The sequence below is a fragment of the Aeromonas sp. R4-2 genome (assembly GCF_040908295.1).
Taxonomy (GTDB): Bacteria; Pseudomonadota; Gammaproteobacteria; order Enterobacterales; family Aeromonadaceae; genus Aeromonas; species Aeromonas veronii.
Map to the genome: position 1 here is coordinate 56,291 of NZ_JBFODL010000017.1, position 50,127 is coordinate 106,417.

The window sequence follows — 50,127 nt, forward strand, 5'->3', positions numbered from 1 at the left end:
TGTTTCCCCAGATTGTGGAGACCATCTACAGCCCGGTCCTGACCCACATCGCCAGCCAGTTTCAGGTGAGCGAAGGGCAGGCATCCCAGACCCTGTCGGTCTATTTTTTGGCGTTTGCGGTGGGCGTGGTCTGCTGGGGGCGGCTATGCGATCTGATTGGGCGGCGTCCCGCCATGCTGGCGGGTCTGCTCACCTATGGCGTCGGCACCTTGCTGGCGCTGCTGGCCAACCAGTTTGAAACCCTGCTGCTGGCCCGGGTCATCTCGGCTTTTGGCGCCGCCGTGGGCTCCGTGGTGACCCAGACCATGCTGCGCGACAGCTATCAGGGCAGCGATCTGGTACGGGTCTTCTCAGCGATGGGCATAGCGCTCTCCTTGAGCCCGGTGCTGGGGCTGCTCAGTGGCGGCCAGCTGGCGAGCGGGTTCGGCTATCTCGGGGTGTTCAGCGGTCTGCTGGTACTGGCGGTAGGTTTGCTGCTGGTGACCTGCTGGCAGCTGCCGGAAACCCGTCCGGTTACTACCCAGCGAGTCGCACTCTGGCCGCTGGCATGCCGGATGATGAAGGATGGCGGGCTCTGGCGCAGTGCCATGCTGGTCGCCCTGTTCAACACCATGCTGTTTGGTTACTACAGTCTGGCGCCGTTCCTGTTTGCCGGATTGGAATTGAGCACCGGCGAGTTTGGCTATTCGGGGATCTTGCTGGCGCTGGCGACTCTGCTCGGCAGCCTGCTCAACAAGCATCTGCTGGGGAGGGGGTGGCTGCCGTCCTCTCTGGTCAGACTGGCTTGCGCTCTGGCGCTGGTCGCCGGGCTGCTGGTCTGGGCGAGTCAGTCCAGCCTCTGGTTCCTGTTGCCCATGATGGGTGTGGTGGTGGCCTTCGGGCTGGCAATCCCCAACGTGCTGAGTCAGGCGCTGTTGGCCTATCGCGAGGTAGCAGGCAGTGCTGGCGCCCTGTTCGGGCTTGGCTACTACCTGCTGCTCAGTCTGGGGTTGGCGGTGGCGGCCGGATTGCAGGTTCTCGGCCTGTTGCTGAGTGGCTGCGGTCTGCTGGCACTGCTTTGCTGCGGGCGTCGTTCCACGTGAAACGTCAGTTGCCGATAAAGCGGTAGCCGATACCTGATTCGGTCTCGATAAGCGTCGGTTGCTGGGGGTTATCCCCCAGCTTCTTGCGCAGGCTGGCGATGACGATGCGCAGGTAGTGGGTGTCTTCCTTGTGGCTCGGCCCCCAGATGTCGTTGAGCAGCTGGGTCTGCATCACCAGCTTGCCGGGGTGGCACACCAGCGCCTGCAACAGGGCGAACTCCTTGCGGGAGAGGGGGATCTCCTCCTCCTTCATGGTCACCTTGTGGCTGCTGACATCAAGCGTCAGGCCGCATTGGGGGAAGTGGCGCCGCTCGCCGCTGCTGACGCCAGCACGTTGGCGCAACAGCACGCGGATGCGGGCCATCATCTCGCCGATGCCGAACGGCTTGCTCATGTAGTCGTTGGCGCCGGCATCCAGCAGCCGCACCTTCTCCTGCTCAGAATCGCGGGCCGACAACACCAGCACAGGATTGGGGTGGTGCTCGCGAATAGCCTGCAATACCTGAATACCATCGCCATCCGGCAGACCGAGATCGAGGATCACCAGATCGGGGTTGAGGTGGCGATACTGCTCCAGCCCTTCATTGACCCCCACCGCCTCACTCACCTGATGCCCCTCGGCAATCAGGCTGATCCGCAGAAAGCGACGGATCGCCGCTTCATCATCTATGACCAGAATGTGCGCCATCGAACCTCCAGAGGCGAATGGTGGGAGGGGCTGAGTGACCCGATCTGGCGGTCAGCCATCAGACCTCCGGTGAATTGAGCGCGAGCGGCAGGGAGATGCGCATGCAGGTTCCGTTGCCATTGGGACCGGAGAAGGCCCAAATCTTGCCGCCGTGGGCCTCTATCATAGCGCGGGAAATGGCGAGGCCAAGCCCGGTGCCACGGCTGCCGCAATCGCCCACCGGCTGGGTGTAGAAGAGATTGAAGATCTTCTCCCGATCCGACTCGGCGATACCGACCCCGATATCGATGATATCGATGATGAGGTCGGGCTCGGCCACCATCACCTTGAACTCGATAGGGGTGCCTGCCGGCGAGTAGCGGGAGGCGTTGTCGAGGATATTGACCAGCACCTGCTCGATCAGGGCGCCGTGCACATAGAGCTGGGGCACATGCTGATCGAAATGGACCAGCAGCTTGTGCTGGCGCCAGGAGGAGTCGAGCCGCTTGCGGGCGCTCTCCACCAGATCCGCCAGATCGACCCAGTCCCGTTTCAGCTGGAAGTCGGGGGAGCCGATGCGGGTCATATCCAGCAGATTCTGCACATAGCTGTGCAGGCGGCGCGCCTCCTCCTGCACCGAGTGGAGCAGTTCGTCACGGTCTTCGGCGGGGATCCGGTCACCATATTCCAGCAGAGTGCTGCCTGCCCCCATGATGGTCGCCAGTGGCGTCTTCAAATCGTGGGAGACCGAGGAGAGCAGGGCGGCGCGCATCCGGTCGGTCTCCGCCTGTAGCTGACTGTCGGCCAGCCGCTCGTTGAGGTCGATCCGCGCCAGCGCGGCGCGAATGTCGGTGAGCAGGGCCTGCAGCTGGTGTTCGGCAGAGGAGGAGAGCGGATTGGCAAGCATTATGCCGATCACCAGATCATCGCTGAGGTGGTGATACTGGGCCTCGGCGGCATTGAGGGTGGCGGTGTGGGCCCCGGCGCTCTGCTTCTGGGCCAGACACCAGTCGATAGCCGCCTTGTCGGTCTGGCCGGGCCTGTGCTTCTCGTTGCCGAGCCGATCGTTGAACTCCTTGTCGATCACCACGGTCGGCTGGCCGAGCGCCAGTGAAATGGCCTGGGCACCTTGTCTGAGCACCTCCTCCGGGCTGCTGGCGGTGGCCAGCCCCTGACTGAGGGAGAGCAGAGCATTGCCCAACTGCTGGGTCTCGCGCAGACCGATCAGCTGTTGCCGCTGGCGGGAGGCGAGCCGGCCCGCCGTCATGCCGACGATAAGCAGCACGAACAGGGTGAGCAGATCGCTGTGGTTGGCGACGCTCAGGGAGAAGTAGGGGGCGGTGAACAGCAGATTGTGGGCGATAAAGCCCAGCACCGCCGCCAGCGTGGCGGGTACCAGACTGGTGGTGAGGGCCGTCGCCAGCACCCCCAGCACGAAGATGAGCGGTAACGCTGCGGGCGGCAGCCAGTAGGAGAGCCCCCAAGCGGCGGCCGAGGTGATCCCCATGATTACCACTGCCAGCATGCTGTGGTGTATATCCTTCGGGGTCGGGACGCGCATCCCCACTTCGGGCTTCTGCTTCTCGGTATCGACCAGCGTGATTTCGAGCCCCTGCGCCTGCTTGAGCAGGTGCTGCACCAGCGAGCGGCGCCATGGCGCCTTGTGCGGTTTGCCGAGCAGCAGCTGGGAGACCTGCTGCTGCTCGGCGGTCTCCAGCAGGGTGTTGGCGACCGCCGGACTGGAGAGGGTCAGCACCTTGGCGCCGAGGTGGGAGGCGAGCGCCAGCGCCTGCTCCACATCGGCAGAGCGGCGGCCATTGCTGTCGACATGCACCACCAGCCACGGAAGCTGGCGGCGCTGGGCAAAGCGGTGGCCGTAGCGCACCAGCGCCGAGCCGTGCAGGTCGCCGAGGCAAACCATCAGCTTGCCCCGCAGCGGCAAGGTGCTCTTGCCTGCCGCTTGCCACTGCAGTTGCAGATCGCCCTCCACATGGCTGGCGGCGGTCTGCATCGCCAGCTCCCGCAATGCGGTGAGGTTGTTGAGGGAGAAGAAGGATTGCAGCGCAGCCTTGGCCTGATGGGGCACATAGACCTTGCCCTCCTTGAGGCGGCCGAGCAGCTCCTTGGGGGGCAGGTCGATCAGCACCAGACTGTCGGCCTCCAGCAGCACCTGATCGGGCAGGGTCTCTTTCACCCTGACCCCGGTCAGCTGCCACACCAGATCGTTGAGGCTCTCCAGATGCTGCACGTTGAGGGTGGTGTAGACGTCGATCCCGGCGTTGAGCAGCTCCTCCACATCCTGCCAGCGCTTCTCGTGGCGGCTGCCGGGGGCGTTGCTGTGGGCCAGCTCGTCCACCACGGCGATGGCCGGTTTGCGGGCGAGCAGGCCGTCGAGATCCATCTCCTCCAGTCGCTGCTGGCGGTGCATGTGGATTTTGCGCGGCATGATGGCGAGCTTGTCGAGCAGAGCCAGCGTCTCCTGCCGGCCGTGGGTCTCCACCACGCCGATCAGGATGTCTACCCCCTCTTTGGCCTGTTCCCGCACCGCCTGCAGCATTGCGTAGGTCTTGCCCACGCCGGGAGCGGCTCCGAGAAACACCTTCAGCTTGCCCTTGTGTTCCTGTTCCAGGCTCGCCAGCAGGGCGTCAGCCCTTACCTCATCACGCATCCCCATGCTCCTGCATCAGACTTGTCAGCAGGGCGTCAGCGCTTGCTACATCAGCCATTGTTATCCCTATCGAGCCAACAGCCCGTTTCGAAAATGGAGGTCAACGCCAGATCGGCAAGGAGCGCCCTCAGGCGCCCTTTTGATGATCCAGTTGCAGGTTCAGCTGGAGAATGTTGACCACCTGCGGGCCAAGGATACCAGCTTGTGTGGCCGACTTGACCTGCTCCGTCAGTTGGGCGGGATCCAGTCCACGTTCTTTGGCGACGCGGTTGACCTGAGCCAGCACCGCATCCAGCGGCAGGTGGGGATCGAGGCCGGAGGCGGAGCGGGTCAGCATGGCGGGGGAGCTGGTCCCCGGCTGTGCCTTGGCGGCCTGTTCGGCAAACTCTGCCCGCAGCGGTGAGCTCATCCCCAGATTGCTGGCGCTGCCGCCTATGGTGTTGAAATCGCTGGCGGAGGGGCGGGGATGGAAGTAGTCAGCCCGCTCGAATTTCTGCCCCAGCAGGGCGCTGCCGATCAGTTGCTGCTTGCTGTCGGTCAGCTGGCTGCCGTTGGCCTGCCAGGGGAACAGCAGTTGGGCCAGCCCGGTCACCGCCAGCGGATAACCCACGCCCAGCAGCAGGGTCAGGGTCAACAGGGTTCTGATTGCTATCATGATTCTCTTGCTCCAAAAGGATGGCTGGGGATGCGGATCTGACCCGCATCCCGGTTATGTCGTTACACCAGACCCAGGCCGGTAATGACCAGATCGATCAGCTTGATGCCAATGAAAGGCACCAGCAGGCCACCGACACCGTAGATCAGCAGGTTGCGGCGCAGCAGGCTGGTGGCTGAGCCTTTCAGATCGACACCACGCAGTGCCAGCGGCACCAGCGCCACAATGATCAGGGCGTTGAAGATGATGGCCGACAGGATGGCGCTCTGCGGGCTGCCCAGCTGCATCAGGTTCAGTGCCCCCAGTTGCGGGTAGGCGGCGATGAACAGGGCTGGCAGGATGGCAAAGTACTTGGCCACGTCGTTGGCGATGGAGAAGGTGGTCAGGGCGCCACGGGTTACCAGCAACTGCTTGCCGACCAGCACCACATCCAGCAGCTTGGTGGGGTTGGAGTCGAGATCCACCAGATTGCCCGCCTCCTTGGCGGCCTGGGTGCCCTCGTTCATGGCCAGACCCACATCAGCCTGTGCCAGTGCCGGTGCATCGTTGGCACCGTCGCCGCACATGGCAACCAGACGACCATCGGCCTGCTCCTGACGGATATAGGCCAGCTTCTTCTCCGGCGTCGCTTCGGCGATGAAGTCATCCACCCCGGCTTCGGCGGCGATGGCGGCGGCGGTTTTCGGGTTGTCGCCGGTGATCATCACGGTGCGGATCCCCATATGGCGCAGGATCTGGAAGCGAGCCTTGATACCGGGCTTGATGATGTCCTTGAGGTAGACCACCCCCAACAGTTTCTCCTGAGTGCAGACCAGCAGCGGAGTCCCACCCTGACGGGCGATGCTGTCGACTGACTTGAGCACCAGCTCCGGCACCGCCTTGCGGTCGAGGCTGAGGTAGTTCAACACGGCATCCACCGCACCCTTGCGATATTGATGACCGTTGCGATCCAGTCCGCTCAGCCGGGTCTCGGCGCTGAAGGGGATCACCTTGTCGCTCTCCAGCTGGCTCGGCTTGGCCATGCTCTTGCTGGCCAGAGTCAGGATGGATTTGCCCTCCGGGGTATTGTCACCCAGCGAGGCCAGCATGGCGGCTTGTGCCAGCAGGGCGGGGTCGACTCCGGGGGCCGGGATCAACTCGTCGGCCATCCGGTTGCCGAAGGTGATGGTGCCGGTCTTGTCCAGCAGCAGGGTACGCACGTCACCAGCCGCTTCCACGGCACGGCCAGACTTGGCGATGACGTTCAGCTTCACCAGTCGATCCATACCGGCAATGCCGATGGCGGAGAGCAGGCCGCCAATGGTGGTCGGGATAAGGGTAATGAAGAGAGCGATCAGGTAGAGACGCGGTACCTGGGTGCCGTTGTAGTCGAGGAACCAGGGCAGGGTGGCGACCACCAGCAGGAAGATCAGGGTTAGGCCCACCAGCAGGGCGTCTAGCGCCATCTCGTTGGGGGTCTTCTGGCGCTTGGCCCCTTCCACCAGTGCGATCATCCGATCCAGCGTGCTCTCGCCCGGATTGTTGCTGACGCGCACCCAGATCTCGTCGGAGACGACCGTCGTGTTGCCGGTCACGCCGCTGCGGTCGGTACCCGACTCGCGAATGACGGGGGCGGATTCGCCGGTGATGGCGGCCTCGTTGACCGAGGCGATGCCGGCGACCACTTCGCCGTCGGCCGGGATCATCTCGCCGCTGCGTACCAGCACCAGATCCCCCTTCATCAGGCTGGTGGCGGGTACCCACTCGCCCTGACCATCTTTGGCATTCGCCACCCGACGGGCCTTGAGCTGGCTCATGCCCGCTTTCAGGCTGTCGGCGCGAGCCTTGCCGCGCCCCTCGGCCAGGGTTTCCGCAAAGTTGGCAAACCAGAGGGTGAGCCAGAGCCAGGCAGTCAGCTGCCAGGCCAGCGAAGGGGCGACGCCGGAGAGCGGCTGCCCCAGCAGGGACTCCACCGTCGCCATGACTGCGGCCAGCCAGAGGGTGAACAGGATGGGGCTGCCAAACAGCGCCTTGGGATTGAAGCGATAGAGGGCCTCAACCATTGCCTGGATGATCTGTGATTTCTGTTTTTTGCCCTTCACCAACATGGTGTCGGTGCTCATTGCAGTGGACTTGCTCATTGGAAAGCTCCCAGCATCAGATAGTTGGCCATTGGCATCCGGATGGTGATCGACAGGGTCAGGTTCATCAGAGTGCCCCTCCGATCAGACTCAGATGTTCGGCCACAGGGCCCAGTGCCAGCACCGGCAGGAAGGAGAGGCCACCTATCAGCAGGACGGTGATGATCAGCAGGGTAACGAACAGCGGGCCGCTGATGGGGAAGTCCCCTTCGCTCGTCTCCTGACGGGGCGCGCGGGCCAGCTGACCGGCGATGGCCAGTACCGGAATGATGTAGCCGAAGCGACCGAGCAGCATGGCCAGACCGATGGCGATGCACTGCCAGTTGTCACCGGCGGCAAAACCGGCGAAAGCGGAGCCGTTGTTGCCGGCAGCCGAGGCGTAGGCGTAGATGAGGCGTGACAGACCGTGCGGGCCATCATGGCCGATGATGGTGTTGGCATCCGGCATCAGCAGGGTGACACCACCGATCACCAAAACCCCCACCGGCATGACCAGCATGCTGGCGACGACCCACTTCATTTCGGTGATGCCGAGGCGTTTGCCCAGATAGGTCGGGGTACGTCCCACCATCAGGCCGCACAGGAACACGGTCAGCAACACGAACAGCATCATGCCGTAGATACCGGAGCCGACCCCGCCGAAGATGACCTCACCCAGCAGCATGTTGATCATGCCAACCATGCCGCCGAGCGGAGTAAAGCTGTCGTGCATGGCGTTGACGGCACCGTTGGAGGCGGCAGTAGTCGCCACTTCCCAGATGCTGGAGAGCACAGGGCCGAAGCGGCTCTCCTTGCCTTCCCAGTTGCCAGTCATGTTGCTGGCGTCAGTGGTGAGCTGGGCGATGGCGGGATCCGGTTTCAGCTCCTGGGAGAGGGAGATGAAGAGCCCCAGCACCAGCATGAGGGTCATGGCACCGAGAATGGCGCGGCTGTGGGCCATGTCCTTCACATAGCGGCCCAGAGTAAAGACCATGGCGGCGGCGATGGTGAGCAGGGCGACCATCTCCAGCCAGTTGGAGAGGGCGGTCGGGTTCTCGAACGGGTGGGCGGAGTTGATGCCGAAGAAGCCACCGCCGTTGGAGCCGAGCTGCTTTATGGCAATTTGTGAAGCTGCCGGGCCGAGGGGCAGCAGCTGCTCCTGACCTTCCACACCGTGGAACGGCAGATAGGCGGAGAGGCTTTGCGGCACCCCTTGCCACACCAGCACCAGCGCCATGATCAGCGCGATGGGCAGCAGCACATAGAGGCAGAAACGAACCAGATCCTGCCAGAAGTTGCCAAGGTTGATGGTCTGCTGACGGGCGATACCGCGGAACAGGGCAATGGCGACGGCAGCGCCCGTCCCTGCGGAGACGAAGTTCTGGGTGGTCAGGCCTACCATCTGGCTGAAGTAGGAGAGGCTGGCCTCACCGGAATAGGCTTGCCAGTTGGTGTTGGTCATAAAGCTGACCGCGGTGTTGAATGCCAGTTGCCAGCTCAGACCAGGCAGTTGTTGCGGGTTGAGGGGCAGCAACCCCTGCGCCATCAGGATCAGGAACAGCAGACCGAAACCGGCGCCGTTGAAGGCCAGCAGGCTGAGTGCGTAGGACTTCCAGTCCTGCTCCCGTCCATCGGTGCCACAGCAAGCCAGTGTGGCGCGCTCGACCGGTGCCAGCCAGCGGATTTTGCCTTCAAATACCCGATAGATGTAGTTGCCCAGCAGCGGTGCCGGTAGCAGAACCAGCAGCACGAAGGCCACCGGATAGATTATTTCTTGCCACATGTTCTAGTCCCTCACTCGTGGTCACGGTGCGTCAGGGCACGCATTGGATTGCTCACGAGGCTCGGCAGTTTGCTGGCCACCGGGTAGATAATTTCTTGCTGCATATAGGTAGTCCCTCACTCGTGACTGCGCGTGAGTGCGCGCATCAGATAGGCCATCAAGGCGAGGACGAGCAGCAGATATAGCCAATTCATATCGACTCCATTGAGATAATTAGCTGCGAGAGCCGATGTAAGACCATATCGACTCTGTTGGTGTCATTGACGCTGAAAAGGGTATGTAAAACAGGCGTAAAGGCGCCATAAAGCGCCATGTGGCAGGCGTAAAATCGGCGTAAAGAACGACGGATTTGCGAGATAAATGGCGAGGAGTGATCAAAAAACCCGGCCTGAGCCGGGTTTGGAAGAAGGGGTTACATGGCTGTAGACGCCGGCAGCTCGTGACAGGCCAACTTCATCTGCCCCTAGCGCATAGTGACGAACTCTTCCGCGCTGGTGGGGTGAGGCGTGGGAACGCAGTTGTTGAAGTTGGCCTGATAATGACAGGCCTGCTTCAAACGTGCTTATCGCATTGTCACGAACTCTTCAGCACTGGTCGGATGGATAGCCACGCAGTTGTCGAAGTCCGCCTTGGTGGCACCCATCTTCATGGCGACGCCGAAACCTTGCAGGATCTCGTCCATCGCAAAGCCGATGCCATGCAGACCGACCACCTTCTCTTCCGGGCCGACACAGACCAGCTTCATCCGGGTGGGCTGGCGATGCTGGGTCAGTGCCGAGTACATGGCGGTGAACTGGCTGCGGTAGACCTTCACCTGGTCCTCGCCGTATTCGGCGATAGCTTCAGGTTCGGTCATGCCTATGGTGCCGATGGGCGGGTGGCTGAACACCACGGTCGGTACCAGATCGTAGTTGAGGTGCTCGTTCGGCTTGTTGTTGAACAGCCGTTCGGAGAGGCGACGGCCCGCAGCGACGGCAACCGGGGTGAGCTGGATGCGACCAGTGTTGTCACCCACTGCATAGATGTTGGCGACGGCGGTGTTCTGGAACTTGTCGGTCGGGATAAAGCCCTTCTCGTCCAGCGCGATGCCAGCGGCAGCCAGATTGAGGTTGTCGGTTGCAGGTACCCGGCCGATGGCCCAGATCAGACAGTCGACGGTGAGATGGCGGCCATCTTCCAGTTGCAGGGTCAGGCTGTTGTCAGCATTCTTGAGCACGGCTTTGGGAATGGCGTGGGTGTGCAGCTTGGGCCCTTCCTGCGCCATGATTTCGACCAGTGTCTCGTGGATCATGGGGTCGAAGTTGCGCAGCGGCGCGTGCTTGCGCACCACCAGATGGGTCTCGGAGCCGAGCGCCTGCATCACGCCAGCAATCTCGACTGCGATGTAGCCCGCACCCACTACGGCAACCCGCTTGGGTTGGCTTTGCAGGTCAAAGAAACCGTCGGAGTCGATACCCAGCTCGGCACCCGGGATTGCCGGAATTTCCGGGCGGCCACCGGTAGCGATCAGGATATGATCGGCCGTGTAGTGCTCGCCATTAACCTCAATGGTGTTGCTACTGACGAAGCGGGCGAAGCCCTTGATGACGGTGATCTGGTTCTTGCCCAGCACGTTCTGATAGGACTGGTGAATGCGGCCGATGTAGGCCTGGCGGGACTCGACCAGCTTGGCCCAGTTGAAGTGGTTGAGGGTGGTGTCAAAGCCGTAGTCGGCGCCATATTTCATGGCATCGGCGATCTGGCCGGCATACCACATGGCCTTCTTCGGTACGCAGCCTACGTTGACGCAGGTTCCACCCAACTCTTTGGCTTCAATCAGGGCAACTTTCTTACCGTACATGGCAGCCCGGTTGGCAGAAGCAATACCGCCGCTGCCGCCGCCGATGGCGATATAGTCAAAATGCTGTGCCATTGCGAGGTTCTCCGCTCATTAAGAATGCAATCACAGCATGATGGGGATAAAGCGGCTGGCTCACAAGAGCCAGCGCTCAGTTATGTTGGATCGGCAGGCGAATATGGAACTGGGCACCCTGGCCCGGTTCGCTGGCACAGCTGATACGGCCTTTCAGCAGTTGCACCACCAGGTTGTAGATGATGTGGGTGCCCAGACCGCTGCCACCCTGACCCCGCTTGGAGGTGACGAAGGGATCGAAGATTCGCGGCAATATTTCTGGCGGGATGCCGCGGCCGTTGTCCGAGTAGTCGATAAACAGCTCCTCTCCCTGCTGTTCCACCTTGATGGTGATCTTCTTTGGTTTGTCCCAGTTGTCGAACCCGTGGTTGATGGAGTTGAGGATCAGGTTCGAGTAGATCTGGGTAAAACTGCCCGGGAAGGAGAAGATCGACAGCTTGGGATCGCACTGGATATCCACTTCGCACTGGCTCTTCTTCAGTTTGTGGCCAAGCGAGACCACCACCTGATGGAGGTTGTCGGCGAGGCTGAAGTTGTAGCGTGCTTCCGATGACTGGTCGACAGCCACCTGTTTGAAGCTGGCGATCAGCTCGGAGGCGCGCCGCAGGTTGCTCTGCAGCAGCTGCATCGACTCGTCGAGGTTGACGGTGAACTCGTTGAGATAGGAGCGCGACAGCTGCTTGGAGTCGATATGGGACTTGAAGTCGGCGACCCGCTCCTGCAGGTAGGAGGAGGCGGTCACGCTGATGCCGATCGGAGTGTTGATCTCGTGTGCCACCCCGGCTACCAGCGAGCCGAGGGAGGCCATCTTCTCGGACTCCACCAGGGTTTGCTGGGCCTGCTTCAGGTCGTCGTACGCCTTGCCCAGCTGGTTGTTGGCTTCGCTCAGGCTGCGGGTACGCTCCACCACCTTGCCTTCCAGCTGTTCGTTGAGCTGGATAATCTCCCGCTCGACCTTTTTCAGCTGGGTGATGTCGTAGCCGAAGCCGATCTGGTACTTGAGGTTGGGACCATCGTAGAAGGGGACGAAGGTCCATTGCAGTACCAGCTCATGAGCCTGCTGGTCATGCATGATGACCTCTTTGTCTGATAGTGAACCTTCCGCCGCCAGAATATCGTTCAGCTCTTCCCGTTGCGCCGGGCTGACAAAGAGATCCAGCCAGTTGTGTTGCAACAGCTCCTGCTGGTGGTAGCCGGTCAGCAAGATGGCTGCCGGGTTGATGCTGGCGATGGTCAAATCCGGTTCCATGCAGCAGATGACCATGTTGGCCGAGTTGATCAGGGTGGCGGAGAAATCCCGCTCCTGTTGCAGTTGTTCCACCGCCTGATGGCGAGCAACCAGCTCGTCACGCAGTCGGGTACGCATCTGGTTGAGGGTGGAGACCAGGGTATCCAGCTCATCGGGTTTCTTGCGTGGCTGCGGGCGGCCTTCCAGCTCCAGCGCCATGTCGAGCCGATCGAGGTTGAACTTCTGGGCGTAGTTGGCGATGCGGTTGATGTGCCTGACTACCAGATAATAAATGATGATCAGGATGCAAAATGAGACCACCAGCGTTTTGATGGTTTGGCTGACCATGATCAGCACCGATTTTTCGATGAGGCGCTGGTAGATCTGCTCGAGAGAGGCGGCAACGAACAGCTTGCCGACAATCTCCCCCTGATAGGTGAGGTTGAATTCTCGGGAGATATCATAGCTTTCCCGCTCGACCCCCTGGGTCAGCAGCGGGACTTCGGAGTTGCCGAGCATCTCCTTGACCATCACGAACTGCATGTTGGGCAGGTTCATGATCCCTTCAATTTGCACTTTGACCTGCTCTTCATCCAGGTTCCACAAGCTGGCGGCGATGGGTTGCAGGAACGAGGCCTCGATCTGGCCGATGCTGTCTTCGATGACGGCGACATCCTTGCGGTAATCCCAGGCGAGTTGCAGCGCCGTAATGATCATCGCCAATACGGTACTGCAGACCAGAATGTAGGAGAGCAGGCGATATGAGAGTCCGTTGCGGCCTACGGCCCTGGCGGTCTTGGTGAAGAGTCCTGACATGGCGTCCTTGCGGTCTGGATGTGGTGTTTTTTAGTTTAACTGCTTCATGCACTTATGTCGTCTTTCCTGCGAAGCATAAAAAAGGCCCCGTATCGGGGCCTTTGCATGTGATTGATGATTAATGTCCGCCGTTTGCTTTGGGCGGAATGGTTTCATCGAATACCGGCAAGGGTTTGTGCTCGGAAGCCAGATAGGTGTAGATCACCGGCAGCACGAACAGGGTGAACAGGGTACCGATGGCAAGACCTGCCACGATGACGATACCGATGCTGAAACGCTGTGCCGCACCGGCGCCTGCGGCGTAGAGCAGCGGGATCAGGCCGGCAATCATGGCGGCAGTGGTCATCAGGATCGGGCGCAGACGAACCTTGGCGGCTTGCATCACGGCTTCCATCCGGTTCATGCCGCGCAGCAGCTGCTCTTCCTTAGCTACTTCACAGATCAGGATACCGTGCTTGGTAATCAGACCCACCAGGGTGATGAGGCCCACCTGGGAGTAGATGTTCATGGTCGCCATACCCCATGCAAGGGCAATCAAGGCCCCGCTGATGGCGAGCGGTACAGAGACCATGATGACCAGCGGGTCACGCACCGACTCGAACTGGATTGCCAGCACCAGGAAGATGATGGCCAGTGCCAGCGCGAAGGTGGCATAGAGCGCATTGCCTTCGGTGACGAACTGACGGGCTTCACCCATGAAGTCGTAACGATAGCCTTGCGGCAGCTTCTCGTCGGCGGTGGTCTGGAACCAGTTGATCGCATCACCCATGGCCACGCCCGGAGCCGGAACGGCGCCTATGGTGGCAGAGTTCAGCTGGTTGAAGTGGGGCAGGGCGCGGGGCTCGCCAACCACTTCAATGCTGATCAGGCTGCCGAGCGGGATCGACTTGCCGTCGGCGGCCCGCACGTAATAGCCCTTGATGGACTCCGGATTGAGGCGGTACTTGCGCTCGACCTGCGGGATCACCTCGTAGGAGCGGCCATCCAGGTCGATACGGTTGACGTAACCGTCCGCCATCATGGTGCCCATGGTGATTCCGATATCCTGCATGGTGATGCCATAGGCACCCGCCTTGTCCTTGTCGATGCGGATCTTCATGGTGGCGGAGTCGTAGTTCAGATCGAGATCCGAATAGACGAACTGACCGTTACTCTGCGCCGCTGCCAGAATTTCACCGGCCACCAGGAACAGGCTTTCGAAGCTGTTGGGGGTGGTGATGACGAACTGGATCGGCAGACCACTCGATGCACCCGGCAGTTCCGGGAACTGGAAGGTGGTGATTGCCATACCCGGGATGTCTTTCACCAGATTGGCGACCCGATCCAGCACCTCTTTCTGGCTCGCTTCACGCTGGCTCCAGGGCACCATGGAGGCGATACCGAACGCCTGGTTGGCGTTGAACACCCCTGAGAAGACCTGGGAGAAGGCGATCTCGGGCTGGTCGTCCAGGATCTTGTTCACATCCGCCATGGTGTTTTCGATGTAGTCCAGGTTGGCGTTGGACGGTGCGGTACCCAGCACGGCCATTACCCCCTTGTCCTCTGACGGTGCCAGTTCGCTCGGGATGAACTTGAACAGCAGCGGCAGGCTGGCGAAGACGATGACGGCGAACACCACGATGACGGGGCGCTTTTTCATCACGGCGTGCAGCATGCTGTCGTAGCGATCGGTCATCCGCTCCAGCAGGTGATGGACTGTGCTCTCGAACTTGCCTGGCTGCTCGTTGGCCTTGAGCATCTTGGAACACATCATCGGGGATAGAGTCAGGGCGATGATGCCCGAGACGAACACGGCGCCAGCCAGCGTCAGGGCAAACTCCTTGAACAGGGAGCCTGTGATGCCCCCCATCAGGGCGATAGGCGCGTATACCGCCGCCAGGGTAACCGTCATGGCGATAACCGGCACCGCAATTTCACGGGTACCGATAATGGCGGCCCGGAACGGTTCTTCCCCCTCCTTGATATGGCGGTCGACGTTCTCCAGCACCACGATGGCGTCATCCACCACCAGACCGATCGCCAGCACCATCGCCAGCAGGGTCATCAGGTTTATCGAGAAGCCGAACATATCCATCATCATCACTACGCCGATAAGACTGAGCGGAATGGTGATGATCGGGATGATAACCGCGCGGAACGACCCGAGGAACAGGGTGATGACCACCAGAACGATGGCGGCTGCCTCCAGGATGGTCTTGATAACCTCGTGGATGGACTCGTTGATCGCCACGGTGGAGTCATACATCACGTTGAGACGCATGGTGCTCGGCATATTGCGCTCAAGGCTCGGCAGCAACGCCAGCACATCGTGGGCGATGTTGATGGGGTTGGCTGTCGGCGCGGCGTTGACCGCCATGACCACTGCTTCGCGGCCATTGGCGCTGGCGCGATAGATGTCGTGGCTCTTCTCGAGGGTCACCTTGGCAATGTCGGAAAGGCGGATCACCTTGCCGTCACGGGTAGCAACAACCAGACGCTTCAGCTCGTCGACATCCTTGACCTGGGTCTCGGCGTTGCCGTTGAACAGGGTGAAGTAACCGGTCGCCTGACCTGTCGCGGACTGATAGTTGTTGCTGTTGAGCACCGTCATCACGTCACTGGCAGTCAGGTTGAAGGCCGCCATCTTGGCCGGATCCAGCCATACCCGCAGGGCAAACTCGACACCGCCGTAGAGGTCAACCTTGGAGACCCCGCCGACAGTAAAGAGCTGCGGCTTGATAACCCGCTCCAGATAGTCGGTGATCTGGCTGGAATTGAGCTCCGGGCTGGTAAAACCGAGGTAGAGCACCGCTGTGGTTGAACCGGTGGAGGAGGTGACCGACGGGTCTTCCGCCTCTTTCGGCAACTGGGAGCGCACCGAGTTCACCTTCGCCAGGATGTCGGACAACGCGGCGTTGGGGTCGGTGTTGAGCTTCATGTACGCAGTGATGGTGGAGCTGCCCAGCTGGCTGGAGGAGGTCATGAAGTCGATGTTGTCGGCTTGCGCGACCGCCTGTTCCAGCGGCTGGGTGATGAACCCCTGGATCAGATCAGAACTGGCGCCATAGTAGCCAGTGCTGACGGTGATCACCGTGTTGGTCACCTCGGGGTATTCCCGTACCTGCATCTTGAAAATGGCCTGAAAGCCCAGCAAGGCGATCAGGAAGCTGAGCGAGATCGCCAGCACAGGCCGTTTTATAAATATGTCAGTAAATCGCATCGCAGATCTCCGCGCTTACAGCATCGGGGTTTGTGCCGGAACGGCCAGGGCATCGTTCTCGACCACATGCACCTTGGTGTCGTTGCTCAGGCGAACCTGACCCGACAGTACGATCTGGTCACCGGCCTGGATGCCGGAGAGCACATGCACATCGTTGCCACGGCGCTCACCGGCCTTGACCACAACCTGCTTGGCTCGCAGCACTTTCACCTTGTTACCCTCTTTGTCGGTCTCTTCGCCCTCTTTGAGCACGTAGACGTTCTGACCGTAAAGGGTGAAGGAGATAGCGGTCTGCGGGATCACGATCTGATCTTTCACCGTCGGCAGAATGATGCTGGCGCGGGCGAACATACCGGAACGGAGCTGACCGTCGTTGTTCGGAATGTCTGCCTGTACCTGGATCAGGCCGCTCTGGAAGTTGACCGCAGGCTCGATGGCGGTGATATGACCGTCAAACTGGGTTTTCGGATAGGCATCCACATTGATCTTGATGGTCTGGCCCAGCTTGATTTTGGAGATATCGGTCTGGGGCACGGTGAAGCGCAGGCGCATCACGCTGGTATCTTCCAGGCGCACGATATCTGTGCCCGGCTGCAGATACTGACCGAGGAACACATTGCGCAGGCCGACCACGCCGCTAAAGGGCGCACGGACTTCACGACGGGCAATGGTCGCCTTCAGACTCTCGATATCTGCTTCCAGTGAGCGATAGGCCGCTTCGGCTTCATCCAGCTGCTCTTTGGAGATGGAGCTGGTCTTGTAGAGGTTCTGGAAACGATCGAACTTGGCTTTTGCCGCCGGCAGCTTGGCCTGGGAGGCGCGCAGATTGGCCCGCTCCACGGTGGAGTCCAGGCTCAGCAGCAGCTGGTCAGCCTTGACCGGTTTGCCCGACTCGAAGGTGATGGCATCAATGGTGCCGGCCAGTTCGGTGGAGAGGGTCACCCCCTGATTCGGTTCGATGAAGCCGATCGCTTCGATGGTCGGTACCCAATCCTGCGCCTTGGTCACCATGGCGGTGACGGGGAACTCGGGTTCCGGCCGGTTGGCCATGTATTGGGCAATCATCTTCTGTTTGAACAAATTGAAGCCGATGACGCTGCCAAACAAGGCGATCGCTATCAGCAACATAATGGCCATCCACTTTTTCATGAACAGGCTCCTGAGGTGGAAAGATTGGGGGATAAAATGGCATTCCAGCTGGCCCGGATCGCGGTTTCCAACTGCGATTCGGTCAGCGTGATGTTGTGCACCCTGCACTGCAGGGCCAGATGCATGACACTGTCCAGACTCAACACCTGGAGTGCCCGTATCGGTAAATCAATAAACAATCCTTGTTCAACGCCCTGTTCAAAAAATCGGTCCAGAGGCTCCCAGGCAGCCAGAATGACAGGATTGGTCTCCAATTCTGCCCCTAGCGGAGAGCTCTCGTACTGCAATTTGCACCGGATAGCGTTGGGTTCGTTAACAAAAATGGCATGAATATTGAGCCATAATTGGCGAAATTGTTGAAATGAAACTTTATCGATTGCTACATCGGCCATGACCATGGGCACACACTGCAAGATAGTGTGCTGGTGCAGTTGCCGGATCAGATCATCCTTGTCGCCGAAGTAGCGATAGATGGTGCCGGTGGCAACATTGGCCTTCTTGGCGACTTCTGCAATCGACAGACCATGAAAACCCCGTTCACCCAGTACCTCATGGGCCGCGTTGAAGATGCTCTCTTTTTTATCCAGAATCATCAGTGTGACTTTCGATTGAATGAACGTTCATTCATTCTAGATGGGCATCAAATCAAGTCAAGGCAGCAAGGCGATTTGCGATTGCGATCAGCCCCTTTTCGGCTGTCAGCTGGGGAATAGTGGAAGAAAAGTGCGCAATGTGCTTGAAAAAACAACGAACAGTGTTTCGGTGACAGAAAAGTGTAGACAAACCAGCAACCATCATTAATAATGCGCCCCGTTCGACAGCGTAGCGCCCGTAGCTCAGCTGGATAGAGCGCTGCCCTCCGGAGGCAGAGGTCACAGGTTCGAATCCTGTCGGGCGCACCATCAAAAGTGCGTCGGTTAAACGGGCGTTGTTGTGGAACGAAAACAGCTGTGGTGGCTGTAGCTCAGTTGGTAGAGTCCCGGATTGTGATTCCGGTTGTCGTGGGTTCGAGCCCCATCAGCCACCCCATTTTACAGCTTGTCAGGTACGCGAAGGTGGCGGAATTGGTAGACGCGCTAGCTTCAGGTGTTAGTGCCCCCCGGGTGTGAGGGTTCGAGTCCCTCTCTTCGCACCATACTTGCTGTATGACGAGGATGACCATCAGGTCGTCTTTGTTTTTTTGAAATAAACTATTTTGAAAGAAATAGCCTCGGTGATTAGCGCAGTCCGGTAGCGCATCTGGTTTGGGACCAGAGGGTCAAAGGTTCGAATCCTTTATCACCGACCACATTTAGAAAAACCTCGCTTCGGCGGGGTTTTTTGCTTTCCGGCCTCCGCTGGGCCAGCACTCTCTCCCTGTTACGTCTGTTTACACTCTATTTGGGCAGCGCGCCCCGCCTTTCGGTTATGCTTCAGCCTCGAGTCACTGACAACCGGATGTCATCGGCCCATTTCAGGCATTTTTCCATGAATGACAAAATTTCCTTTGCTTGCTCTCCCGCCCTGCTGGCTGCCTTGCTGCTGGGTGGCTGTACCATCAAGCCGCCATCCACCGATGTGATGATGGGCTCCATTGCATCACAACCGCAGGAGGAGCGTTCTCTCTCCCCCTTGCTGACCAGCGGTGATTTTTGCGTTGCGGTGTCCCAACAGAAGGTGTTGGCACAACCTTGCAGCGGAAAAGACGATCAACTGTTCGAGTGGGATCTGGGTGAGTTGCGCCTGCAGGATCTCTGCCTGCAAGCCAAAAACGACAGCGAAGTGATGCTGGCACCCTGTGACGGTCAGGCGCAGTGGGAGTGGCAGAAAGACAGACTGTTCAACAGCAAGGTCTCCCGCTGCCTCGATGTGGCCGGGCGACGTCATACCCCCGGCACGCCGCTGCGACTGGCTGAATGCTACGGCGGAGCGAACCAGAGCTTCAGCTGGCAGCGGCCCAATCCCTGGCTGGAAACCCTGAAAAAACAAAGCCTCACATGGTGAGGCTTTGCTGAATCGGATGGCGGGCTGAAGAGGATCAGGCGGCGCTGACGCTCTCCAGCTCGAACAGCTTCTCCAGATAGACGGCGACGCCATCTTCATCGGAGGTGAGGGTCTGCTCATACTCCGGCAGCGCCATTTTCAGGCGGTCATGGGCGTTGCCCATCACGATGCCGCGTCCCACCATGGTCAACATCTCGAAGTCGTTCATGCCGTCACCGAAGGCGATGGCCTGGGACATCTCCAGTCCGTGTTGCTCCAGTACGGCGCGCACGGCATTGCCCTTGTGGACGCCGGCGTGCATCACTTCGAGGCAGTCCGGCAGGGAGAAGGTGACGTTGAGCTGGTCGCCGTAGCGCTGGTTGAGGTGCGCCTCGATCTTCAGCAGCTTTTCGTGGTCACCGATGTAGAAGACCTTGTTGATCTGCTCCATCGACTCCTGTTTCAGGTCATCGACCAGACGATAGGTGAAGCCGGATTCGTCGTGGAATTGCAGCAACCAGGGCAGCTCCTCCTCGACAACCCAGTCATCGCCCTGATAGACGTTGAGATGGATGGATGGGTCACGTTCGAGCGCAACCAGCTCGGCGGCGATGTCGGTCGGCAGCGGCTGGTTGAACACCAGTTTGCCCTGCTTGTCATGCACCACGGCGCCGTTGGAGGTGATGAGGTAGATATCCAGACCCAGCGCATCGCGGAAGCTGCGTACATCGACGTGGTGACGGCCGGTGGCGACCACGAATTTCACGCCCTGCTCAACCAGACGGCGGACGGTCTCCCGGGTACGGGAGGAGATCTGGTGCTGCTTGTTGAGCAGAGTTCCATCGAGATCGGATACAACTACCTTGAACATCTTTACCTCGGCATCAATTGAAAGCGGGGGCAGTTTACCCCAGCCTGCATGGTCACCCCATTTATTTAGGGTTACAAAAAATAGCCAGCCTAGTAGCGGGCGAAGAAATCGAGCATGGCGGTCAGCGCGGGCTGGCGCTTGTCGTCGGATTCGATGAAGAGCTCGTGCCAGGCCCCTTCAATTCGCAGCGGCTTGCCCCCTTCGCAGCGGGCTTTGGTGCAAAACGCATCCTGCGCCGCGTTGTCCACCACGCTGTCGTTGCCAGCCTGCAGTAGCAGCAGCGGCGTCTTGATGGCGCCCGCATCGGCAATGGCAGCATCGGCACCGGTGATCCCCTGATAAATCCAGTGGGCAGTGGCTCCCCCCAGCTTGATCTGCGGGTGCTGCTCATACATCTGGCGGAAAGCCTGATAGCGTGACTGGCTGTGAGTCAGCTCGTTATCGGCAAAGCCATGATCCTGATAGGGGCCCTGACCCGGTCCATAGGGTGGTTCGCCAAACCAGCCGCCGACCGTACCTATAGTGGTGGCCAGTCCCTTGGCCAGCCATTTGGGCAAGCCGCCCAGATTGATGCCCAGCATGGGGGAGGAGAGCACGGCGGCGCGGATATCATCGGGCCAGCGCTCCAGATAGCGGGCCGAGATGGCCCCCCCCATGGAGTGAGCCAGCAGGAACAGCTTGGCGGGCTTGTCCGCCATGATTATCTGGTCGTGAAACTGCTTCATATCGACGACATAATCGTCGAACTGGTCGACATATCCCTTGTCATGGTCGCTCAGCATGCGGCCGGACATCCCCTGACCACGATGGTCGATAAGGTAGAGGCTGTAGCCCTGACGCCAGAGATCCCACGCCAGCTCCTGATACTTGAGGTAGCTTTCAACCCGGCCGTTGACGATCAGGATGGCGCGATCAACCTTCTCCTGTCGCAGCGCGGCATAGCGGATGACGACGCCATCCTTGCCCTTGAACTCTCCTTCTATGGCATGCTGGCGCCAGAAGTCGGGCAGGGTTTGCTGGTAGAGGGTGGGCACATCGGCTTCGCTGGTGAGCTGATAGGGATTGGTCACGGCAAGGGCTCCGGCAGAAAACAGGGTCAGGGCCAACAGGGGAATCGAGAGGGATTTCATCAGGCACACTCCGTTTGCCAGTATTGATAAAGCATTGCGATGTCACCGGAGCAGAGCAGCGACATGGCGCTTTGCAGTGTGGGCAGAGGCCAGTTCCACCACTGCATCTCTTGCAGCATGGCGATCTGCTCATCGCTGAAACGGCGGCGGATCGGTTGGGCCGGGTTGCCGCCGACTATGGTGTAAGGGGCCACATCCTTGGTCACCACGGCACGAGTGGCGATGACGGCGCCATCACCTATGGTGATGCCGGGCATGATCATCGCTTCCGAGCCGATCCAGACATCGTTGCCGATCCGGGTATCTCCTTTGCGCAGAAAGCCACTACGGGCCCCTTTGCCAAAGGTATCGGGGTTGAACGGGAAGGTGGAGACCCAATCCAGCCGGTGGCCCTGATTGCCTGCCAGCATGAAGGTGGCGCCCGAGGCGATGGAGCAGAACTTGCCGATGATCAGGCGGTCTACTTCTGTACCCCACTCGCCGCTGTCCCAGCTTGCTCTGGTCGAGCCATCCCCGAGTAAATAACGGACACAGTGATCCTCGAACGGCTTGCCGTGGTAGTAGCCGGAGTAGTAGCTGTAGTCGCCGGCCTCTATGTTCGGGTTGGTCAGGTGATCCCGGATGATTTGCGATTCCAGCCAGCTGCCAAAAGGGTTCTCCATCACTCCTCCTGTTGGTCGTCCTGCTCGCTCTGCTGGGCCCAGCCTTTGCGGGTCAGCTGCATCCGCTGCCACCACTCTTCGTCTGCCAGAATTTCACCGGCCGGGCCGAGCTGGGGGTAGGGCATCTCTTTCTCTTTGCAGAGCTGGGCATAGATGGGATATCCACCTTCGAACAGGATACTGTTCTGCTCCTCCAGCGTAAGCGGGCAGCCGCGTTGATAGCAACCGGCCAGCTCGCGTTGGCGCTGCGCCTCGTAGAGGATGGCGGCAGCGGCCACCGAGACGTTGAGGGATTGCACCATGCCCACCATGGGAATGATGATATGGTGATCGGCCAGCGCCAGCGCCTCTTCGCCGATGCCGTGTTTTTCCTGTCCCACCAGAATGGCGGTCGGTTTGGTGTAGTCGATGGCGCGAAAATCGACCGAGCTGTCGGAGAGGTGGGTTGCCAGAATCTGCATGCCGGAGGCTTTCAGCTCGGCTACCGCGCTGCCGATATCCGGGTGCAGTTTTACATCCACCCAGTTCTGGCTGCCGCGGGCGGTGCCCTTGCGCTTGTGGATCCAGGTTTTGGGCCAGACGGCGTGTACCCGGTGGATACCGATGGCATCGGCGGTACGCACGATGGCGGCCAGGTTGTGAGGTTTGTGCACCTCTTCCATGCAGACGGTCAAATCGAGCTGACGCTGGGCCAGCATATCGGTGATGCGCTTGAAGCGTTCGGGGGTCATGGTTGTCTCTTAAAAAGCAGCAGGCGGCTTGCGCCGCCTGTGTGATCAGTTCTTTTGCCGGCTCACCTTGAGCACGTTGGGCATGACGCGGATCTTGCGCATGATGTTGGCCAGATGGATACGGCTCTTGGTGGTGATGAGCAGGCTCACCTGATAGACCCGGCCATCCTTCTCCTCGGTACTGATGGCGTGAATGTTGGCACCGGTGGCGGCAATCACGTTGGCCAGCTCGGCCAGCGCACCCTGATGATTGATGATCTCGATGCTGATGCCGGTGCGGAACTCCTGTTCCAGCTCCTTGTCCACTTCCCACTGCACCGGCAAGTACTTGTCCGGCTCTTTGCTGTAGCCCTTGATGTTGCGACAGGCTTCCTGGTGGATCACCAGACCCTTGCCTGGGCTGATGTGGGCGATGATGGCATCCCCGGGGATCGGACGGCAGCAGTTGGCGAAGGTGACCAGCATGCCGTCGGCACCCTTGATCGGCATCTTCTTGCTGCTGGTTTTGGGCTGTTCTTCCGGCGGCAACTCATCCCCCAGCATACGGCGCGCCACCATCACGCTCATGGCGTTGCCGAGGCCCACATCGGCCAGCAGCCCCTGCAGGTTCTCGTGCTTGGTATCGGCCAGCACCTGTTTGATGCGCGGCTCGGGAATGTCTTCGATATTCTTGGCGCCCAGAGCATGGTTGAGCAGGCGGCGACCCAGCACCACCGACTCTTCGGTGCGCAGGTTCTTGAGGAACTGGCGGATCTTGGAGCGCGCTTTGGTGGTCACCACGAAGTTGAGCCAGGCCGCGTTGGGGCGAGCGCCCGGCGCCGTGATGATCTCCACCGTCTGACCCGAGTGCAGCGGGCTGCTGAGCGGGTAGGGATGGCGGTCGACCCGCGAACCGACGCAGGCGTGGCCGATGTCGGTGTGCACCGTGTAGGCGAAGTCCACCGGCGTGGCGCCAGCGGGCAGCTCCATGATGCGCCCTTCGGGGGTAAAGACGTAGATTTCGTCGGGGAAGAGGTCGGTCTTGACCCCTTCGATAAATTCAAAGGAGCTGCCGGCGCTTTGCTGCAATTCTAGCAGGCTCTGCATCCAGCGCTGGGCGCGGATCTGGGCCGTGGTGCCCGAGCTGTCGCCATCCTGCTTGTAGGCCCAGTGGGCGGCAACCCCTTTGTCGGCCATCTGATCCATGAACTCGGTGCGGATCTGCACCTCGACCGGTACCCCGTGCGGCCCCACCAGAGAGGTGTGCAGCGACTGGTAGCCGTTGGTCTTGGGGATGGCGATGTAATCCTTGAAGCGGCCGGGGCGCGGCTTGTAGAGGCTATGCATCTGCCCCAGCACCCGGTAACAGGTATCTATGTCCTTCACCTTGACACGAAAGGCGTAGATATCCATTACCTCATGAAATTGCAGCTCTTTTTTCTCCATCTTGTTGTAGATGGAGAAGAGATTCTTCTCGCGGCCACTGACCTGATGCTCGATCCCTGCCTCCTTCAGACGACCGCTGATTTCGCTCTGGATAGAGTCGATGATCTCGCGGCGATTGCCACGGGCGCGGCGCACCGATTCGCGCAGCACACGGGATCGCATCGGATAGAGCGCCTCAAAGCCCAGCTCTTCCAGCTCGTTCTTCATGGTGTGAATACCGAGGCGGTTGGCGATAGGGGCGAAGATTTCGAGGGTTTCCCGGGCGATGCGGCGGCGCTTGTCCGGGCGCAGGGAGCCCAGGGTTCGCATATTGTGGGTGCGGTCGGCCAGCTTGATCAGAATGACCCGGATATCCTGGGTCATTGCCATCACCATCTTGCGGAAGTTCTCGGCCTGCGCCTCTTTGCGATCGCGAAATTTCAGCTTGTCGAGCTTGGAGACCCCGGCAACCAGTTCTGCAACCGCATTGCCAAACTGTTCGGCCAGATCGGCCTTGGTGACAGAGGTGTCTTCAATGACGTCGTGCAGCACGGCGGCCATCAGGGTTTCATGATCGAGGCGCATGTCACCCAGGATTCGGGCAACGGCAACAGGGTGGGTGATGTAGGGTTCGCCACTGGAACGCATCTGACCCTGGTGGGCATCACGGGCCACCACATAGGCTTGCTTGAGCTTCTCAACCTGCTCTGGCGGCAGGTAGGAACTGGCTATTTCTTTAAGGTTTTCAAATAAATACAAGACAGTCCCCGCAGCGGTGAAACGGCAATTCGTGGAATTGAGGGTATAGCCCTGAGTTTGCGAGGTTTTCGAGCGGTTGTAAATGGGGATGAACAGTCGGCACCCGGGCGGGTGCCAACCGGAGGAATAACTTAACCGCGGCCTTCGGCGATGGCAGCAACGGCAGCCAGCTCGGCGGCTTCCTGCTCTTGCTGTTCGTAGCGGTCCTGGGTGTCCATCACTTGATTGTTCACCAGACCCAGCTCGATCTCACGCAGGGCGATCACAGTCGGCTTGTCGTTCTCTTCGTCGACCAGGGGATCTTTGCCTTGTACCGCGATTTGACGAGCGCGGCGCGCGGCGACCAGCACCAGGTCAAAACGGTTACCTACCTGTTTTACAGCATCTTCTACAGTAACGCGTGCCATGCAGGACTCCAGTGTTTGGGCTTTCTGTATTTAGAAAAGCAGTGTTTAAAAATGACGCAAAAGTTTACTTGTTTTTGGCTTACTCTGCCAGTAGCTGTTGCAGCAAGTTTTTTTGAGCCTGTTGCTGGTGACGCATCTCCAGCCGTTGGCACTCAATAATGGACCTGAGCTGGAACAGCGCCTGCTCGAAGTCTTCGTTGATAATGACATAGTCATACTCGTCGTAGTGCACCATTTCGGCAATGGCTTTCGCCATCCGGCCGGCAATCACTTCGGCGCTGTCCTGACCGCGCCCAATCAGGCGGCGTTCCAGCTCTTCGCGGCTGGGGGGCAGGATGAAAATGGATTTGGTCGGCATCTGCTCGCGGATCTGGCGGGCACCTTGCCAGTCGATGTCGAGGAATACGTCGATCCCCTTGGCCAGACAGGCTTCGATGGCGGCGCGTGAGGTGCCGTAGTAGTTGCCGAACACTTCGGCCCACTCCAGAAAATCACCGCGTTCGATCAGTGCCTTGAACTCTTCCACCTGAACGAAGTGGTAGTGTACGCCGTGCTCTTCGCCAGGACGGGTGGCGCGAGTGGTGTGGGAAACCGACAGCTGCATCTTGCCCGCAGCGTTATGTTGGGTCAGCAAGGCATTGAGCAGACTGGATTTACCAGCGCCGCTCGGAGAAGAGATGATATAGAGAGTGCCTTGTTGCGCCATATTATTACCTTTAATCGAAACCGCTGTTTTGGTTGTAGCAGAGACCGCCGTCTTGTGCCCGAAAGGGAGACAGCCAAACGCAAAACGCGTAAAATTCTTGAGTCAGGAGGATGTAAAGGCGGCGAATTTTACCAGAATGCGGCGAATAAAAAAACGGCCGGAATCATATTCCAGCCGATCAAAGTATTCGTAGCTTGCTGCGGGAGCGTAACCCACATCAGCCTGCATTGTGCCTTTGGCTGAGGGCAGAGGCTATCAGGTTATCCCTGCCTGATGGCTCGGAATTCCCGAGGTGCTCTGTCACTACGGCAGTTGACGATCTGCACAGAGCCGATCGAACGCGGCGATGACCTGCTCGCTGGTGATTTTGCTCATGGCATCGGGATCCTTGAGGCGGGTGCGCCAGCCGAGCTCGGCCAGCGGCTTGCCAGTCTCCTGCTCAATCAGGGTCTGATAGACGCTGACGACATAATCCCGGCAGAGATAGGGGCCGGTGCGGGCCGGATTGTGGTGGGCATAGAGACCGATCACCGGCGTGCCCACTATGGTGGCCATATGGGTGGGGCCGGTATCGGGGGCCAGTACCAGACTCGCCTCGCCAATCAGCGCCAGCAGCTGCTTGAGGTTGGTCTGCCCCACCAGATCGACCGGCTTGCTCTGGCTGAGTTGCCGGATCTCGGCGGCCAGATCCCGCTCCAGCTTGGCCGGCCCGCCACAGAGATAAACCTGAAAGCCCTTGTTGGCGGCGTGATCCGCCAGCGCGGCATAGCCTGCGGCAGTCCAGTTCTTGAAGGCCTTGCTGGCGGCAGCGCAGATCAGCAGGGTCGGTTTGCCGCCAATCTTCTCCCTTGCCCATGCCTGATGTTCGGCGCTGATGGGCAGCTGCCAATCCGGGGTCAGATCCTTGATGCCGAGCTCTTTGGCAAAGGCGAGGAAACCGTCCAGCACGTGGGGAGAGGCGGGCGAGGGCACCTTGTGGTTGGTGAACAGCCACTGACCGTCGTTGGCCCGCTCCCGATCAAACCCGAGTTTGACCCTGGCTTTGATGCCGAGGGTGGCGATGCTGGCGCGCATGGCCGCCTGCAGATGCAGCAGGGCATCAAACTGACGTCCCCTGAGGGTCTGCCACAGGTCGCTATAGCCGCGCCACCCCTTGCTCTTGTCGAAGGCGATCACTTCGACACCGGGCAGATCGGCAAACAGGGTTGCCTCGATTTTTCCGGTGATCCAGGTGATGCGGGTTTGCGGCCACTCCCGCTGGATGACCCGTACCAGTGCCAGCGTGTGGCAGCAGTCGCCGATGGCGGAGAGCCGCAGAATGCAGATGGAGGAGGGAGGCGTTTGAAATAGCGGCATGATGTGGCGCACGGCTGGCAAAAAGGGTGGATGGCATTATGCAAACTCCCCTGTGGATTGTAAAATTGCGCGCAATCGTCAGCCGGGCTTTGCCACCCGAATAGCCGCCATGGCTGGCACATGTTGCGGGCATGCCACAGTCGCAGCCTCATCGCCCATAAACAGGGGCGATCAACGACCCATCGAGCGGGATCTTCATGATGCTGATACAGACCGAACACAACCAGGTTTGCTGGTTCGCCGAAGGGGCCTTTCGCGACCCCACTTCCCAGTTATTCGAACCGGCCTGGTGGCAGAACAACCGTCAGGTGGTGGGTACCTCCATCGGTCGCGGCGTGACCTGGTTCGTCAAGGATGAGTCCCGCCATCTGGTGCTGCGCCACTACTATCGCGGCGGCATGGTGGGCAAGGTGGTGCGGGATCGCTTCTGGTTCGAAGGGGTCGAATCTAGCCGCGCCATGGCGGAATACACCCTGCTGGCCAAGTTGTGCGAACTGGGGTTGCCGGTGCCGCGTCCGTTCGGTGCGCGGATGGCCAAACAGGGCCCATTTTATCGCGCCGACATCCTGATCGAGCGTATTCGCGGTGCCAAGGACATGGTCGCCCTGCTCAAGCAGGGGCCGGTGGCCAGCGAGGTGTGGCACAAGATTGGCCAGACGGTGCGCCAGCTGCACGATGCCGGGGTTTACCACGCCGATCTCAACAGCCACAACCTGCTGCTCGATAAGGATGAGAAGGTGTGGGTGATCGACTTCGACAAGGGGGCGATCCGCTCCCCCGGTGAGTGGCAGAAGGGCAATCTGGAGCGGCTGTTGCGCTCCTTCAACAAGGAGTCTCAACTGCACACCAGCTTCCACTTCGTACCGGACAACTGGCAGACCCTGATGGAGGGTTATCACGGAAAAGCGAGCTGACCCTGTTGCTCGCCGCTATGGCCAATGTTACTTATGAATCAGCTCTTCAGATTCGGTTTCGAGGTGCCCCATGGAAATGCTCAAGACACCTTTGGTGGATGTCACCGCCCGGCTTGATCCGGGTCTGCTGTTCGATGCCATGGCGCTGCTGGAGGCGGGGATCTGGACCTGGTCCCCGCAACAGGGATTGCGCCGCGACCCCTCCTGCCTGCGCCTGCTGGGGCTTGGTGAAAGCTGGCCGGATGATCTCGGCTGGCTGGAGCGGGTGCATCCCGATGACGTTGCCCGGCTGGCAGATGCCCTGAGCGCCTGCCAGAGCGGCCGCAGCAGCGGTCTGCGCCTCGAATATCGCATTCTTCACCACCACGGCCACTACATCCGGCTGGAAGAGCGGATCCGCCGTGACGAACGGGGCTATCTACTTGGCGTGGTACGCCATCTCGATCCCGCCGTGGTGCTGGTGGAAGAGCGGCACGGTACCGATCCGCTGACCGGGCTGGAGAGTCGCAGCCGCTTCGAGCAACTGCTGGAGGAGAGGCTGTTGGCCGAGGGGGGAAGCTTCAGTCTGCTGCAGTTTTCCGTCGATCACATGGCCAAAATCCGCCAGCTCTTTGGCGAGGCCGCCTGTGACGCCATGCTGGCCAAGCTGGCGCGCATCGTGCGTCACGAGCTGCGCCGCGAAGATCCCTTCGCCCGCTGGGATGAGGATGGTTTTATTCTGATGCTCTCTCGCACCGAGCGGATGAAGGGGCTGGAGATTGCCGAACGGCTGCGCCTCGAGATTGCCGATGCCAGCCTGCTGCCACAGCGGCCGGTGACCGTCAGTATCGGGCTGGTACAGAGCCAGCCCGGCGAGCAGCTTGACCATCTGCTGGCCCGTCTGGCCACCTGCCACGGTCAGGCCAGACGGGAGCGCAACGCCGTCGTCGGCTAGTTGCCACTCAGGATGAAGTGACCTTGCGATGCTGGCACACCTTGAGGGATGCCAGCATCAGCACGCCGCCGATGGCCAGCCGGGTCAAATCGGTATCCTTGCCCCAGATCAGCAGATTGACCAGCAGGCCGGCCGGAATGAGCGCATTGTTCATGATGGCGAGCACCCCGCTGCTGACCAGCGTTGCCCCCTTGTTCCACAGGAAGTAGCCCAGCCCCGAAGCGCCCACCCCTAGCCAGAGCAGAATGCCCCACTGCAGCCCGCTGGTCGGGTACTGGGGTTTGCCCAGCAACCACCAGGCTGGCAGGGCGATCACCAGTGCTCCCAGATAGAAGCAGCCGAAAATCGCCAGCTGTGGCGGTTGCTCCGCCTCCCTTGCCAGCAGTACCTTGTAGCCCACCTGACCCATGGCAAAGCAGAGGTTGGCCCCCTGTACCACCAGAAAGCCCAGCGCATAACTCTCGGTCAGCCCGTCAAAGCGGATGACGGCAGCCCCGAGCACCGCCAGCAGGGCGCCCCACAGATAGGTGGGCTTGAAGCGCCCCTCCAGCAGATCGTGGAGCAGGGTGACGTAGATGGGGGTGAAGATGGTAAAGACCAGCACTTCCGGCACCGTCAGCAGCAGAAAGGAGTGGTAGTAGAAGAGATACATGATGCCGAGCTGGATGGCGCCCAGCGCCATCAGCTTGGCCGCCAGATCGGGGCGCAGCCAGCGGCGGCGCAGGAAGGGGAGAAACACCAGACTGGCGAGGGCGATGCGGGTCAGCACCGAGAAGTAGGCATCGACCTGACCAGCGAGGTAGACCCCGATCAGGCTGAAGGAGAATGACCAGAGCAGGGTGACCCCTATCAAGTAGTTCATGTGTTTGATTTATCGTCAGTTGTCAATTTTAAGGGGGCTATGATGGCCGAGATGGAAGCGGCAATCCAGCGTTTATGGGGGCGATTGCCACAGGTCGGAGCATTTTCCTTTACCGCCAGCAATGGCGAGGGGTCGGCGACCGACTGGAATGGTCGCGGCGAGGGGCGTGTGCAGGTGACCGATCATCAGGGTGGCTGGCTGTTTAACGAGCAGGGCCGTTACATCACGCCTCATGGCAGGGAGCTCGCCATGCACAACTGCTTCTGGTGGCAGCGCAGCGAACGGGGGATCCGTCTCTCCCATCTGCGTTATCAAGCGCCGGTCGAGCTGTTCGAGCTGCTGTCGCAGGGGGATGGCCGCTGGCTGACCGCCGAACCCCATCTGTGCGGGGCGGATCACTACTGCGCCGAGTTGACCGAGATAGACGGCGGTTTTCTGCTGAGCTGGCAGATCACCGGGCCACGCAAGAACGAGCGACTCAGCTATCGCTATTCGGTTTGAATTTCAGATGGTTGTCGTTGGCTTTTTTGGCCAGTCAGTCTGATATATCAGGCTGACTGGTGGAATGTGTATCAGTCTGGCTAGCTCGGCTAAGTTTCCCGTGAAGGTGTTGCTCACACTCTATGTTGTCAGTAGCTCTGCAAAAGCGTTTATCAGTCTTATCAGGGCAAACGCTGCTATGGCAACGCACAGGTTTTCTAACGGACTATTGGTCACCAATGTATGAAGGGTATGGGCTAGGACAAGAGCATTGCGCATGTGAATCACCTTAATGAGTCGGTTGTATTACTGATAGCCAGTTCTTTAAGGATTCACTGTTGGTGAGAAACCACTATTAGCTCAGTCCCCCATCAAAACAGTTGATAACAGGTAACGGTTTTCTCCTGATCTCGAACATAAAAAAACCGGCGCAGAGCGCCGGTAGCGGGGGACAAATCGGAGGTTTTTTAAAACAGTCCCAAAAACAGGAGAGATAGACTCTCGTCACACATTCAGAGATGGACTTCAGGCATTCAGGGCATAGCTCAGCATGGCTTGCAGCTTGCTATCGAAGAACCAGGGCAGCAGTACCATCAGCAGGCCCAGGATCCCGGCCAGCCGCTGGCGATACTGCCAGCCGGCAATCAGCACCAGACCACCGCACAGTGTGGTCAGGATGCCTGACATAGGGAGACCTCGCGCTGCATGCGACGCTGCTGCGCCCACTGGTTCATGGCGACCGAGCCGAGGATCAGGGCCAGAGCAACACCTGTGGTGGGATGGATCTGCTCGCCGAGGAACAGGGCACCCAGCATCACGCCGAACAGCGGTACCAGATAGTTGCTGAAGGAGGCGAACGTCGGGCCGGCCTTCTGGATCAGCGCCATGTAGAGGAAGTAGACCAGACCGGTACAGAGGGTACCTAGCACGGTGATCGCGCTCAGGGCCTGGGTGCTCGGCAGGGTCAGGCTGCCGAGATCAACCATGAAGGGGGCGACCAGCAGCAACTGGATTGCCGAGGAGATCAGGATATTGCGGGCGACCACGACCGGATGGTCCTTGGCGAAGCGCTTGATCATCAGCAGGCCGATGGCGAAGCAGCTGGCACCCAGCAGGATGGCCATGGCACCGAGCAGACCGGCGTTCATGCCCTGGGAGAGTTTCGGCCAGAACAGGGTGAGCACACCGGCAAAGCCGATGATCACGGAAAGCAGACCGGTTTTGGTGATTCTTTCACCAGAAATAAACAGCGGTGCAGCCAGAATAGTCACAAACGGGATACAACCCATGACCACGGCGGCGATGGCGCTATCCACATACTGTTGGCCCCAGGCGACCATGATGAAGGGGATGGTGGCATCCAGCAGGGCGATCAGCATATAGGTGCGCCACGGGGTGTGCTCACTCTTGAGCCGCATGAACAGGCAGAGCAGACCCAGGGTCAGGCTGCCGCACAGGGCACGACCGGCAGCCACCAGAATGGGGGGCAACTCGGCAACGGCCTGGTGCATGAAAATGAATTGGGAACCCCACAGCAGGCCAATGGCCAGCAATAACAGATAGCTACGCATTTGAATCTCCGATGTATTAAGCCAGCGCATTCTAGGCAATCTGTTACTATGGTAAAAATGAATTGTTGGCATTTAACTATGGCTAATATCGATGGATAGCTCGCTCGCCCGTCTTGACCTCAACCTGCTCGCCGTATTCGACATGCTGATGCAGGAGCGCAATGTCACCCGTGCCGCCGAACGGCTGCATCTCTCCCAGTCCACCGTCAGTCACGCCTTGGGGCGGCTGCGGGTGGCGCTGGATGACCCGCTGTTCGTGATGAGTCGGCGCGAGATGATGCCGACCGAGCGGGCCAAGGCGCTGGCCGGGCCGGTGCGCCAGGCGCTGGCGATGCTGGAGCAGGGATTGCGGCAGGCCAAGGGGTTTGATCCAGCTACTGCGCGGCGGATTTTCCGCATCGCCACCCCGGGCTCGGTGGAGCACGGGCTGGTGCCGGTGCTGGTGGACAGGCTCCATCGGCTGGCCCCTCACTGTCGGCTTGAGGTGTGCGAGCTGGCCGACAGCGACTACGAGCGGGAGTTGGAAAAGGGTGAGCTGGATCTGGTGATCGGTTTCGCCGGGGCGAATCACCTCTCACCCCGTTTGTGGCGGGAGGAGTGGTTCAACAACCCGCTGGTCTGCCTGTCGCCGCTCGGCAGCGAATTGCCCGATGTGCTGACTCCGGTCGAGCTGGTGAGCCGTCCCCACATCCACACCTCCAGCTGGGGTCACAGTCAGGCGATGGTAGAGCTCTGGCTGGCCCGCTTCGGGGTGGAGCGGGAGTTGGGCGTGCGGTTGCCGAGCTTTATGGCGGTGCCGCCGTTGATGGCGACCGGCCGCTATCTGGTGGTGGTGCCCGAGATGATCGGGCGCCACTTCTGCCGCTACTACCCGCTGCGGATGCACCAGCTCGACCCCGCCATCCCTATCGTCTACCTGATGGCGGGGCACCCGCTGACCGCCCATGACGAGGCGATCGGCTGGTTCAAGAGCCTGTTGCACCAGTTGGTGTTCGACCTCTACGGCGACGATGCACTCGGGACTCCCGCTCAGCGGATGCTGGCGAAGTAGTCGAGCCCCATGGCGCTTTTCACCTCCGCCAATACCTCATCGGTGATGATGCGAGCTTGCTCGGTGCCTTGATAGAGCAGCTCCAGCAGCATCTTCTTGTCGGCAATGGCCGCGGCCCGGCGCTCTCGCATCGGGGCGAGCAGGGTTTGCAGGCAGTCATTCAGCACCTGTTTGCAGCGCATGTCCCCCAGTCCGCCTCGTCGGTAGTGGGCCTTCATCTCGGCGACCAGCGCCTTGTCGGGGTGGAAAGCATCGAGATAGGCGAACACCGTATTTCCCTCCACCTGACCGGGATCGCTCACCTTGAGGTGGTTGGGGTCGGTATACATGGCGAACACCGCCTGTTTGACCTCTTCCGCCGACATGCCGAGCTCTATGGTGTTGCCGAGAGACTTGGACATCTTGGCCTTGCCATCGATGCCGGGCAGGCGGCCGGTGTCGCTCAGGATCGGCTGGCATTCGGTCAGCACCTCTTTGCCTACCAGAGAGTTGAAGCGGCGGACGATTTCGTTGGTCTGCTCCAGCATCGGCAGCTGATCTTCCCCGACCGGCACATGGCTGGCGCGAAAGGCGGTGATGTCGGCGGCCTGACTCACCGGATAGACCAGAAAACCGGCCGGCAGCGTGCGTTCGAACCCTTTTTGCTGGATCTCCGCCTTGACGGTGGGATTGCGCTCCAGCCGGGCGACGCTGACCAGATTGAGGTAGTAGCAGGTGAGTTCGGCGAGGGCGGGCAGGGCGCTCTGCAGGCAGAAGGTGGTCTTGGCTGGGTCGAGGCCGACCGCCAGATAGTCGGCCATCACCTCCAGTACGTTGTCGGTCACCTTGGTCGGGTTGTGGCCGTTGTCGGTCAGCGCCTGCAGATCGGCGATCATCACGAATTGACGGTAGTGGTGCTGGGCTTCGACGCGCTGGCGCAGGGAGCCGACATAGTGGCCGATGTGCAGTTTGCCGGTGGGACGATCGCCAGTCAGGATTACGGGGTTGTGCATGTCACTCTCTCCAGTTGGGTGAGCCGGGAGGCGACAAAGGGATAAAAACAGTTGACCGCCTCTCGGCGGTCACGGTGTTTTCTTTGGGAAATTTACAATAGAAACGCGGTGCCGCCTGTTTAGGAGCAGCACCACCAGTAGTTGTGATTGAATGCGGTCATGTTCATAGCAAATCAAACTACGCCGGTTTCATTACTTCTGCAAGGGGACGACCAGCAGATCGCAGGGCACCGTATTCATCAGCTGACGGGCGCTGGAGGTGAGCAGACTCCAGAAACTCTGGCGATGGCCGCACACCAGCAGGTCGATCTCATACTCCTTGACCGCCTGATTGACCCGCTCGCTCAGATCGCCGCAGATCACCAGCTTCTTCTCGATGGGATAGTCCACCGAGGCCAGAAATGCCTCCAGCTTCTCTTTCGCTTCGGCGATCACCTGATCCTGCACGTTGTCGATATCGATATCGATCATCTCGGTGTAGAGATCCTTGAGGTCCACATCGACATGGATAACCGACAGCTTGGCGCCGTTGGAGCGGGCTCTGTCCACCGCCTTGTCGATCACCTTGCGGTTGTCTTCAGAGAGGTCGATCGCGGCCAGAATATGCTTGTAATAGGTTGTTCCACTCATGGGGTTCTCCTTACCGATCCTTCAGCCCACTATACCAATCTCTGCTGAAACTAAAATGGTGCCTCAGGCACAGTTTTGGGATTTAAATGAGTTTAATGACGTGTGACACAGGGTCAGCCACTCAGTTATTAACCACTATTTGCCTATAAATTAAACAAGAGTTTGACGCCGGTCACACCCCTCGGCTTGCCGATCAGGGGGGAGAGGCATAGGATGGGCCCGTGCTTCGCAATGAACACAAAACAACAAAAAGCATCTGAATACCGCTTTGGGGAGCCACGTGCTCCCTTTTGTTTTTCTGCCTCATTTCCCGCGGCTTTTCTGACTGATAGCGATCCGGCATCAAGTTAATCTCCTTCGATTTGGTTATGCTGTAGCCAGTTTCTTTGGAGGCCTTCCCATGATCATTCATCCCCAGATTCAAGGTTGTGTTGCCCGCAACTGTCACCCTATCGGCTGTCGCGCCGCCGTGCAGCAGCAGATCGAACGCATCAAGGCTGCTGGCCCGTTCAACGGCCCCAAGCGGGTGCTGGTGCTGGGTGCCTCTTCCGGGTTTGGACTGGCGTCGCGCATTGCACTCGCCTTTGGTGCCGGTGCCGACACCATCAGCATCTCGTTTGAGCGCGGCCCTTCCGACAAAGGATTGGGTAGCGCCGGTTGGTACAACAACATCTGGTTTCGCAAGGAGGCGGAGCAGGAGGGGCGTATCGCCATCAACCTGATCGGCGATGCCTTCTCCGATGGCATGCGCCAGCAGGCCATCGATACCATCCGCCAGCAGCTTGGGCAGGTGGATCTGGTGATTTATTCGCTCGCGAGCGGCATCCGGGTGCTGCCCGACGGCACGCAAGTGCGCTCGGTGCTCAAGACCACCGGCCAGCCATTCAGCGGCTGGGGGCTGGATCTGGAGCGCGATACCCTGGTGCAGCAGTCGCTGGCGCCAGCAACGCCGGAGGAGATCCGCGATACCGTCACCGTGATGGGGGGCGAGGATTGGCAGCTCTGGATGCAGGCGTTGCAGCAGGCCGATTGTCTCGCCCCCGGCGCGCAAACCGTCGCTTACTCCTATATCGGCCCGGAATCCACCTATCCCCTCTATCGGGATGGCACCATCGGTTATGCCAAGGAGCATCTGCACGCCACCGCCGAGACCATCAACCTGCAGCTGGCCGAGATTGGTGGTCACGCCTGGGTGTCGGTCTGCAAGGCGCTGGTGACCAAGGCGAGCGCCTATATCCCGGTGCTGCCGGTTTATCTCGGCTTGTTGATGGGGGTGATGAAGGAGCGCGGCGTCCATGAGGGCTGCATCGAGCAGATGCAGCGACTGTTCGCCGCCAAGATGTACGGACCCAATGGGGTGGTGGCCGATGGTAACCGGCTGATCCGGATGGATGATCACGAGCTCGACCCGGCCATTCAGGCTGCCGTTTCGGCGCTCTGGCCCAAGGTGACGCCGGAGAATTTCCACGCGCTGGGGGACTTTGCCGGGCTGCGGCAGGATTTCATGCAGCTCAACGGCTTCGAGCTGCCGGGCGTCGATTATGCTGCGCCGGTGGATGTCGCCTCCCTTAGGGAGCTGACCCCCTGAGCTGAAAGAAACGGGATCTCCCTCTCGTTGGCGGGTTGATTCGCGGCGGGAGTGTGGCGACAATCGATACCAAATCACTGAGGAGAAACAAGATGCTGGCCCAAGCCATGATCGAGAAGTTGAACGAGCAGATTAACCTGGAGTTCTACTCCTCCAATCTCTATCTGCAGATGAGCGCCTGGTGCGAAGACAAGGGCTTTGAGGGGGCGGCGACCTTCCTGCGTCAGCACGCGGTCGAGGAGCGCCAGCATATGGAGCGTCTGTTCACCTACGTGAGCGAGACCGGCGCCATGCCCAAGCTGGGTGCCATCGATGCCCCTCCCCACGAGTTCAAGTCGCTGGGCGACGTGTTCCGTACCACCCTGGAGCACGAGTACCACATCACCAAGTGCATCAATGGTCTGGCCCACGTAGCCTTCACTACCCAGGACTACTCCACCTTCAATTTCCTGCAGTGGTATGTGGCCGAGCAGCATGAAGAGGAGAAGCTGTTCAAGAGCATCGTCGACCGTCTGGGTCTGGTGGGTGAAGATGGCAAAGGCCTCTACTTCATCGACAAGGAGCTGGCCGAACTGGCCAAGGGCGCCCCTGCCAGCATCATGGACAGCAACGCCTGATAGTCGTGGACACTTAGTGTTCAGCCAGTACAATAACGGCCCTTTTAAGGGCCGTTGTTTATTCTGGTGGGCAGCCACTATGGTTCTGTTCCGCCAGAGGCAATCACGGTTCTGGCCAGGTGCCGTTTCAATTTTGATAAGTGAGTGATGATGAAGCAGGTCGATGTGGTGGTGATCGGGGCCGGTGCGGCCGGATTGATGTGTGCGGCGCAGGCGGGCTACCGTGGCCGCTCCGTGCTGGTGCTCGACAATGCCAAGAAGCCGGGCCGCAAGATCCTCATCAGTGGCGGTGGTCGCTGCAACTTCACCAACCATCAGGCGGGCGCTCACGCCTACCTGTCGGAGAATCCCCACTTCAGCAAGTCGGCGCTGGCTCGCTACACCCAGCAGGACTTTATCGATCTGGTGGATCGCCACGGGGTCAACTATCACGAGCGCACCCTGGGGCAGCTGTTCTGCCTCGAGAGCGCCAAGGAGATCGTCGATGTGCTGCTCACCGAGTGTGACTGGGCTGGTGTGACCCTGCAGTTCCAGACCGAGATCCTCACCGTCAACAAACAGGAGGAGGGCTTCCTCCTGACCACCAGCAAGGGAGAGATCGGCTGTCACTCGCTGGTGGTGGCGACCGGCGGTCTCTCCATGCCCAAGCTGGGCGCGACCCCGTATGGCTTCAAGCTGGCGGAGCAGTTCGGTCTCAAGGTGCTGCCGACCCGCGCCGGTCTGGTGCCCTTCACCCTCCATCAGGCGGAGAAAGAGGCCTTCGCCGATCTGGCGGGCATCAGCCTGCCGGTAGCTGTGACCGCCGAGGATGGCACCCGCTTCAAGGAGGCGATGCTGTTCACCCACCGCGGCCTCTCCGGCCCCGTCATCCTGCAGATCTCCTCCTACTGGCACGCCGGCGAGAAGATCCACATCAACCTGTTGCCGGAGCTGGATATTCCGGCTGCCCTGCGTGAATGGGCGCAGGCTCACCCGGCGCAGGAGCTGAAAACCGTGCTGGGGCGCGAGCTGCCCAAGCGCTTCGTCGACAAGCTGGTGGAGCTGGGCCAGCTGGTCAGCAAGCCGATGCGCCAGTACAACGAGCGGGAGCTGGAAGCGGTGGCCAACCTGCTGGGTGACTGGCAGATCCTGCCCAACGGCACCGAGGGGTATCGCACCGCCGAAGTGACCCTGGGCGGCGTCGATACCAACGAGCTCTCCTCCAAGACCATGGAAGCGCGTAAGGTGCCGGGCCTCTACTTCATCGGCGAAGTGGTGGACGTGACCGGCTGGCTCGGTGGCTACAACTTCCAGTGGGCCTGGTCCTCCGGCTGGGTGGCCGGTCAGTACTGTTGATGTCACAGGGGCTGGTTTATCCGGCCCCGATTTATTGGTCAGGGTTATGGTGATCGGTCGGGTTGCCGCAAGGGGGCGCAGATGCTTGAGAATCAGATGATGTTGTTGGCGGTGTTCGAGCGGGCAGCGCTGATGCTGATGACCCTCTTCTTCCTGACCCGCACCCGGCCGTTCCAGCGGTTGTTTCAGAAGCGGGATCACACCCCGGCCGAGCTGGTGCTGGTAGCCTCGATCTTCTGCTTGTTTGCGGTGTTCAGTACCTACACCGGCATTCCGGTAGAGGGGGCGCTGATCAACGTGCGGATCATTGCCATTATCTCCGGCGGCATCCTGTTCGGCCCCTGGGTCGGCATTCCAGCCGGGGTCATCTCCGGCCTGCACCGCTATCTCATCGATATGGATGGTCACACCTCCATCCCTTGCCTTATCGCCAGCATCATCGCCGGTCTGCTCGCCACCTGGCTGCACCTGCGCTGTCGCAAGTCGCGGCTCTGGCTCTACGGCATTCTGGCGGGGATGCTCTGCGAAGGGCTGACCATGCTGCTCATCTGGCTGCTGACCGAGCCCCACGAAGTCGGGGTGGAGATCGTCAACCATATCGCCTATCCGATGATCGCCGGGGCGCTCTGCATCGGCCTTATCATCAAGCTGGTGCAGGATCTGGATGACGAGAAGGAGCTGATTGCCGCCAAGCAGGCCAAGCTGGCGCTCGATATCGCTAACAAGACGCTGCCCTTCTTCCAGAACATCGATCGCCACTCCCTCAGTCAGGTGTGCGATGTGATCCGGCGCGACATCAGCGCCGATGCGGTGGCCATCACAGATACCCATGACGTGCTGGCTTATGTCGGGGTGGGCAAGGACTATTACGAGCTGGATGAGCACCACGCCATCAGCGGCATGACCCAGCAGGCGGTGCTGCTCGACCAGATCATCATCAACAACGATCTGCGCCAGTACCATCTGGCCGACTTCCACTCGGTCATCATTATTCCGCTGCGGGAGAACGGCGCCGTCAGCGGCACCCTCAAGATCTACTACCGTCGCACCCACAGCATCACCAGCTCGCTGCGGGAGATGGCGGTGGGTCTCTCCCAGCTCATCTCCACCCAGATGGAGGTGTCGCGCATCGAGCAGTTGAAAGAGATGACCCGCAAGGCGGAGTTCACCGCCCTGCAGAGCAAGATCAACCCGCACTTCCTGTTCAACGCTCTCAACGCCATCTCGTCGCTGATCCGCATCCGGCCCCAGCAGGCGCGCCAGCTCATTGCCAATCTGGCGGATTACCTGCGCTACAACCTCAACAAAGGGGATGAGCTTATCGACATTCAGGAGGAGCTGCAGCAGGTGCGCGACTACGTGGCTATCGAGCAGGCCCGCTTCGGCGACAAGCTGGAGGTGGTGTTCGAGGTGGACGACGTGCACATTCAGGTGCCGAGTCTGCTGTTGCAGCCGCTGGTGGAAAACGCCATCCTGCATGGCATCCAGCCCCGCAGTGCGCCGGGTCGGGTCACCATCGAGGTGAAACAGCTGGCGGGCGGCATCCGGGTATCGGTGCGGGATACCGGTTACGGCATCAGTCAGGCGGTGATCGACGGGGTCGCAGCCGGTCGGGTGGAGAGCCGCAGCATCGGCCTGATGAACGTGCATCAGCGGGTCAAGCTGCTCTATGGCGACGGCCTGCACCTCAAGCGGCTGGAGCCGGGTACCGAAGTGAGTTTCTATCTGCCGGATCAGGAGTCGATGCCATGCTGAGTGCCATCATGGTTGAGGATAAGTGTGTGCCGCGAGAGGTGTTGTCATGCTGAAAGCGATCATTGTGGAAGACGAGTATCTGGCCCGTGAAGAGCTGGCCTATCTGGTGGGGCAGCACAGCCAGATCGAGATAGTGGCGAGTTTCGAGGATGGGCTGGAGGCGTTCAAATACCTGCAGGATCACGAGGTGGACGTGGTGTTTCTGGATATCCAGATCCCCTCCATCGATGGCCTGTTGCTGGCCAAGAACCTGCACAAGTCGAGCCATCCGCCCCACATCGTCTTCGTCACCGCCTACAAAGAGTTCGCGGTGGAGGCGTTCGAGCTGGAGGCATTCGATTACATCCTCAAACCCTACAACGAGCCGCGCCTCATCAGCCTGCTGCAAAAGCTGGAGCAGGCGGGCAAGTCGCAGGCGGGGCAGGGGAGCGAGCCGGGGGCAGCGCATAATCGCACCGTCAATCTGGTGAAGGGGGAGCGCATCATCGTCACCCCTTGCGAGCAGATCTACTACGCGGAAGCCGACGAGAAGCTCACTTATGTCTACACCCGCGATGATCGCTACGTGATGACCATGACCATCAGCGAGTTTGTCAGCCGGCTGCCTGCCGAGGGGTTCTTTCGCTGCCACCGCTCCTACTGCGTCAACATCAACAAGATCCGCGAAATCGTCCCCTGGTTTAACAGCACCTATCTCATCCGGCTCCATGATCTACCGTTCGAGGTGCCGGTCAGTCGCAGCAACATCAAGGCATTCCGTCAGCTGATGCGGCTCTGATTGTAATTCATTCCCGCCGATCTGCATTTCATGCCTTAATCGATCGGCGCGAGCTGCGTCTTGCCTATAGTGGCCTCAATTTCCTTAAGGCCATCGACCGAGACGCATCATGACCAAAGAGATGAATCGCACCCGGTACCTGACACTGATCGGTACCATTATCACCCAGTTCGCACTGGGTTCTGTCTACACCTGGAGCCTGTTCAACGCCCAGCTCTCCGACAAGCTGGACGAGCCGGTGAGTCAGGTCGCTTTCGCCTTCGGCCTGCTCAGCCTCTCGCTGGCAGTCGCCTCCTCCATGGCGGGCAAGCTGCAGGAGCGATTCGGTGTGCGCAACGTGACCCTGGGCGCCGGCGTGCTGCTCGGCATCGGCTTCTTCCTCACCGCCCATGCCAGCAATCTGGCGATGCTCTACCTCTGCGCGGGCATTCTGGTCGGTTTTGCCGACGGTACCGGCTACCTGATGACCCTCTCCAACTGCGTGAAGTGGTTCCCGGAGCGCAAGGGGTTGATCTCCGCCTGCTCCATCGGTGCCTATGGCCTCGGCAGTCTCGGTTTCAAATACATCAACCTGCTGCTGCTCTCCAGCTCCGGCCTTGAGACTACCTTCCAGCTGTGGGGCTTGATTGCGATGTCCATGGTGCTGGTGGGCGGCATGCTGATGAAGGATGCGCCCAAACAGGCCGCTTCCGTGCAGCAGAGCGAGAGCCGTGACTTCACTCTGGCTGAGGCGATGCGCAAGCCGCAGTACTGGATGCTGGCGCTGATGTTCCTCACCGCCTGCATGAGTGGCCTCTACGTCATCGGCGTGGCCAAGGATATCGGCGAGAAGATGGTGGGTCTGCCAGCCGTGGTCGCTGCCAACGCCGTCGCCATCATCGCCATGGCCAACCTGGGTGGCCGTCTGGTGCTGGGTATCCTCTCCGACAAGATGTCCCGTATCCGGGTCATCACCATTGCCCAGCTGATTACCCTGGCGGGCATGGCGCTGCTGCTGTTCGTGCCGCTCAACGCCAACCTGTTCTTTGTGGCGGTCGCCTGTGTGGCATTCAGCTTCGGTGGCACCATCACCGTCTACCCCTCGCTGGTGAGCGACTTCTTCGGTCTCAACAACCTGACCAAGAACTACGGCGTCATCTATCTGGGCTTTGGTCTGGGCAGCATCATCGGCTCCATTGTGGCCTCCCTGTTTGGCGGCTTTATGGCGACCTTCCACCTGATCCTGGTATTGCTGGTGGTGGCGCTGGTGCTCTCCCTCACCATCCGCCTGCCGGCACCGGTAGCGGTGGAGCGGGCCTGATAAGCCTTCCTGCCATAGCAAGCAAAAACAGAGACCCGGGCCATGCCCGGGTCTTTGCATTTCCGATGCTCGATCAGCGCCGCGCTAGCCCCAGCAGCTGGCGAGCCTGACGGCAACTCTCTTCCACCGTTGACCAGTCGTCACCGGTTACCGTGATATGGCCCATCTTGCGGCCGGGGCGGGGTTCGCCCTTGCCGTAGAGGTGCAGATGCAGGCCGGGCAGCGCCAGCAGGGTGGCCCAGTCGGGCGTGCCGTTTTGCCAGAGATCCCCCAGCAGGTTGATTAACAGGGCGGGGCGCACGGCGATCTGCTCTGGCTGCGGCAGATCGCACAGGGCCCGCACCTGCAACTCGAACTGGCTGCATGCGGCGTTATCGAGGCTGGGGTGACCCGAGTTGTGGGGGCGGGGCGCCAGCTCGTTGACCAGCAGTCGGCCTTCCACCAGAAAGAACTCCACCGTCAGCACACCGATGTAGTCGAGGGCGGTGATCAGCTGCTCGGCGATCCCTTTGGCTTCGCTCTCCAGCGCCGGCACATTGGCCGGGGAGCGAGTCTGGTCGAGAATGCCGCCGCTGTGCCAGTTCTGCACCAGTGGCAGGGCGCTGATGGCGCCGCTCGGGCTGCGGGCCAGGGTCAGGGCAAACTCACCCTCCAGCGCCAGCCGTTTTTCCAGCACGCAGGGCACGCCACTGCCTGTCAGTGCCGTCGCCAGCTCATCCAGATTACTGACCTGCCACTGCCCCTTGCCGTCGTACCCCTCGCGGGCCGTCTTGAGAATGGCGGGCAAGAGTTCGCTGGCCTGTGCGGGGATAGGCTCTTCCGGCAGCAGTGCCAGAGAGGGGGCGACCGGGATGTTGGCTCTGCGCAGAAAGGCTTTCTCCTCGCGGCGATCCTGACAGACCTGCACCGCGCTGGCGGCCGGGCGTACCGGCTTTTGTTTTTCGAGCAGCGCGAGGGTGGCGGCGGGCACGTTCTCGAACTCGCAGCTGATGGCCTCGCAGTGGCTGGCCAGCTCGTGCAGGGCGGTCTGGTCGTCATAGGGGGCGACAATATGGTGATCGGCTGCGGCACCGGCGATGCTGGCCGGGTCGGGATCCAGCACCACCACCTTGTAGCCGAGGCGGTGGGCGGCCATCACGAAGTAGCGGCCAAGCTGGCCGCCCCCCAGCATGCCGAGGGTGGCGGGTGGCAGGATCATGTCGGCTCCTCCAGTTGCAGCGCCAGCACCCGATCTCGCTCGTGGGTGCGGAAGTCGTCGAGCTGTTGCCGGTAGCGGGGGGCGTAGCCATCTTGTGCAACGGAGAGCAGAGAGACCGCAAACAGTGCGGCGTTGGCAGCCCCCGCCTCGCCGATGGCGAAGGTGGCGACCGGCACCCCTTTGGGCATCTGCACAATGGAGAGTAGCGAGTCCATCCCCTTGAGATGTCGCGAGGGGATGGGTACCCCCAGCACCGGAAGAGTGGTCTTGGCGGCGACCATACCCGGCAGGTGGGCGGCACCACCGGCTCCGGCGATGATGGCGCGCAGACCGCGCTCGCGGGCAGTGGCGGCATACTCGAACAGCAGATCCGGTGTGCGATGGGCCGAGACCACCTGCGCCTCGTAGGGCACGCCGTGCTCCTTGAGGATGCGGGCGGCAGCCTGCAGCACGGGCCAGTCGGAGTCGGAGCCCATTACCAGGCCGATCAGGGGAGGGGTGTTCATTTTCTCTTAATCCTTGGTGTCAAACGTTTGCTTTTGGTGAACAAAAAGAGCCGGCAAGCCGGCTCAGAATTTCTCGGGTCGCACGATTTCGACCGGCTGCAGAAAGGCGATCATGGCGTAATCGGGGTAGTAGCGACTCTGCAGGTGGGCCAGCAGCCGCTCCGCCTGCTCCCGGCTGCAGATCGCCTCCAGCCGGATGTTGCCGCTCTCGCTCCAGCTGGCGTTGCGCTCACCATGATCGCCCCGACCGCGGGCATCTGTGATGGTGTAGCCGCGCAGCCCCTCACGGGTGAGGGTGCGCAGCAGGGTAGGCTCCAGATTGGCTTCCGTGATGACGGTCAGCAGGGTGCGGGTCTCGGTCTGCATGTGGCTACTCCGTGAAGTGGCGGGCCCAGCTGTGGTAGAGCGGGATCCCCAGCATGATGTTGAACGGGAAGGTGACCCCCAGCACGGCGCTGAGAGAGAGCCCCGGGTTGGCCTGGGGCACGGCGATGCGCATGGTGGCCGGCACGGCAATATAGGAGGCGCTCGCCGCCAGGGTGGCCAGCAGGGTCAGGCCGCCGAGGGAGAGCCCCATCAGCTGGCCAGCAGCCAATCCCAGTCCCGCTGAGGCGAGCGGCATCAACAGGGCGAAGCCGAGCAGGAACAGGCCATGACGGCGCAGATCCTGACACTGGCGGGCGACGATGAGGCCCATCTCCAGCAGGAACAGCGCCAGCGCCCCCTTGAACAGGTCGACAAACAGCGGTTTGAGCGGGGCAATCCCGTCCGGCCCGGCCAGATAGCCGATGGCCATGCCGCCCAGCAGCAGGGTGACCCCTTTGCCGAGGAAGGTCTCGTGGGCCAGCATGCGCCAGCGGGTCTCGCGGCTGATGCCGCGGGCCAGCACTATGCCCACCAGAATGGCCGGGATCTCCATCACCGCGAGGAAGATGGAGAGCTGGGATTCAAAGCTGATGCCCCGCTCGGTGAGCCAGTTCACCCCGACCGCAAAGGTGGCGACGCTGACCGAACCATAGTGGGCGGCGGTGGCGGCGGCATCGACCCGGTTCATCTTGAGACGCAGCACGGCAAAGCCGAGCAGGGTCTGCACCACACCGAGCAGGATCACCAGCGCCAGTTGCGGCAGCAGAGGCTGCAGGGATTGCTGGGCCAGACCGACCCCGCCCTTGAGGCCGATGGCCAGAAGAAGAAAGAGGGAGAGTGTGTCGTAGAGGGCGGGCGGCAGCTTGAGCTCGGAGCGTACCAGACCGGCCAGCAGACCAAACAGAAAGAAGAGAACAACGACATCCAGCATGATGGTTCGCAGGGCAGTTCAGATAATGGTTGCATGCTAGAGCCCGCAATGTTTCGATAAAATCAGATTCTCGCTGATGGTTGTTCGGTAAAAACTGATAGGGAACGGCATGCTCAACTACAAACAGCTCTACTACTTCTGGCATGTGGCGCGCAGCGGCAGCGTGACGCAGGCCGCCGAACAGCTGCACTTAACGCCGCAGACCATCAGCGGTCAGGTGGCCGAGCTGGAGCAGTCCCTCGGGGTGGCGCTGTTCAACCGGGTGGGGCGGCGTCTGGTGCTGACCGCCGCCGGACGGCAGGCGCAGGAGCAGGCGGGGGCGATTTTCTCGCTCGGCGCCGAACTGGAGCACACCCTGCGCCACGCCAGTCAGGAGTTGACCATGCAGGTGGGGATCGCCGATTCGGTACCCCGCACCCTGGCGTTTGAGCTGCTGGCTCCCGCCATGGCGCTGGCGACCCCGTTGCGGCTGGTGTGTCACGAGGAGCGGGCCGAGCAGCTGTTCAGCGAGCTGGCCCGCCACAAGCTCGACATGGTGCTGATCGATCGCCCGCTTCCTCCCGACAGTGGTGTACGTGGCTACAACCATGAGCTGGGGCGCAGCCCGCTGGCACTTTTTGCCAGCCCGGCGCTGGCGGCGCGGGCGCGGGATGGCTTTCCCGCCTCGCTGGAGGGGTTGCCGTTGCTGATCCCCGGAGAGAAGTCTGCCACCCACGATCGGCTGCTGGAGTGGTATCGCCAGCAGGGCATTCATCCCCATCTGGTGGGGCAGTTTGATGACTCCACCCTGATGAAGTCGTTCGGCAAGGCGGGGATGGGGATCTTTCCGGCGCCGCTGGCGATGGCTGACGAAATTGGTCGCCTCTACGGGGTGGAGCGAATTGCGACCCTCACCGACGTCACTCTCTCTTACTATCTGGTCTCGGCAGGGCGCCATCTCTCTCATCCCGGGGTACAGGCGGTGATGGAGGGGGCACAGCAGCGGCTGGCGGCGCTGGCTGGCAATAAATAGAAATCTGGATGGCTATACATCCAGCGTTGCTCTGCCTATAATCCTCCCGCTTTGGCGCATCATGCTTAATAGGGAATCCGGTGAGAATCCGGAGCTGGCGCGCAGCGGTAAGGGGGAACGAAGCGACATCAGGGCACTGCCGTCAGGCGGGAAGCCGTCGCCGTAGGCTATCAGCCCCCGAGCCCGAAGACCTGCCAGAGTTCGTATTTCGGGCCGAGAGAAACCGGCCACGAAGTAGATACTTACGCGAACTTAAGGATCTCTCATGTCGAAGAAATTTCTGGCGGCTGCCCTGTTGCCGACGGCGGCGTTTGCCCAGCAGCTGACCATTCCCGTCAATCCCACCATGGTGGTGACCGCTACCCGCGTCGCCCAACCTGCCTCCAGCGTGCTTGCCCCGGTCAATGTGGTGACCCGGGACGAGATCGATCGCCTGCAAGCCCAGACCGTGACCGATGTGGTCAAGACCCTGCCCGGCGTGGAAGTGGTCAGCAATGGCGGCCGCGGCCAGATGAGCTCGCTGCGGGTACGTGGCGGCACCTCTTCCCAGACACTGGTGCTGGTGGACGGGGTGCGCAGTGCCTCCCTGACCGCCGGGATGACCGAATTGAACAATCTGCCGCTCAATCAGGTCGAGCGGATAGAGTATATCCGCGGCCCGCGCGCCACCATCTACGGCTCAGACGCCATCGGCGGGGTGATCAACATCATTACCCGTCCCGACAAGGGGACCAACCAGCACAAGTTCAATATCGGTGCCGGTTCCCATCAACAGCGCCAGGCCGCTTTCAGTAGCGCCAGCCAGGTGGGTGAGGCCGGTCAACTCAAGGTTGCCGGTGGCTTCGATGATGAGTCTGGTTACAACGTGCATCCTCTGCCCGGCATCAATGATGGTGACCGCCATGGCCACCGTGGCTACAACGCCATGCTCGATTATCAGCAGGCGCTCGGCAGCAACTGGGATCTGTTCGGTACGACCCGCTGGTTCCGTAATATTGCCCAGTACGATCGCTCCTCCACCGCTTCCGCCTGGGGGCCTGCCACCCATCAGCGCAACGAGACCTGGACTGAAAACCAGAGCTATCAGCTGGGGTCGCGCTATCACGATGATCGCTATCTGAGCGAGCTGCGCGGCGCCTTCTCCAAACAGGATGCTTACGACTATCAGGACAACAGTGGTCGCGATCAGGCCAATAACCGGACCTACACCCGCCAGTACAGCCTGAACTGGGTCAACAGCTTGAAATTGAACGAGAGCTGGACCTTGGGAGGCGGGGCCGATTGGCAGAGTGATCGACTGGATGATCGCTCTCGCTCCTCCGGCTCCACGTATCCGGCCGACGCCAAAGAGCGCGACAACACCGGCCTCTATGCCCTTGCCCAGTTTGACAACCAGACCTGGCAGGCCGAGCTGAGCGGCCGCAGTGATGACAATGAGCAGTTTGGTCGCCACAACACCTGGCAGACCGGCGCAGGCTGGCGCTTTGTGGAGGATTACCGCCTGAGTGCCCGCTACGGCACCGGTTTCCGTGCCCCCTCCTTTAATGACCTCTACTATCCGGGTTCTGGCAATCCCAACCTTAAGCCGGAAGAGTCGAAGAGCAGTGAGCTGATGTTGGATGGTCAAACCGCGGGTGTTGAGTGGCGCATGACCGGTTATCGCAACGACTTCGAACAGATGATCCAGTGGGCACCCAACAGTCAGGGTATGTGGACACCACAAAACGTTGGCAAGGCGCGGATCGAAGGGATCGAGCTGGAAGGGGAGTTTGATACCGGCTGGTTGAGTCATCGGGTCTCTGCCGAATACAAGGATCCCAAAGACAGGGTGACCGACAAGCAGTTGCAGCTGATCTCCCGTAAAGGGGCCAAGTGGGTAACTCAGGCGCAGTGGCAGCAGTTTGATGGTTCATTGAGCTGGATCTATCAGGGTGAGCGCTATGGCGATGTGGCCAACACCACCAAACTGGGTGGCTACAGCGTGTGGAATCTGGCTGTCGGCTACAAGGTAACCCCGGCGCTCAAGGTATCTGGCAAGATCAACAACCTGCTGGATAAGGAGTATCAAAGCGCGGTGGGCTATCCGGCCGATGAGCGCGCTTACTACGTGACGATGGATTACGCCCTGTAAATAGCGTCCTCTGATGGGAAAAACCGAGGCCCTGCCATTGGCAGGGCCTTTTCTATTGGCGGCAGGCGGGAGTATGATCGCCGCCTTGCACCAAAGGGGAGCTCAAGTGGCCAATATTCTCGTGTTTGATTCCGGTATGGGTGGCCTGACCATCTACCGCGAAATCCGCCGCGTTCTGCCGGCACACAACTATTTCTACTGCTTCGATAACGCCAACTTCCCCTATGGTGAATTGAGCGAGCCCGCCCTGATTGCTGCCTGCACCCGCTTGGTGACCACCATGGTGGCCCGTCATCATATAGATCTGGTGGTGATTGCCTGCAACACGGCCAGCACCATAGCGCTGCCAGCCCTGCGTGAGGCATTGGATATTCCCGTGGTGGGGGTGGTGCCAGCCATCAAGCCCGCAGCTGCTCAGACTCGCAACGGTTGTATCGGTCTGCTGGCCACTCCAGGCACCGTCAGCCGCGACTATACCCACGAACTGATCGCCCAGTTTGCTCCCGGCAAGCGGGTGCTGCTCAAGGGCACCACCGAGCTGGTCATAGAAGCCGAACACAAGCTGGCGGGCCTACCGGTCAATATGGCGCTACTGCGCGAGGTATTGGCCGATTGGCTGGAAGGGGAAGAGAAGCCGGATACGCTGGTGCTTGGTTGCACTCACTTCCCGCTACTCAATGAAGAGATTGGGCAACTGATGCCGCAATGTCAGCTTATTGACTCGGGCAGTGCCGTTGCCAAACGGGTGGCCTGGTTGCTGAACAATGGCGGGCATACCGTCGTGCAGCCTGTATATATAGAAGAGGTTATTGCCAGGGCTTACTGTACCCGGCTGGATGGGGAGGCTCAAAAACTGACAGCCCCCTTGCAAGCATGGGGGCTGTCATCACTGGAAGAGGTGAAGTACTGACGAGCGGTTAGGCGTCAGTTTCGCTACCTTCTCTTTCCTCTTTATCACGTTTGTCATTCGCTTCACGCACCTTGAGGGTGCGCTGCTGATACTCTTTGTCATTCAAAGCGGCAATCGCCTTGGCGGCATCGGCGGCGGGCATCTCCACGAAACCGAAACCTCTGCGCTTGCCGGTTGCCTTGTCCTTCATCAACCGTACGGAAATGACCTGGCCCTGTTCGGCAAACAATTCGCGCACTGCAATCTCATTGGCGCGATAGGGCAGGTTGCCTACATATAAGGTGCAAGTCTCCTGATTGGCGATCGACTCGGCGACATTAGCCGGGGTTCGCTTCAGGAACAGCGGTACCACGAAACCGCCAATGGCCAGACCTGCTGCAAAAATCACTTCCGCTTTCAAAGAGAACTGCAGGGCCTGGGCAACCAGGTAGCCAACCACTGCCAATACCAGAGCAAGGATTGCGGCCTGCATATATACGGGAAACTTGGATAAATTCATCTTAAAAGACCTTTTGTAAATGAAAGCAAAAAAGGTGCAACACTATATTCACCTCCATGGTAACCAGCTTTCCTGATTGGCGCTACCATGGACCACTCGGGAGAGGTTATCGGCTCCAGTATGGCATTCCCAAGGTCACTGAAGGCGACATAAATGACGCTAAAATGGGAGTGAAATAACCGGATTGTGGATAACATTGTATATATACACTGAATAAGCTGTTTCTAATTGAATAATTTGAAATTTTCGTGATTTTCTTCAAAAAATGTCTTGTCATCGCAGCGCGGCTCCCTATAATGCGCCCCTACCAGCACGGCGGAACACGCCGAACTGATGAGCCAGCTTCCTAGTGAAGTGGGCGCCGAAAGAAAAGCGAAAACAATCGCTTGACTTTCGAAGTGAGGCGCGTAATATGCGCCTCCTCAACGCGACAAGCGTGACGCTCTTTAACAATTTGAATCAAGCAATCTGTGTGGGCACTCACAGCATCGAACATCAAAACAATTTTTGATTTTCAATGT

43 protein-coding genes, 4 tRNA genes and 1 riboswitch (1 of these 48 running past the window's edge) are annotated in these 50,127 nt (G+C 60.2%); of the genes, 19 read left to right on the forward strand and 28 right to left on the reverse strand.

Going from position 1 to position 50,127, the window contains the following annotated elements; all coding sequences use genetic code 11:
* On the forward strand, window positions 1-1,082 hold the 3' portion of the coding sequence (locus AB5Y99_RS16170; RefSeq protein WP_149151855.1) for a multidrug effflux MFS transporter. The gene continues 46 nt to the left of window position 1, outside the view; the window shows 1,082 of its 1,128 coding nt (coding positions 47-1,128); its start codon lies beyond the left edge, outside the window; its stop codon occupies window positions 1,080-1,082.
* A 4-nt stretch (window positions 1,083-1,086) separates the two neighbouring features.
* Here AB5Y99_RS16170 and AB5Y99_RS16175 read toward each other — a convergent pair whose 3' ends face one another.
* The 10 genes from AB5Y99_RS16175 to AB5Y99_RS16220 form a co-directional block, all read right to left on the reverse strand.
* On the reverse strand, window positions 1,087-1,770 hold the full coding sequence (locus AB5Y99_RS16175) for a response regulator (protein WP_047439862.1): 684 nt from the start codon (window positions 1,768-1,770) through the stop codon (window positions 1,087-1,089).
* Between the two features lie 58 nt (window positions 1,771-1,828).
* A complete protein-coding gene (locus tag AB5Y99_RS16180; RefSeq protein WP_252413299.1) occupies window positions 1,829-4,417 on the reverse strand; it encodes a sensor histidine kinase KdpD in 2,589 nt (862 codons plus the stop codon).
* A gap of 127 nt (window positions 4,418-4,544) precedes the next feature.
* A complete protein-coding gene (locus AB5Y99_RS16185) occupies window positions 4,545-5,072 on the reverse strand; it encodes a potassium-transporting ATPase subunit C (protein ID WP_279491498.1) in 528 nt (175 codons plus the stop codon).
* Between the two features lie 62 nt (window positions 5,073-5,134).
* Entirely contained in the window at window positions 5,135-7,192 is a 2,058-nt protein-coding gene (kdpB, locus tag AB5Y99_RS16190) for a potassium-transporting ATPase subunit KdpB (RefSeq protein ID WP_323894015.1), read from the reverse strand.
* A 67-nt stretch (window positions 7,193-7,259) separates the two neighbouring features.
* Window positions 7,260-8,954: a potassium-transporting ATPase subunit KdpA gene (gene kdpA, locus AB5Y99_RS16195; protein WP_279491500.1), complete on the reverse strand. Its 1,695-nt coding sequence runs from the start codon at window positions 8,952-8,954 to the stop codon at window positions 7,260-7,262.
* Between the two features lie 562 nt (window positions 8,955-9,516).
* Window positions 9,517-10,866 carry a glutathione-disulfide reductase gene (gorA, locus tag AB5Y99_RS16200; RefSeq protein ID WP_201991003.1) on the reverse strand — a complete coding sequence of 450 codons (1,350 nt, stop codon included), beginning with the start codon at window positions 10,864-10,866 and terminating at the stop codon, window positions 9,517-9,519.
* 76 nt (window positions 10,867-10,942) lie between these two features.
* A complete protein-coding gene (locus AB5Y99_RS16205) occupies window positions 10,943-12,910 on the reverse strand; it encodes an ATP-binding protein (RefSeq protein ID WP_279491501.1) in 1,968 nt (655 codons plus the stop codon).
* Between the two features lie 118 nt (window positions 12,911-13,028).
* A complete protein-coding gene (locus AB5Y99_RS16210; protein ID WP_005355755.1) occupies window positions 13,029-16,109 on the reverse strand; it encodes a multidrug efflux RND transporter permease subunit in 3,081 nt (1,026 codons plus the stop codon).
* Between the two features lie 15 nt (window positions 16,110-16,124).
* Window positions 16,125-17,258: an efflux RND transporter periplasmic adaptor subunit gene (locus AB5Y99_RS16215; protein WP_279491502.1), complete on the reverse strand. Its 1,134-nt coding sequence runs from the start codon at window positions 17,256-17,258 to the stop codon at window positions 16,125-16,127.
* A complete protein-coding gene (locus AB5Y99_RS16220; RefSeq protein WP_005339267.1) occupies window positions 17,255-17,851 on the reverse strand; it encodes a TetR/AcrR family transcriptional regulator in 597 nt (198 codons plus the stop codon). Before AB5Y99_RS16220 ends, AB5Y99_RS16215 begins: the two co-directional genes overlap by 4 nt.
* Before the next feature lie 232 nt (window positions 17,852-18,083).
* Here AB5Y99_RS16220 and AB5Y99_RS16225 point away from each other — a divergent pair.
* The 5 genes from AB5Y99_RS16225 to AB5Y99_RS16245 all read left to right on the forward strand — a co-directional run bounded on the left by AB5Y99_RS16225 (window position 18,084) and on the right by AB5Y99_RS16245 (window position 19,241).
* Window positions 18,084-18,160: transfer RNA gene (locus AB5Y99_RS16225), tRNA-Arg, on the forward strand.
* Window positions 18,161-18,211: 51 nt separating this feature from the next.
* Window positions 18,212-18,287 (forward strand) — tRNA-His (locus AB5Y99_RS16230).
* Window positions 18,288-18,307: 20 nt separating this feature from the next.
* A tRNA-Leu gene (locus tag AB5Y99_RS16235) sits at window positions 18,308-18,393 on the forward strand.
* A gap of 76 nt (window positions 18,394-18,469) precedes the next feature.
* Window positions 18,470-18,546, forward strand: a tRNA-Pro gene (locus AB5Y99_RS16240).
* A 179-nt stretch (window positions 18,547-18,725) separates the two neighbouring features.
* A complete protein-coding gene (locus AB5Y99_RS16245) occupies window positions 18,726-19,241 on the forward strand; it encodes a ricin-type beta-trefoil lectin domain protein (RefSeq protein ID WP_064339092.1) in 516 nt (171 codons plus the stop codon).
* 34 nt (window positions 19,242-19,275) lie between these two features.
* Here AB5Y99_RS16245 and AB5Y99_RS16250 read toward each other — a convergent pair whose 3' ends face one another.
* From AB5Y99_RS16250 to AB5Y99_RS16285, 8 genes are all read right to left on the reverse strand, one after another.
* Window positions 19,276-20,091: a Cof-type HAD-IIB family hydrolase gene (locus tag AB5Y99_RS16250; RefSeq protein WP_368210148.1), complete on the reverse strand. Its 816-nt coding sequence runs from the start codon at window positions 20,089-20,091 to the stop codon at window positions 19,276-19,278.
* 89 nt (window positions 20,092-20,180) lie between these two features.
* On the reverse strand, window positions 20,181-21,221 hold the full coding sequence (locus AB5Y99_RS16255) for an alpha/beta fold hydrolase (RefSeq protein ID WP_368210150.1): 1,041 nt from the start codon (window positions 21,219-21,221) through the stop codon (window positions 20,181-20,183).
* Window positions 21,221-21,883 (reverse strand): CatB-related O-acetyltransferase, encoded by a 663-nt coding sequence (locus AB5Y99_RS16260; protein ID WP_368210151.1) that lies wholly within the window; start codon window positions 21,881-21,883, stop codon window positions 21,221-21,223. The genes AB5Y99_RS16255 and AB5Y99_RS16260 overlap by 1 nt, the downstream gene beginning before the upstream one ends.
* Window positions 21,883-22,614 carry a tRNA (guanosine(18)-2'-O)-methyltransferase TrmH gene (gene trmH, locus AB5Y99_RS16265; RefSeq protein WP_368210153.1) on the reverse strand — a complete coding sequence of 244 codons (732 nt, stop codon included), beginning with the start codon at window positions 22,612-22,614 and terminating at the stop codon, window positions 21,883-21,885. Before trmH ends, AB5Y99_RS16260 begins: the two co-directional genes overlap by 1 nt.
* Before the next feature lie 45 nt (window positions 22,615-22,659).
* Window positions 22,660-24,777, reverse strand: a complete 2,118-nt coding sequence (gene spoT, locus AB5Y99_RS16270; RefSeq protein ID WP_368210155.1) for a bifunctional GTP diphosphokinase/guanosine-3',5'-bis pyrophosphate 3'-pyrophosphohydrolase — start codon at window positions 24,775-24,777, stop codon at window positions 22,660-22,662.
* A 131-nt stretch (window positions 24,778-24,908) separates the two neighbouring features.
* On the reverse strand, window positions 24,909-25,184 hold the full coding sequence (rpoZ, locus tag AB5Y99_RS16275; RefSeq protein ID WP_005307060.1) for a DNA-directed RNA polymerase subunit omega: 276 nt from the start codon (window positions 25,182-25,184) through the stop codon (window positions 24,909-24,911).
* 79 nt (window positions 25,185-25,263) lie between these two features.
* Entirely contained in the window at window positions 25,264-25,890 is a 627-nt protein-coding gene (gene gmk, locus AB5Y99_RS16280) for a guanylate kinase (RefSeq protein WP_005357125.1), read from the reverse strand.
* Window positions 25,891-26,193: 303 nt separating this feature from the next.
* A complete protein-coding gene (locus AB5Y99_RS16285) occupies window positions 26,194-27,246 on the reverse strand; it encodes a glycosyltransferase family 9 protein (protein ID WP_323894004.1) in 1,053 nt (350 codons plus the stop codon).
* Window positions 27,247-27,446: 200 nt separating this feature from the next.
* Here AB5Y99_RS16285 and AB5Y99_RS16290 point away from each other — a divergent pair, with 200 nt between their 5' ends.
* Together AB5Y99_RS16290 and AB5Y99_RS16295 are read left to right on the forward strand one after the other, a co-directional pair.
* Window positions 27,447-28,160 (forward strand): 3-deoxy-D-manno-octulosonic acid kinase, encoded by a 714-nt coding sequence (locus AB5Y99_RS16290; RefSeq protein WP_042031136.1) that lies wholly within the window; start codon window positions 27,447-27,449, stop codon window positions 28,158-28,160.
* Between the two features lie 70 nt (window positions 28,161-28,230).
* On the forward strand, window positions 28,231-29,094 hold the full coding sequence (locus AB5Y99_RS16295; RefSeq protein WP_323894002.1) for a sensor domain-containing diguanylate cyclase: 864 nt from the start codon (window positions 28,231-28,233) through the stop codon (window positions 29,092-29,094).
* Window positions 29,095-29,101: 7 nt separating this feature from the next.
* On the opposite strand, the gene AB5Y99_RS16300 is transcribed toward AB5Y99_RS16295, so the two are convergent.
* On the reverse strand, window positions 29,102-29,956 hold the full coding sequence (locus AB5Y99_RS16300) for a carboxylate/amino acid/amine transporter (RefSeq protein WP_323894001.1): 855 nt from the start codon (window positions 29,954-29,956) through the stop codon (window positions 29,102-29,104).
* 39 nt (window positions 29,957-29,995) lie between these two features.
* Between AB5Y99_RS16300 and AB5Y99_RS16305 the strand changes: the two genes are divergently transcribed.
* A complete protein-coding gene (locus AB5Y99_RS16305; RefSeq protein ID WP_323893999.1) occupies window positions 29,996-30,457 on the forward strand; it encodes a DUF6314 family protein in 462 nt (153 codons plus the stop codon).
* 504 nt (window positions 30,458-30,961) lie between these two features.
* Here AB5Y99_RS16305 and AB5Y99_RS16310 read toward each other — a convergent pair.
* Window positions 30,962-31,123 carry a hypothetical protein gene (locus tag AB5Y99_RS16310; RefSeq protein ID WP_005339236.1) on the reverse strand — a complete coding sequence of 54 codons (162 nt, stop codon included), beginning with the start codon at window positions 31,121-31,123 and terminating at the stop codon, window positions 30,962-30,964.
* Entirely contained in the window at window positions 31,108-32,007 is a 900-nt protein-coding gene (locus AB5Y99_RS16315) for a DMT family transporter (RefSeq protein ID WP_005357113.1), read from the reverse strand. Before AB5Y99_RS16315 ends, AB5Y99_RS16310 begins: the two co-directional genes overlap by 16 nt.
* 91 nt (window positions 32,008-32,098) lie before the next feature.
* On the opposite strand from AB5Y99_RS16315, the gene AB5Y99_RS16320 reads away from it, so the two are divergent.
* Window positions 32,099-33,058, forward strand: coding sequence for a LysR substrate-binding domain-containing protein (locus AB5Y99_RS16320; protein ID WP_368210159.1), 960 nt, complete (start codon window positions 32,099-32,101; stop codon window positions 33,056-33,058).
* Here the strand turns inward: AB5Y99_RS16320 and trpS are convergent.
* Complete coding sequence (trpS, locus tag AB5Y99_RS16325; RefSeq protein WP_213388098.1) at window positions 33,037-34,050, reverse strand: tryptophan--tRNA ligase; 1,014 nt, start codon at window positions 34,048-34,050, stop codon at window positions 33,037-33,039. The two genes, AB5Y99_RS16320 and trpS, sit on opposite strands and share 22 nt — an antisense overlap.
* Window positions 34,051-34,242: 192 nt before the next feature.
* Window positions 34,243-34,680, reverse strand: a complete 438-nt coding sequence (locus AB5Y99_RS16330; protein WP_005339229.1) for a universal stress protein — start codon at window positions 34,678-34,680, stop codon at window positions 34,243-34,245.
* A 400-nt stretch (window positions 34,681-35,080) separates the two neighbouring features.
* On the opposite strand from AB5Y99_RS16330, the gene fabV reads away from it, so the two are divergent.
* From fabV to AB5Y99_RS16360, 6 genes are all read left to right on the forward strand, one after another.
* Entirely contained in the window at window positions 35,081-36,268 is a 1,188-nt protein-coding gene (gene fabV / locus AB5Y99_RS16335; RefSeq protein ID WP_335874629.1) for an enoyl-ACP reductase FabV, read from the forward strand.
* A 92-nt stretch (window positions 36,269-36,360) separates the two neighbouring features.
* On the forward strand, window positions 36,361-36,885 hold the full coding sequence (gene ftnA, locus AB5Y99_RS16340) for a non-heme ferritin (RefSeq protein WP_005339225.1): 525 nt from the start codon (window positions 36,361-36,363) through the stop codon (window positions 36,883-36,885).
* A gap of 150 nt (window positions 36,886-37,035) precedes the next feature.
* The gene (locus AB5Y99_RS16345; protein ID WP_323893991.1) at window positions 37,036-38,220 is read left to right on the forward strand and encodes an NAD(P)/FAD-dependent oxidoreductase; all 1,185 of its coding nucleotides are present in this window, start codon (window positions 37,036-37,038) and stop codon (window positions 38,218-38,220) included.
* A gap of 81 nt (window positions 38,221-38,301) precedes the next feature.
* Entirely contained in the window at window positions 38,302-39,975 is a 1,674-nt protein-coding gene (locus AB5Y99_RS16350; protein WP_164461915.1) for a sensor histidine kinase, read from the forward strand.
* Between the two features lie 46 nt (window positions 39,976-40,021).
* Window positions 40,022-40,753, forward strand: a complete 732-nt coding sequence (locus tag AB5Y99_RS16355; protein WP_323893989.1) for a LytTR family DNA-binding domain-containing protein — start codon at window positions 40,022-40,024, stop codon at window positions 40,751-40,753.
* A gap of 109 nt (window positions 40,754-40,862) precedes the next feature.
* Window positions 40,863-42,053: an MFS transporter gene (locus AB5Y99_RS16360; protein WP_040069602.1), complete on the forward strand. Its 1,191-nt coding sequence runs from the start codon at window positions 40,863-40,865 to the stop codon at window positions 42,051-42,053.
* A 73-nt stretch (window positions 42,054-42,126) separates the two neighbouring features.
* On the opposite strand, the gene AB5Y99_RS16365 is transcribed toward AB5Y99_RS16360, so the two are convergent.
* The 4 genes from AB5Y99_RS16365 to AB5Y99_RS16380 all read right to left on the reverse strand — a co-directional run bounded on the left by AB5Y99_RS16365 (window position 42,127) and on the right by AB5Y99_RS16380 (window position 45,054).
* Window positions 42,127-43,251: a 5-(carboxyamino)imidazole ribonucleotide synthase gene (locus AB5Y99_RS16365; RefSeq protein ID WP_368210163.1), complete on the reverse strand. Its 1,125-nt coding sequence runs from the start codon at window positions 43,249-43,251 to the stop codon at window positions 42,127-42,129.
* The gene (gene purE / locus AB5Y99_RS16370; protein WP_368210164.1) at window positions 43,248-43,757 is read right to left on the reverse strand and encodes a 5-(carboxyamino)imidazole ribonucleotide mutase; all 510 of its coding nucleotides are present in this window, start codon (window positions 43,755-43,757) and stop codon (window positions 43,248-43,250) included. The genes AB5Y99_RS16365 and purE overlap by 4 nt, the downstream gene beginning before the upstream one ends.
* A gap of 63 nt (window positions 43,758-43,820) precedes the next feature.
* Window positions 43,821-44,123 (reverse strand): hypothetical protein, encoded by a 303-nt coding sequence (locus tag AB5Y99_RS16375; RefSeq protein WP_005321666.1) that lies wholly within the window; start codon window positions 44,121-44,123, stop codon window positions 43,821-43,823.
* Between the two features lie 4 nt (window positions 44,124-44,127).
* Window positions 44,128-45,054: a sodium-dependent bicarbonate transport family permease gene (locus AB5Y99_RS16380; RefSeq protein ID WP_005342109.1), complete on the reverse strand. Its 927-nt coding sequence runs from the start codon at window positions 45,052-45,054 to the stop codon at window positions 44,128-44,130.
* A 109-nt stretch (window positions 45,055-45,163) separates the two neighbouring features.
* Here AB5Y99_RS16380 and AB5Y99_RS16385 point away from each other — a divergent pair, with 109 nt between their 5' ends.
* The 3 genes from AB5Y99_RS16385 (at window position 45,164) to murI (ending at window position 49,107) form a co-directional block, all read left to right on the forward strand.
* Window positions 45,164-46,066: a LysR family transcriptional regulator gene (locus tag AB5Y99_RS16385; protein WP_368210166.1), complete on the forward strand. Its 903-nt coding sequence runs from the start codon at window positions 45,164-45,166 to the stop codon at window positions 46,064-46,066.
* A gap of 35 nt (window positions 46,067-46,101) precedes the next feature.
* Window positions 46,102-46,280, forward strand: a riboswitch (cobalamin riboswitch).
* 51 nt (window positions 46,281-46,331) lie between these two features.
* Window positions 46,332-48,197: a TonB-dependent receptor gene (locus AB5Y99_RS16390; RefSeq protein ID WP_368210168.1), complete on the forward strand. Its 1,866-nt coding sequence runs from the start codon at window positions 46,332-46,334 to the stop codon at window positions 48,195-48,197.
* A gap of 106 nt (window positions 48,198-48,303) precedes the next feature.
* A complete protein-coding gene (murI, locus tag AB5Y99_RS16395) occupies window positions 48,304-49,107 on the forward strand; it encodes a glutamate racemase (protein ID WP_368210169.1) in 804 nt (267 codons plus the stop codon).
* Between the two features lie 7 nt (window positions 49,108-49,114).
* On the opposite strand, the gene AB5Y99_RS16400 is transcribed toward murI, so the two are convergent.
* Window positions 49,115-49,606 carry an RNA-binding protein gene (locus AB5Y99_RS16400; protein WP_005339200.1) on the reverse strand — a complete coding sequence of 164 codons (492 nt, stop codon included), beginning with the start codon at window positions 49,604-49,606 and terminating at the stop codon, window positions 49,115-49,117.
* Window positions 49,607-50,127: the final 521 nt, after the last annotated feature.

Coding starts and splice junctions, on each gene's coding strand:
- AB5Y99_RS16175 (WP_047439862.1), bottom strand. CDS start 1,770: ATGGCGCACATTCTGGTCATAGATGATGAAGCGGCGATCCGTCGCTTT.
- AB5Y99_RS16180 (WP_252413299.1), bottom strand. CDS start 4,417: ATGCGTGATGAGGTAAGGGCTGACGCCCTGCTGGCGAGCCTGGAACAG.
- AB5Y99_RS16185 (WP_279491498.1), bottom strand. CDS start 5,072: ATGATAGCAATCAGAACCCTGTTGACCCTGACCCTGCTGCTGGGCGTG.
- kdpB (WP_323894015.1), bottom strand. CDS start 7,192: ATGAGCAAGTCCACTGCAATGAGCACCGACACCATGTTGGTGAAGGGC.
- kdpA (WP_279491500.1), bottom strand. CDS start 8,954: ATGTGGCAAGAAATAATCTATCCGGTGGCCTTCGTGCTGCTGGTTCTG.
- gorA (WP_201991003.1), bottom strand. CDS start 10,866: ATGGCACAGCATTTTGACTATATCGCCATCGGCGGCGGCAGCGGCGGT.
- AB5Y99_RS16205 (WP_279491501.1), bottom strand. CDS start 12,910: ATGTCAGGACTCTTCACCAAGACCGCCAGGGCCGTAGGCCGCAACGGA.
- AB5Y99_RS16210 (WP_005355755.1), bottom strand. CDS start 16,109: ATGCGATTTACTGACATATTTATAAAACGGCCTGTGCTGGCGATCTCG.
- AB5Y99_RS16215 (WP_279491502.1), bottom strand. CDS start 17,258: ATGAAAAAGTGGATGGCCATTATGTTGCTGATAGCGATCGCCTTGTTT.
- AB5Y99_RS16220 (WP_005339267.1), bottom strand. CDS start 17,851: ATGATTCTGGATAAAAAAGAGAGCATCTTCAACGCGGCCCATGAGGTA.
- AB5Y99_RS16245 (WP_064339092.1), top strand. CDS start 18,726: ATGAATGACAAAATTTCCTTTGCTTGCTCTCCCGCCCTGCTGGCTGCC.
- AB5Y99_RS16250 (WP_368210148.1), bottom strand. CDS start 20,091: ATGTTCAAGGTAGTTGTATCCGATCTCGATGGAACTCTGCTCAACAAG.
- AB5Y99_RS16255 (WP_368210150.1), bottom strand. CDS start 21,221: ATGAAATCCCTCTCGATTCCCCTGTTGGCCCTGACCCTGTTTTCTGCC.
- AB5Y99_RS16260 (WP_368210151.1), bottom strand. CDS start 21,883: ATGGAGAACCCTTTTGGCAGCTGGCTGGAATCGCAAATCATCCGGGAT.
- trmH (WP_368210153.1), bottom strand. CDS start 22,614: ATGACCCCCGAACGCTTCAAGCGCATCACCGATATGCTGGCCCAGCGT.
- rpoZ (WP_005307060.1), bottom strand. CDS start 25,184: ATGGCACGCGTTACTGTAGAAGATGCTGTAAAACAGGTAGGTAACCGT.
- gmk (WP_005357125.1), bottom strand. CDS start 25,890: ATGGCGCAACAAGGCACTCTCTATATCATCTCTTCTCCGAGCGGCGCT.
- AB5Y99_RS16285 (WP_323894004.1), bottom strand. CDS start 27,246: ATGCCGCTATTTCAAACGCCTCCCTCCTCCATCTGCATTCTGCGGCTC.
- AB5Y99_RS16290 (WP_042031136.1), top strand. CDS start 27,447: ATGCTGATACAGACCGAACACAACCAGGTTTGCTGGTTCGCCGAAGGG.
- AB5Y99_RS16295 (WP_323894002.1), top strand. CDS start 28,231: ATGGAAATGCTCAAGACACCTTTGGTGGATGTCACCGCCCGGCTTGAT.
- AB5Y99_RS16300 (WP_323894001.1), bottom strand. CDS start 29,956: ATGAACTACTTGATAGGGGTCACCCTGCTCTGGTCATTCTCCTTCAGC.
- AB5Y99_RS16305 (WP_323893999.1), top strand. CDS start 29,996: ATGATGGCCGAGATGGAAGCGGCAATCCAGCGTTTATGGGGGCGATTG.
- AB5Y99_RS16310 (WP_005339236.1), bottom strand. CDS start 31,123: ATGTCAGGCATCCTGACCACACTGTGCGGTGGTCTGGTGCTGATTGCC.
- AB5Y99_RS16315 (WP_005357113.1), bottom strand. CDS start 32,007: ATGCGTAGCTATCTGTTATTGCTGGCCATTGGCCTGCTGTGGGGTTCC.
- AB5Y99_RS16320 (WP_368210159.1), top strand. CDS start 32,099: ATGGATAGCTCGCTCGCCCGTCTTGACCTCAACCTGCTCGCCGTATTC.
- trpS (WP_213388098.1), bottom strand. CDS start 34,050: ATGCACAACCCCGTAATCCTGACTGGCGATCGTCCCACCGGCAAACTG.
- AB5Y99_RS16330 (WP_005339229.1), bottom strand. CDS start 34,680: ATGAGTGGAACAACCTATTACAAGCATATTCTGGCCGCGATCGACCTC.
- fabV (WP_335874629.1), top strand. CDS start 35,081: ATGATCATTCATCCCCAGATTCAAGGTTGTGTTGCCCGCAACTGTCAC.
- ftnA (WP_005339225.1), top strand. CDS start 36,361: ATGCTGGCCCAAGCCATGATCGAGAAGTTGAACGAGCAGATTAACCTG.
- AB5Y99_RS16345 (WP_323893991.1), top strand. CDS start 37,036: ATGAAGCAGGTCGATGTGGTGGTGATCGGGGCCGGTGCGGCCGGATTG.
- AB5Y99_RS16350 (WP_164461915.1), top strand. CDS start 38,302: ATGCTTGAGAATCAGATGATGTTGTTGGCGGTGTTCGAGCGGGCAGCG.
- AB5Y99_RS16355 (WP_323893989.1), top strand. CDS start 40,022: ATGCTGAAAGCGATCATTGTGGAAGACGAGTATCTGGCCCGTGAAGAG.
- AB5Y99_RS16360 (WP_040069602.1), top strand. CDS start 40,863: ATGACCAAAGAGATGAATCGCACCCGGTACCTGACACTGATCGGTACC.
- AB5Y99_RS16365 (WP_368210163.1), bottom strand. CDS start 43,251: ATGATCCTGCCACCCGCCACCCTCGGCATGCTGGGGGGCGGCCAGCTT.
- purE (WP_368210164.1), bottom strand. CDS start 43,757: ATGAACACCCCTCCCCTGATCGGCCTGGTAATGGGCTCCGACTCCGAC.
- AB5Y99_RS16375 (WP_005321666.1), bottom strand. CDS start 44,123: ATGCAGACCGAGACCCGCACCCTGCTGACCGTCATCACGGAAGCCAAT.
- AB5Y99_RS16380 (WP_005342109.1), bottom strand. CDS start 45,054: ATGCTGGATGTCGTTGTTCTCTTCTTTCTGTTTGGTCTGCTGGCCGGT.
- AB5Y99_RS16385 (WP_368210166.1), top strand. CDS start 45,164: ATGCTCAACTACAAACAGCTCTACTACTTCTGGCATGTGGCGCGCAGC.
- AB5Y99_RS16390 (WP_368210168.1), top strand. CDS start 46,332: ATGTCGAAGAAATTTCTGGCGGCTGCCCTGTTGCCGACGGCGGCGTTT.
- AB5Y99_RS16400 (WP_005339200.1), bottom strand. CDS start 49,606: ATGAATTTATCCAAGTTTCCCGTATATATGCAGGCCGCAATCCTTGCT.